This is a genomic window from Actinoplanes sp. NPDC051861 (assembly GCF_040681145.1).
In the GTDB taxonomy this organism is placed as follows: Bacteria; Actinomycetota; Actinomycetes; order Mycobacteriales; family Micromonosporaceae; genus Actinoplanes.
Genome location: NZ_JBFAYE010000002.1, coordinates 451,885 through 508,014, shown reverse-complemented (window position 1 = coordinate 508,014; position 56,130 = coordinate 451,885). Strand labels below are relative to the sequence as shown.

Sequence of the window (56,130 nt, the reverse complement as noted above, 5' to 3'; positions counted from 1 at the left end):
CGTTCTGCTGCATCTCGTACAGCCGGTGCACGCCGGTGGTGGTCTCCTCGGTGACGCCCTTGATGCCGGCCGAGGTCCGGCTCCAGCGGCGGTCGTCCTCGGTCAGGCTGCGGGCGAGCAGCTTCAGGATGACCGCGTACTCCTCGGAGTCGGCGGTCTCCGGCGACGGCACCGCACCGGCCCGCTCGAACTCGGCACCCTTGTGCACGAGCAGCGTGGCGTCACCACCGTCGTCGAGGATCATGTTGGGCGCCTCGCCGTCCGGCCAGAGCAGCACCTTCTCGGTGCACCACCAGTACTCGTCGAGCGTCTCGCCCTTCCACGCGTAGACCGGCACACCCCTCGGCTCGTCCGGCGTGCCGTCCCGGCCGACCACGATCGCGGCGGCCGCGTGGTCCTGCGTCGAGAAGATGTTGCAGGAGGCCCACCGGACCTGCGCACCCAGCGCGGTCAGCGTCTCGATCAGCACCGCGGTCTGAATCGTCATGTGCAGCGACCCGGTGATCCGCGCCCCACGCAACGGCCGGCTGGCTCCGAACTCCTTCCGGAGCGCCATCAGGCCGGGCATCTCGTGCTCGGCCAGTTCGATCTCCTTGCGGCCGAAGGCGGCGAGCGACAGGTCGGCGACCTTGAAATCACCCTCGGAGAGCGTCGCGCTGGTCATCCAAAGCTCCTCGTCGACGGGACTTTTCACAATCAAAGCCCATTTACCGTACGAGAAACGCGCTCGCCGGGCATAGCGAACGGGGCGACAGGCCTGAGCCCGCCGCCCCGTTCATCCCCCCGGTTTGGTACCGCGCGCGTCCGTGGGACCCCCCGATCACCAATGACGCTGCGTGCTTCTAGATTCACACTCCGCAACCACCATGTCAAGGAATTTCCAGAAATTTCGGACTTGCGCCGCGCCGCGAAACCTTCCGTGTGGAGTTGAGGTGCGGAGCGGGGCCGAAATCCACACGCGGGTTCTGGCCTGCTCGTGGCATGAGCAGACTGAGCAACGGCCGGGCCGTCGGGCACGGCAGTTGCGTCGGCGGTCGCGCTATGGCATGGACCGGCACTCCGGTCGCGTGGGACGGACGGGACGGCCCTGAAAATGAGGGGGCGCGGTTGTCGCGTACCTCTAAGAAAGCGGGACCGAAGCCACGAAGATCTCCCCGACGCCCGCTGCCGTGAGGTCGCCCGCCGACGCCGGCGCGTAAGCAGCCGTCCCCGGCAGGAGCGTGACCGGGACGCCGTGGCCCTCACCCACCTGGACCTCCCCCGCCACCCCCAGAATGACCCGCGCCCCGCCACCCGGAAGCCGCACCGGCGGGCGCGACGGCGACAGGGCAACCCGGGACATCTCGAAGTCCGGCACCGGTACCCGCCAGGACGTCACCACGCCGTCGGACGACGCCGGGTGGAGCAGCGGGTCCTCAAGGACCTCGAAGCGCAGCACGCGGAGCAGCTCGTCCACGTCGACGCGTTTCGGGGTCAGGCCGCCTCGGAGGACGTTGTCGCTGGCGGCCATGAGTTCGACGCCCAGCCCGTTCAGGTAGGCGTGCAGGTTGCCCGCCGGCATCCAGATCGCCTCGCCCGGCGCCAGGCGGACCAGGTTGAGCAGGAGCGCGACAAGCACGCCCGGGTCACCGGGATAGTGGCCGGCCAGGCGGACCGCCAGCTCGGACGTGCCCGCGGCGACCACCTCGTCGACGAGCGCGGCGCGGTCGTCGGCGGGCCAGGTGAGCAGGAGACGGACCGCGGCGGACAGGTCGCCGGCGCGGAGGGCGTCGATCACCGGCTGCAGGCGGGTGATCCGCAGAGCGAGGAGGTCGTCGGCTGCCGCCGAGGGGTGGCGGAAGCCGCAGAGTGCCTCGAAATCGGTGAGCGCGACCAGCATCTCGGGCTTGTGGTGCGCGTCGGTGTAGTTCTTCGGCAGCGCCGGGTCGGCCTGCTGGCGGGCGAAGGCCTCGCGTGCGTAGTCGGCGTCCGGGTGGGCCTGCAGCGACAGCGGGGCGCCGGCCGCGAGGACCTTCATGAGGTACGGCAAGCGCGCCCCGAACGCCTCGGTGACGGCGTCGCCCAGCTGACCGCGAGGGTCGTCCGCGATCAGCTTGGTCAGCTCGATCTGACCGTCGGGCGTGGGGACCGTCGACGGGTCGTCCGGGTGCGCGCCCAGCCACAGCTCCGCCTCCGGCCCCTCGGCCGGAGGACGGCCCTGCAGCGTGGCGATCGCGGTCCGGGAGCCCCAGGCGTACGGCCGGATCACGCCGGTCAGCGGGTAGACGGTCATACCCGGCAAACTAGCAGTCTCATGCGCTGACCGGAGCGCGATAGATGTCGGGCTCGATGTAGATCACCCGGGCGATCGGGACCGCCTCGCGGATGCGCACCTCGGTCTCGTCGATGTGCCGGGCGACCTCCGCGGCGCTCTCCGTCCGCGGCACCGCGATCTTCACGGCGACCAGCAGCTCGTCCGGGCCGAGGTGCAGCGTCTTCATGTGGATGATCCGCTCGATGCCCTCGCCGGCCAGCACGGCCTGCTCGATCTGCTGCACCGCCTCCGGGTTGGCGCCCTCGCCGATCAGCAGGCTCTTGGTCTCCACGGCCAGGATGACCGCGATGGTGACCAGCAGGATGCCGATGCCGGCGGTACCGATCGCGTCCCAGATCCCGTCGCCGGTGATGATCGTCAGCGAGACGCCGAAGAGTGCCAGAACCAGGCCGATCAGCGCGCCGAAGTCCTCCAGGAGCACGACCGGCAGCTCGGGCGCCTTGGCACGGCGCACGAAGGTGACCCAGCCGGTCTTGCCGCGGACCTGGTTCGACTCCTTGATCGCGGTACGGAACGAGTAGCTCTCCAGCCCGATGGCGATCACCAGGACCACGATCGGAACCCAGGCGTGGTCCTCGATGCCGCCGCCCTCGTGCCACTTGTGGTACGCCTCGTAGAGCGCGAACAGCCCACCGACGCTGAACAGCACGATGGACACGATGAACGCGTAGATGTAGCGCTCCCGGCCGAACCCGAACGGGTGCTCCGGGGTCGCCTCCCGCTTGGCCCGCTTGCCGCCGATCAGCAGCAGCAGCTGGTTGCCCGAGTCGGCCACCGAGTGGATCGACTCGGCCAACATCGACGAGGAGCTGGTGAGCAGGTACGCCACGAACTTGGTCGCCGCGATACCCAGGTTGGCGCTGAGAGCGGCGACGATCGCTCGGGTGCCGCCCTCGGCACTCACTGCAAGCCGTCCGGCAGGGGGTTCGACAGCTCCTTCATCTCGCTGATCGCCGGCACCGCCATCGGGTCGAGGCCGTGTGCCAGTGCCAGGTAGAGCGAGGCGAAGTCGGGGACCGCGACCAGCGACGCGAGCCGCTCCAGCGACGAGCCGCCCTCGGCGGTGAGCACGTCGCAGCGTACGCCCCGGCGGTCGGCGAGCGTCTGGACCGCGTCGGCCCGCCGCTCCTCGACCGCGACCGGCTCGTCGGCGTCGTCCTCCGGGTTGAGCCCGCCGTCGCGCAGCACCACGAGCCGCAGCCGGGTCACGTTCTCGTCGGCGTCCTCCGGGTCGGCGAAGATGTCCCGCGACGACTCGGCGAGCCCGCCGAACACGCCGTCGAGCAGGCCCACCCGGCCCCGGCCGGCCTCGCCGAGCGCACCGGCCATCACCGGGTAGCGCGCGTTGGCGGCCAGCGTGTCGGCAAACCGCCGGGCCGCGACCGTGGCCAGCGGCGACGAGCCCCAGACGATCGGGACCGAACCGGCCAGGTTGACGGCGAGCTCCTTGGCCGGGTTGACGAAGGAGTCGGCGCCGGGACGGCACCGCTCGGCGTCGTTGTCCAGCCGGGTGGCGGTCTCGGCGATGTCCGCCTCGGTCACCTTGACCAGGCCGAGGGCCCGGCCGGCGAGCAGCACCGGGATGGTCAGGCCCCACAGGGTGGCCCGGGCCGGTGCGCGCCGCGGCACGCCGATGAACGGCGCGCGGGCCCGCTCGGCCATCGCCTCGAGCTCGGAGCCGGGGTTGCCGATGGCGACCAGCCGGGCGCCGCGGCGTGCGGCGGCCTCGGCGGCGGCGAGCGCCTCGGGGCTGCGGCCGGACGCGGAAACCGCGATCACCACGTCCGCCGCGCCGACCCAGCCGGGCACGCCCGCGCTGCGGTGGCCGATGATCGGCACCGGGCAGCGGGGGCCGGCGACGGTGGACAGGATGTTGCCGGTGAGACCGGCGGTGCCGATGCCCGCGACGACGACGGCCCGTGGTCGGCCCTCGTCGGCCAGCATGGACAGGTCGACCTCAGCGGCCAGCGCGGCGGTCTCCCGGACCTGCGCGCCGGCCGAAGCCGTGGCCCGCAGCATGCCGCCCGGGTCGTTGGCCAGCATCGACTTCTCGTCGTTGAGCAGCGACTCGTCGGCGACGCGGTGACCGTGAACGCCAGCGGTCACTTGCCGTCCTCCTCCGCTTTGTCTGGAATTGTCGCCTCATCCAGCAGAAGAATCGGGATGTCATCCCGAATCGGGAAGATCCGGCCGCACTCCGTGCACGTCAGCGTCTCCGCCTCCGCGTCATGGTCGAGCGGCGCGTGATGGGTGTCCGGGCAGGCCAGAATCTCCAGCAACTGCTGATCGAGCGCCACCGACGTACTCCTTCGTCCTGCGTGGAAAGGGTCGAGGGCGATCCTATCCACGAACGATGGCCAGCACCTCGTCTCGCAACGCCTCCATACGTGCGGCGTCCGGTGCCTCGACGTTCAGGCGCAGCAGCGGCTCGGTGTTGGAGGCGCGCAGGTTGAACCACGCACCGTCGCCGACCTGCACGGTCATGCCGTCCAGCTCGTCCACGGCGGCGCCCGGGAAGGCGGCGCGGACCTCGGCGATCTTGGCCCCGGAGTCGGCGACCGTGGAGTTGATCTCACCGGACGCGGAGTACCGCTCGTACTCCGCGGCGAACCGGGAGAGCGGCTCGTTCTGGCCGCCGAGCGCGGCGAGCACGTGCATCGCGGCGAGCATGCCGGTGTCGGCGAACCAGAAGTCCCGGAAGTAGTAGTGCGCCGAGTGCTCGCCGCCGAAGACCGCGTTGCTGTGCGCCATCTCCGCCTTGATGAAGGAGTGGCCGACCCGGCTGCGCACCGGCTTGCCACCGTTCTCGGCGATGATCTCCGGCACCGCGGCCGAGGTGATCAGGTTGTGGATGATCGTGCTGCCCGGGAACTTGGCCAGCTCGCGGGCAGCGACCAGCGCGGTGATGGCGGACGGGGAGACCGCGTCGCCGTTCTCGTCGACCACGAAGCAGCGGTCGGCGTCGCCGTCGAAGGCGAGACCGATGTCGGCGCCCTGCTCGCGGACCGCGTTCTGCAGGTCGACCAGGTTCTTCGGGTCCAGCGGGTTCGCCTCGTGGTTCGGGAACGAGCCGTCCAGCTCGAAGAAGAGCGGCACGATGCTCAGCGGCAGGGCGGGCAGCACCTGGTCGCCGAGCACGGCCGGCACGGTGTAGCCGCCCATCCCGTTGCCGGCGTCCACGATCACCTTGAGCGGGCGGATGCCGGAGAGGTCGACGAGCGAGCGCAGGTGCGCGGCGTAATCGGTGAGCAGATCCCGCTGCTCCACCTGGTCCGGGCCGTCGGCCTCGGCGTTCAGGTCGCTCAGCAGCTGCTGTGCCCGCTGGCGTACGACGACGAGCCCGCTGTCCTGCCCGACCGGGCGCGCGCCGGAGCGGCACAGCTTGATGCCGTTGTACTGGGCCGGGTTGTGGCTCGCGGTGAACATCGCGCCGGGCAGCCCGAGCGCGCCCGAGGCGTAGTAGAGCTGGTCGGTCGAGGCGAGGCCGATGTTGATCACGGCGGCGCCGGCCGCGTTGGCGCCCCGGGCGAACGCGGCGGCCAGGCTGGGCCCGGACTCGCGCATGTCGTGCCCGATCACGATCTGATCCGGCTCGTCACCCGACTCGCGCAGCATCTCCACGAACGCCGTGCCGATCGCGCGGGCCACCGCCTCGTTGAACTGGTCCGGCACGATCCCGCGGACGTCGTACGCCTTGATGATCTGCGACAGATCAGACACTTACCTACTCCTCAGCCGATTCCCCTATTGGCCAGAGGGTATCGGAGCGATCACGTCGGAAAGGTTTCAACCGCGAGACGAGACGCGTGGTCCGCTGCGCGGGTGGTCTCCGGCAGCCGGAATCGGGGCGTCAGCCGCAGCGTGATGTAGGGGAACTCGGGACGGCCGTGGATGATCGCGGTGTCGCGTACCGAGAGGTCCGCCGCGTCCAGCACCACGATCGCGGCGCCGAGCCGGTCACCGTCGTAGGCGACATCCAGCCCGGCCACGGTGGCGAAAGACGCCGGTCCGGGGGCCAGGATCACGCGGGAGCGCAAGATCTCCTGTGCGGCGAGAGCTTCTTCTTCGGTACGGGGCGACAGCACCGCGAAAACATTAGTTGTCTCCTGCCGTGACGCGGGTCACGATGGGCTGGTGGGGAACCCGTGGCTGGCCCTGACTCCCGGAGACGACCCGGCGGAGCGCATTCGTCAGGTCGGCCACGCCCATGAGCAGTTCCTCGCCGGTAAACAGCGGCCCGACCGGATGCGCGCGATCGTCGCCGACTCGTGGGCCCGCTCGGCCGCGTGGATCGGCGCCGACACCACCGCACCGATCGAGCTCGCCGACGCCGACCTGGAGGCCTACCGGTCGGCGCACCCGCTCGCCCGCGTCATGCCGATCTTCCGGGATCTGCTGGGCGGCCTGGCCGAGGACGGCGACCACATCCTGGCGGTCTGCGACGCGCACGGCCGCCTGCTCTGGGTCGAGGGCCACCCGTCCACGCTGCGCGGCGCCGCCTCGATGAACTTCGTGCCCGGCGCGCGCTGGGACGAGGCGCACGCCGGCACCAACGCGCCGGGCACCGCCCTCGCCGTCGACCACGCGCTGCAGATCTTCGCGACCGAGCACTTCACCCACCCGGTGCAGCAGTGGACGTGCGCGGCGGCACCGGTACACGACCCGGCCACCGGCCGGCTGCTCGGCGCGATCGACGTGACCGGCGGCGACCATCTGGCCAACCCGCACAGTCTGGCGCTGGTCCGGGCGACCGCGCTGGCCGCCGAGGCGTTCCTGCGGGGCTCCGAGCCGCCGCGGGAGCAGCCCGTGGTCACCGCTCTCGGCCGCGACGAGGCCATGCTCACCATCGGCGGCAAGCGGATCCGTCTCGGCCGGCGTCACTCCGAACTGCTGGTCCTGCTGACCGTGCACCCGGAGGGCCGGACCGGCGACCAGCTCGGCTTCGACCTCTACGGCGACGACGTGAACCCGGTGACGGTCCGCGCCGAGCTGTCCCGCCTGCGCCGCATCCTCGGCCCGGAGCTGCTCGACTCCCGGCCCTATCGCCTGCGCGCGCCGGTGGAGGTCGACTTCGGGACGGTGACCCGGCTCCTGGAGCACGGCCGGGTGGCCGAGGCGCTCTCCGCGTACCCTGGTGCGCTTCTCCCCACCTCCGACGCTCCCGGCGTCGTGCGGCTGCGCCGCCGCATCGACGACCGGCTCCGCGGCGCCGTGCTCCTGGCGCGCGACCGGCGCCTGCTCCAGACCTGGCTGAGCAGCCCGTGGGGCGCCGACGACCTGCAGATGTGGGAGGCGTACGCCGCCCTGGCCCCCACCGACCCGATCGCCGCCCGCCGCGTGGCCGAGCTTCACCGTGAGTACGCGTTCTGCAACGTCCGTGCAACGTCGACGTAACTACGGTCCCTGCCAGACCCCCAAGGAGGCAGGACCGTGACCATCTACACCCCGCCCGGTTCCGACGGCGCCATCGTCAGCTACCAGTCCCGTTACGACCACTACATCGGCGGCGAGTACGTCCCGCCCGCCAAGGGCCAGTATTTCGAGAACCCCAGCCCGGTCACCGGCCGGGCGTTCACCGAGATCGCCCGCGGCACGGCTGAGGACGTCGAGCGGGCCCTGGACGCCGCGCACGGCGCCGCACCCGCCTGGGGCCGTACGTCGCCCACCGAACGGTCGATCATCCTCAACAAGATCGCCGACCGGATGGAGCAGAACCTCGAGAAGCTCGCCGTCGCCGAGGCCTGGGAGAACGGCAAGGCGGTACGCGAGACCCTGGCCGCCGACATCCCGCTCGCGATCGACCACTTCCGCTACTTCGCCGGCGTGATCCGCGCGCAGGAGGGCACCGCGGGCGAGCTGGACGAGGACACCGTGGCGTACCACTTCCACGAGCCGCTCGGCGTGGTCGCCCAGATCATCCCGTGGAACTTCCCGATCCTGATGGCCGTCTGGAAGCTGGCGCCCGCCCTGGCCGCCGGCAACGCGGTCGTGCTCAAGCCGGCCGAGCAGACCCCGGCCTCGATCCACTACCTGTTCTCGCTGATCGGCGACCTGATCCCGCCGGGCGTCGTGAACATCGTCAACGGCTTCGGCGTGGAGGCCGGCAAGCCCCTGGCGAGCTCGAACCGGGTCGCGAAGGTCGCGTTCACCGGCGAGACCACGACCGGCCGCCTGATCATGCAGTACGCCTCCGAGAACCTGATCCCGGTGACCCTGGAGCTCGGCGGCAAGAGCCCGAACATCTTCTTCGACGACGTGAGCCGCGCCGACGACGACTTCTACGACAAGGCCCTCGAGGGCTTCACGATGTTCGCGCTGAACCAGGGCGAGGTCTGCACCTGCCCGTCGCGCGCCCTGATCCAGCAGAGCCACTACTCCGACTTCCTGGCCGCCGCCGTGAAGCGGACCGAGAACCTCAAGCAGGGCAACCCGCTGGACACCGACACCCAGGTCGGCGCGCAGGCCTCCAACGACCAGCTGGAGAAGATCCTGTCGTACCTGGACATCGGCCGTCAGGAGGGCGCCCGCGCGCTGACCGGTGGCGCCCGCGCCGAGCTGCCCGGTGACCTCTCCGGCGGCTACTACGTCCAGCCGACGATCTTCGAGGGCCGCAACGCGATGCGGATCTTCCAGGAGGAGATCTTCGGCCCGGTCGTCTCGGTGACGCCGTTCGCCGACTTCGACGACGCGATCAAGGTCGCCAACGACACCCTGTACGGCCTCGGCGCCGGTGTCTGGACGCGGGACATCAACCAGGCGTACCGGGCCGGCCGCGCGATCAAGGCGGGCCGGGTGTGGACGAACTGCTACCACCTCTACCCGGCACACGCCGCGTTCGGTGGCTACAAGCAGTCCGGCATCGGCCGGGAGAACCACCGGATGATGCTCGACCACTATCAGCAGACCAAGAACCTGCTGGTCAGTTACTCGCCCAAGGCTCTCGGCTTCTTCTAGGCCGATGGCGACGAGAGTAGACGTGACTCCCGCGGCCGCCGGCATGATGCGGCAGCTGCGGGAGCAACACGGCCCACTGATGTTCCACCAGTCCGGCGGGTGCTGCGACGGCAGCTCGCCGATGTGCTACCTGGAGGGCGAGTTCCGCACCGGCAGCTCGGACGTCCTGCTGCAGTCTCTGGCGATCGAGGGGGTGCCGGAGCCGATCACGTTCTGGATGTCGGCGAGTCAGTTCGAACTCTGGAAGCACACGCACCTGACCGTCGACGTCGTTCCCGGGCGCGGCGCCGGTTTCTCCCTGGAGGCGCCGGAGGGGGTGCGCTTCCTGATCCGTTCCCGCCTGCTCACCGAGGAGGAGCTGGCGGAACTCGCCTAAAGTTCGGGGGCCGGGTCGTCGCGCAGGCGGCTGTAAAGCATGCCGTCACGCCACTGCCCGGCCCTGAACTCGCACGCCCGGATCACGCCCTCCAGCTGGAATCCCGCCTTCACCAGGGACTTCTGCTCGGCGATGTTCTCCACATGCGTGGCTGCCTGCAGCCGTTGCACCGGCCAGTGCTCGAACAGGTATTCGGCGAGCATCGCCTGCGCGCGCCAGCCGATCCCGCGGCCACGGAAGTCCGGCAGCAGCAGGGCGCCGATCTCGATGTAGGTCCCGACCTCCGCGTAGCGTCCCTCGACGTAGGAGAGCAGCCCGGCCGCGGCACCGTCCACGTCGACGATCAGCCGGCCGTCGCCGGGCGCCAGGTAGCCGTCGGTGTCGAAGCGGCGCTGGATCTCGCCGGGGTCCCGGAAGCCGTGCCAGTCGAGGCCGACCAGAAACGGCTCGACCCGGAAGCGCTGAAGCATGGCCACGTCGTCGGCACCGACCGGCCGCAGATTGATATTGATTGCGGACACGGCGCGTGATTGTACGCTCACCAGGCTGAATACCTACGCGGTTTGTGCCAAAAAGTCGGCCCAGGACTGGCACATCGGGAGATTCCGAGGCATCGTCGGCAGTCGCCGACAAACCTGGGGAGGAACATCGATGCGGCTCTCCCGCACCCGAAAGGCGTTCGCGATCAGTGCGATTCTGATCATGACGGGCCTTCTCGGCCAGGCGGCTGCGGCCCAGACCACCTCATCGGCCGCCGAGACGCCACCGGTCGCTCTCGCCGCACCGTCGCCGTCACCGTCGCGAGCGCCTTCGCGGGTGCCCTCGCCGAAACCCACCGAGAAGGCGGCCGTCGTTCAGAAACGCGCCGCCAAGGCACGCACCGGCCCGGCCGGCAGCCGCCTGACCACCGGCAGCAGGAGTGTGGCGCTGACCTTCGACGACGGCCCCGACCCGCAGTACACACCGCAGCTCCTGCGCCTGCTCGCCAAGTACAGGGTCAAGGCCACCTTCTGCGTGGTCGGCCAGCAGGCGAAACGGCATCCGAACCTGATCCGCGACATCGTCAAGGCCGGGCACACGCTGTGCAACCACACGTGGAACCACGATCTCAAGCTCGGCAAGAAGCCAGTCGCCAAGATCAAGACCGACCTGGGCCGCACCAACGCCGCGATCCTGGCCGCCGCGCCCAAAGCGAAGATCCGCTACATGCGCGCTCCGGGCGGCAACTTCACGCCCGCGTTCGTCGCGACCGCACGCGGGATGGGCATGGCCTCCATCTACTGGAAGGTCGACCCACGCGACTGGGACCACGACAAGGGCGAGACGCACAAGGCGCACTGCAACAAGGTCATCCGGCTGGTGAAGAAGCACACGCGGCCGGGGGCGATCGTGCTTTCCCACGACTACGCACAGCCGGACACGATCAAGGCATACCGGACCTTGCTGCCGTGGCTCAAGCACAGATATCGGCTGGTCGCCCTTTAGGGGTACGCGTCAACGACAGCTCCCGTCCCTCACCACGCGACCGACCCGCCGGTCCAGACCGTGCCGCGCCCGCCGGGCGTGAGCGGTGGGTCACCCTCCCCGTGTGGAGTTCGGCCCCACTCCACACCCCAACTCCACACACCAGGCCGTCACCCCCGACGCGTGTGAAGTTCGGCCCCACTCCGCACCCCAACTCCACACACCACGCCGTCGCCCGCGACGTGTGTGGAGTTCGGCCCCACTCCACACCCAACTCCACACACCAGGCCGTCGCCCGCGACGTGTGTGGAGTTCGGCCCCGCTCCGCACCGCTAATCCACACACCGGGTCGTCGACGGTGGTGGGGGTGGTCAGTGGGAGGGTGGGATCACTCGGAGGTGGCCGCGACGGCCCGTCTGGTGGCCCGGAGCGTGCTCGGCCTCGTCCGGGCGGGGCGGCACCGGGCGAGCGGCCTCACGGACAGCCTCAGCGAGCGCAACGAGGTCGTCCGTGGTGGGTGGGGGCGGCGCGAAGTCGCCGTCGTGACGAACCAGTTCCCAGCCTCGGGGGGCGGTGAGGCTGCGGGCGTGCGGTTCGCACAGGTCATAGGTGTGCGGCTCGGCGAACGCGGCGAGGGGTCCGACCACGGCCGTGGAGTCGCTGTAGACGTAGGTCAGCGTGGCGACCGCCTGTCGGGGACAGCCGTTCCGGGAGCAGCGCCGTGGTGACCTCACGGCGGCACGTTATCTCCCCGCCCGCGATTCTGGGGAGTGTTGCCCCGCGACACGCCGACCGAGGGCGTATCACGATTCGGCCATGGTCGTTAGACACGCCGTCTCGTTGGGGCGAATCAAACGGTGAATTAACGCGCGGGACACACGACGCGACCCGCCTGAGCACGCTTGTCGCGCTGGTGGGGATACGCTGAACCGCGTGACCACCAGCCCCGAACGCCGCCGGACGGATCCGAAGGCGACCCGCGCCACCGGCCCGGGACATCCGGCCCGGCGCGACCGGCACGGGCGCGGCCTGCGCGGCCGCCTGGTGCCGGCGACCGTGCCGCTGGCGCGCACCAAGGCGGAGATCTTCGACGACCTGGTGCTGGACACCGTCGAGGGCCTCGAGCGGCGCTATGCGAAAGAGCTGGCCGGCGTCGAGTTCGCGGTCGAGGACGTGCCACCGGAGCTGAACGTCTACGACTCGGACGTGCTCGAGGACGGCGAGGTGCCCCTGGCCCGGCTGCTGCCCGGCCGCCCGGGGCGGCACGAGCTGCCGCCACGGATCGTGCTCTACCGTCGCCCGCTGGAGTTCCGGGCGATGGATCGCGAGGACCTCGCCGACCTCGTCCACGACGTGATCATCGAACAGGTGGCCAACCTGCTCGGCGTCGACCCTGACGAACTCGCATGAGCACCCCCCGATGCCCCGGCCGAGTCGCCAGGCGAAGCCTCTAGGCCACCCTGCGCTTCAGCTTGCGGCGCTCGCGTTCGGACAGTCCACCCCAGATCCCGAAGCGCTCGTCATGACCGAGTGCGTACTCCAGACATTCGGCCTTGACGTCGCAGCGGCCGCAGATGCGCTTCGCCTCACGCGTCGAGCCGCCCTTCTCCGGGAAGAACGCTTCCGGGTCGGTCTGTGAACACAGCGCCCGCTCCTGCCACTCGGGCGCGTCCCCGAGCAGGTCTACCCCTTCAACCTGCGCTTCCATCGGCGTGCCTCCATTTTCCCGCGCCGGCACAAGCCGACACTGACCCCCCACGCACGCGGCGTGTTTCTGTGGGTTCGACGCGAAAGTCCCACATCGTCCCCACAACCCCACCAAAATTACACGCGTGTAAGACGTGCGTCGTCAAGCCGAACCTGCTAAATAGGCCCGTTTCCCCGAAGCGCTGAGCGCACTCCACGGTCCCGTTCCTGCCCTATCTCCCGGAGCCACCGGAAGGTAACGCCAGCCCGGCCCCTCGCGTCCAATTTAACCCGTTTTGTGACTTAGGGGCAGGGGGTCCCCCGGTCCGGGTCCGCCGAATGGATCACGCCGGTTCACCGCCGGCCGTACACCGTGGTCCGCTCCACAGCGGGACGACCTGCGGCTGCGGCCAGTTCCTTGAGCTCCGCGACCGTCCTCGCGGAACCGTGCTCCGACCCGGCCATCCGCGAGATGGTCTCCTCCATCAGGGTGCCTCCCAGGTCGTTGCATCCACTGTTGAGCATCACGCGGGTACCCTCGTCGCCGAGTTTCACCCATGAGCACTGGATGTTGTCGATCCGGCCGTGCAGCAGGACCCGGGCCATCGCGTGCACCACCCGGTTCTCCCGCCAGGTCGGGCCCGGGCGGGCGATGCCGGCGAGGTAGATCGGGGCGTTGGTGTGCACGAACGGCAGCGCCACGAACTCGGTGAGGCCGCCGGTGACGTCCTGGATGCCGGCGAGCACCCGGAAGTGACCGAGCCACTGTCGAGGGTGGTCGACGTGGCCGTACATCATGGTCGAGCTGGACCGGACGCCGACCTGGTGCGCTGTGGTCACCACCTCGACCCAGGTGGCGGTCGGCAGCTTGCCCTTGGTCAGCACCCAGCGCACGTCGTCGTCGAGGATCTCGGCCGCGGTGCCGGGGATGGTGCCGAGACCGGCCTCTTTCAGCTCGGTGAGCCACTCGCGGATCGGCACACCCGCCTTCGCCGAGGCGGTGACGATCTCCATCGGCGAATAAGCGTGGACGTGCATCCCGGGCACCCGCTGCTTGACCGCGCGAACCAGATCGGCGTACGCGGTGACCGGCATCTTCGGATCGATACCGCCCTGCATGCACACCTCGGACGCGCCGTCGCGCCACGCCTCCTCGGCCCGGTCCGCCACCTGCTCCACCGACAGCCGATACGCGTCGGCGTCCTTCTCGCGCTGGGCGAACGCGCAGAAGCGGCAGCCCACGTAACAGACGTTCGAGAAGTTGATGTTGCGGTTCACCACGTACGTTATGTCGTCGCCGTTGACCTGCCGGCGGAGGTCGTCAGCGATCCGGGCCAACTCGTCCAGCGCCGGCCCGTCCGCCTCGAACAGGGCCATGGCCTTGTCCTCGTGCTGCGGCAGCAGGAGCGCGGCCGGGTCCTCGGAGGCCAGCATCAGGGCCGCCACGACGTCCGTGGGCATCGAGGCGGGCGCGCTCTTCACGTGCGCCGCCACCTCGTCCCAGTCGCCGTAGACGTCATCGAAGTCGGAGCGCCGGTCCCCCGTGCGGCCCTCGGTGTCGATGCTGGCGAAGAGGTCGACGCGGCCGCCACCGAACGCGTCGTCCGGCTCCTGCCACGGAAGCCCGGCCGGCAGCACGTCGGCGCCCAGCCCTTCGGGAGTCGCCAGGGCCGCAACGTGGGCCTTCAGCCGCGGGTCCAGCCACCCCTCGTCACCCCTGCGGACGTACTCCGGGTAGATCGTGAGGCGTTCTTTGAGGACAAATCCGGATTTAGCGGATTTCTCCGCAAGTAGATCGATCTGCGGCCACGGGCGCTCGGGGTTCACGTGGTCGGGCGTCACCGGGGAGACACCACCCCAGTCGTCGATCCCGGCACGCAGCAGCAGCGCGAACTCGTCGTCGATCAGGTTCGGCGGGGCCTGAATCCGCGCCCGCGGGCCCATGATGATCCGGCCGACGGCCACCGTGGCGGCCAGCTCCCGCAGCTCGGCGTCGGGCATGCCGCGCATCGCGGTGTCCGGCTTGGCGCGGAAGTTCTGAATGATCACTTCCTGGATGTGCCCGAACTCCCGGGCGGCACGGCGGATCGCAAACAGCGACTCGGCCCGCTCGGTGGCGTTCTCCCCGATCCCGATCAGGATGCCGGTGGTGAACGGGACACCGACCCGGCCGGCGTCGTCGAGGACCCGCAGGCGCACCGCCGGGTCCTTGTCCGGCGAGCCGTAGTGCGGGCCGCCCGGCTCGGACCACAGCCGCGTGGCGGTGGTCTCCAGCATCATCCCCATGCTCGGCGCGACCGGCTTGAGTCGCTGCAGCTCGGCCCAGCTCATCACACCGGGGTTGAGGTGCGGCAGCAGGCCGGTCTCCTCCAGCACCGCGATCGCGCACGCCCGCACGTAGTCGAGCGTCGAGTCGTAGCCACGCTCGTCCAGCCACTGCCGCGCGGCCGGCCAGCGCTCCTCCGGCCGGTCGCCGAGCGTGAACAGCGCCTCCTTGCAGCCCTGCGCGGCGCCCTGCCGGGCGATCTCCAGGACCTCCTCGCGCTCCAGGAACGCGGCCGGCAGGCGGTGCGGCACGGTGGCGAAGGTGCAGTAGTGACACCGGTCCCGGCAGAGCCGGGTCAAAGGGATGAAAACCTTGCGAGAGTACGTGACGACGCCGGGCCGGCCGGCCTCACGCAGACCGGCGTCGCGGATGCCGCCGGCGATGGACAGGAGTTCGTCGAACTGGTCCCCGGCGGCCGCGAGCAACGCGGTGGCCTCTTCGACGTCGATCGCTTTGCCGTCGGCGGCGCGGCGCAGAGCGCGGCGGATGCTCGCCTGGGTCGGTACCGGTTCCACGTTGACCTCTACCACGCAAAGCAGCCTAGGCCGGAATCGGCTCCGTTGCCCCCGTGGTCGCCGGGCACAGGAAGTGTCGTGAGACACGCTCCCGCACCCGGCGTGTCCGTCACCGGCGCGGCGGGTCCTGGTCGGCCGGGCCGAAGCCGGGCCGGTCGTCGGGGAGCTTCGTGGTGCGGTCCTCGGGCTGCGGGACCACCTGGGTGGGGTCCGAGAAGGGCGCGCCGGAGACCTGGGCGCCCGGCGCCGGAGCCCCGGAGGTGGGCGGGGCGGCGACCGGCGGTGTCGGCACCGGCGGCTGGTTCCAGCCGGGCTGACCAGCGGGCTGACCGTAGACGGGCGCGGCCGGAGCGCCCGGCTGCTGTCCGTAACCCGGCTGGGGCGGCGCGCCGAACGGCGGCGGCTGCGGCGCGAACGGCGGCTGGCCGGGAGGCGGGGTCTGCCCGTACGGCGGCTGGCCGTAGGGCTGGCCGTACTGGGGCTGCCCGTACGGCGGCTGCGGGTACTGGGGCTGGCCGTAGACACCGGGCTGCTTCGGCGGCTTGGGCACCGAGTAGAGCCCGCGCCAGATGTTCAGGACGGCCCACGCGGCCAGGGCCAGCACCGCGAGCCAGGCCACCCGGCTCAGCAACTCGGTGAAGGCGGCGCCGGGATCGTCGGAGGCGATGCTGCTGACACCGAAGAGCACGCCGAAGATGAGGCCGAAGAACGCGACGACCCCGTACTCCACCACGGCGGTCAGCACGATGATCCGCGCCTTCGGGTGGATCGGCTTCACGCCCAGCGCCAGGAGCACGGCCGCGAGTGGGAAGAAGATCGTCACCAGGTTCACGAAACTGCCGAAGCTGTATCGAGTACCGCCGACGAAGTCGGCACCGAACAGATCGATGACGGCGACGAAGAGCAGCACGGCCGGCAGACCGGCCAGCGCGTAGACGGCGAGGTCGCGCAGCGGCCGAAGGTACGGCTCTATCGGTTTGTCGCCCGCCGGCGTGGGCTGCGATCCAGTGGTCACGGTTACTCCCGGTGCGGTGATCGTGTTGGGCCCGTCGAGGTGGGCACAGCGTAAACCGATACCCGCAACCCGTCGGCACGACGCGGGTGCGCGAGGATGAGGTAATGCGGATCGTGGTCCTTACCGGGGGCATCGGCGGTGCCCGGTTCCTCCTCGGCGTGCGCGCGCACGCGCGTGCCATCGGCGCCGAAGTCACGGCGGTCGTCAACGTCGGCGACGACGTGCGCATGCACGGCCTGCAGATCTGTCCCGACCTGGACAGCGTGATGTACACGCTGGGCGGCGCCGCCGACCCGGAGCGTGGCTGGGGCCGCGTCGGCGAGACCTGGGTGGTCAAGGAGGAGCTGGCGAAGTACGGCGTCGAGCCGTCCTGGTTCGGTTTGGGCGACAAGGACACGGCGACCCACCTGGTCCGCACCACGATGCTGAACGCGGGATACCCGCTCTCCGCGGTCACCGCCGCCCTCTGCGAGCGCTGGCAGCCCGGCATCACGATGCTGCCCGCCACCGACGACCGGCTGGAGACCCATGTGGTCGCCGACGTCGAGGGCGAGCGCAAGGCGATCCACTTCCAGGAGTGGTGGGTGCGCTACCGCGGCGAAGTGCCGACACACCGCTTCGTCTTCGTCGGCGCGGAGTCGGCGAAACCAGCGGCGGGAGTCCTGGACGCCGTGGCGGGCGCCGACATCGTCCTGGTGGCGCCGAGCAACCCCGTCGTGAGCATCGCGCCGATTCTCGCCGTACCCCAGCTCAAGGAGGCCGTGGCGGACGGCCCGGCGCCGGTCGTCGGAGTTTCCCCGATCATCGGTGGCGCGCCCGTGCGCGGCATGGCCGACAGATGCCTCGCCACGCTCGAGGTCGAGGTGAGCGCGGCCGGCGTCGGCCGGATGTACGGCCCGCGCGCCGAGGGTGGCCTGCTGGACGGCTGGCTGGTCGACGAGTCCGACGCGGGCGCCGAGGTGCCCGGCGTGACCACCCGGGCGGTGCCGCTCTGGATGCGCGACGAGCAGGCGACCGCGCGGATGGTCGCGGCGGCCCTGGAACTCGGGGGTGTGCGGTGAGCGACGGTCTGGAGATCCGCCCGGTCCGCGGCATCGGCGACGTGACCGCCGGTGACGACCTGGCGGAAATGATCATGAAGGCCGCGCCGTGGCTGACCGACGGCGACGTGCTCGTGGTGACCAGCAAGATCGTCTCGAAGGCGGAGGGACGTCTCGTCGAGGTGCCCGCGGACGGCGAGGCGCGGGAGGCGCAGCGGCAGCGGGTGCTCGCCGGCGAGACCGCCCGAGTGGTGGCCCGCCGCGGTCCGACCACGATCGTGCAGACCCACCACGGCTTCGTGATGGCCGCCGCCGGCATCGACGCCTCGAACGTCGACAAGACCCACCTCGTGCTGCTCCCGGCCGACCCGGACGGCTCGGCCCGCGCCCTGCGCGACGAGTTCCTGCGCCGTGGCCTCGACGTGGCGGTCATCATCTCGGACACGATGGGCCGCGCCTGGCGCAACGGGCTGACCGATGTGGCACTCGGCGCGGCCGGGATCGAGGCGCTGCGGGACCATCGGGGTGAGATCGATCCGTATGGCAACGAACTCAGCCTCACCCAGATGGCCGTGGTCGACGAGCTGTCCGCCGCCGCCGAACTGGTCAAGGGCAAGCGCGACCAGGTGCCGGTGGCGGTCGTGCGCGGCTACCCGCGTACCGGCCCCGGCGAGGGTGCCCGCGTGCTCATCCGCGACGCCGAGAGCGACATGTTCAGCCTGGGCACCGCCGAGGCCCGCGCTCTCGGCCTCCGCGACGCCGCCGCCCTACCCCTCAACCAACCCCCGCGTGTGGATTTCGGCCCCGCTCCGCACCCCAACTCCACACGGAAGGTTCTTGAGGCGCTTGGCGGTACGGTGCCGCGGCACACTCTGCTGGCGGACGGCCGGTTGCGGCTCCACCCGGCGAGCGACTCGCCCGCCGATCTGATCCGCCTCGGCGCCGACGCTCAGCGGGTGCTCGCCGCCCTCACCGCCGAGGGCATGACCGGAACCGCCGAGGTCGACGACGAGGGCGTCACCCTGAGGATCGAGGCATGACCGATCTTTATCAGGACGCCGTCCAGGTGCTCGCCGCGTGGACGGCCACCTCCGACGAGGCGAACCTGGCGCGCAAGCGCACCCTGGACCTGCTCGCCGACGGCCCGGCCGCGATGACCCGCGCACACCGCGCGGGTCACGTCACCGCCAGCGCCCTGGTCGTCGACGGCACCGGCCGGGTCCTGCTCTGCCTGCACGGCCGGCTCGGCATGTGGATGCAGCTCGGCGGGCACTGCGAGGCCGGCGACACCACGCTCGCCGCCGCGGCGCTGCGCGAGGCCACCGAGGAATCCGGCATCCCCGGACTGACCGTCGACCCGGACCCGATCGACGTGGACGTCCACGAGGTCCGATGCGGCGCGGCCGACGGCGTACCGGCTTCACCGTCCGTGCACTTCGACGTCCGGTTCCTGGTACGCAGCCCGGCCGGCGCCACCGAACAGATCAGCGAGGAATCCACCGACCTGGGCTGGTTCACCGCGGACAACCTGCCGACCCCACTGGCCTCCGGCACCGACCGCCAGATCGCGCCCGCCCTCGCCCGCCTCTAGCCAGGCTTCGCAAAACGGAAATGCCGCCCCTTTCCGAAAGAGGCGGCATTTACAGCAGGGTTAGATGTAGCCGTGGTGGCCGAGCTCCTTCAGCTCGTCGACCAGGTGCTTGACCTCCTGCGCGCGCTCACGCGGGCACACCAGAACCGCGTCCGGCGTGTCCACGATGATCAGATCACGGACGCCGAGGGCCGCCACGAGACGACCCGAGTTGGGAAGCACGACCAGGCTCTCCGAGTCGCGCAGCAGCACGGTCGGCCGCTGCTCGAGGTCGGCGCCCGAGCCGACCACCACGTTGCCGGCCGGATCCGCGGTGAGCACCTCGCCGAGCGTGTGGAAGTCGCCGACGTCGTTCCAGCCGAAGTCACCGGGGATGGTGCCGACCCGGCCCGCCGAGGCCGCGCCCTCCATCACCGCGTAGTCCACCGAGATCCGCGGCAGGGTCGGCCAGACCTCGCCGAGCACCTCCTCGCGGGCAGCGGTGTCCCACGCCTGCGCGATCCGGCTGACACCGGCCGCGAGCTGCGGCTGTTGCCGGGACAGCTCGGAGAGGAACGTGTCGACCCGCCAGACGAACATCCCGGCGTTCCACAGGTAGTTGCCGGACTTCACGTAGCTCTCGGCCACGTCGTACGACGGCTTCTCCTTGAACTCCTCGACCTTCAGCGCACCCTCGCCACCGGCGGGACCGCCGCACTGCAGGTAGCCGTACCCGGTCTCGGGACGGGTCGGGGTGATGCCGAGCGTCATCAGCAGACCCTGCTGCGCGCCGGCGATCGCCTTGCGGATCACCGCGGCGAACTCGGCCGTGTCGGCGATCAGGTGGTCGGACGCGAACGAGCCCATGACCGCGTCCGGGTCGCGCCGGGCGATGACCGCGGCGGCCAGGGCGATCGCAGCGCACGAATCGCGCGGTGACGGCTCGACCAGGACGTTCTCGTCGGGGACCGCGGTGAGTTGCCGGGACACGGCGGCGGCATGTGCCACGCCGGTCACCACAAAGGTCCGTTCGGGGGAGGTCAGCGTGTCCAGCCGGTCCACCGTGGCCTGCAACAGGGAGGCCTCGGTGCCGGTCAGGGGGTGAAGAAACTTGGGATGACCGGCGCGGGACAGTGGCCAGAGTCGGGTTCCGGTGCCCCCGGCCAGAACCACTCCGTACAGCACGGCCTGTTCGTCGCTCATGTGCGGAAAGTTTAGTTGATGATCAAGCAACGACCCGATTCCAAGTCGTTACGTGTACCTCCGCGCTGGAGGCCCATGTGAACTCCTTAGCCCGGTCGAAACCTGCCTTCGCGAGGGTCTCCCGGCGGCGCTCGTCGTGCAGCAGGTCGGCGAGGTCCTCGGCGATCCGCTCGGGGGTCTCGGTCGTGTACGCCACCGCGTCACCACCCACCTCGGGCAGCGACAGACGCGGCGTGGTGAGGACCGGCGTGCCGCACGCCATGGCTTCCAGGATCGGCAGCCCGAAGCCCTCCCCGAACGACGGGTAGCAGGCGACCAGGGCGCCGCCGAGGAAGCCGGGCAGATCCGCGTACCGCAGATAGCCGGGGCGGAGCAGGCGCAGGTGCGACGGCACCTCGGCGACCGCCCGGTCGATGTCGTCGTCGTGGCCCTGACCACCGGCCAGGACCAGCGCGGGCGGGTGCGGCCAGTCGGCGACCGCGCGCGCCCAGCCCCGGATCAGGTTGGGCACGTTCTTGCGTGGCTCCTTGGCGCCGAGGAACGCGACGTACCCCGAGTCGCCGAGGCCGAGCCGGGCACGCACCCGGGCCTTCTCCTCGTCGCTGGGCATGTGGAAGGCGGACTGGTCCACCCCGTGATAGGCCACGTCGATCCGGGTCGGGTCGGCGTCGAGCAGGCGGATCAGCTCGTCCCGCGTCGCCTTGCTCGGCACGATCACCCGGGCGGCCCGGCGCAGCGACGTCTTGATCGCGCTGCGGAAGAACGTGCGCTTGGTGTTGTCGTAATGCTCCGGCTCGGTGAAGAAGGTCGCGTCGTGCACCGTGACCGTAACCGGGCATCCGGCTCGCAGCGGGCATGTGTAGAACGGCGAGTGCAGCACCTGGGCGCCCATCTGCTGCGCCAGCAACGGCAGTCCGGTCTGCTCCCAGGCGAGCCGGGCCGGGCGATGCGCGATCGCGGCCGGGCCGGGGATCACCTCGGCTTCGGGGAGCATGCGACGGTAACGCTCCGCATCCGAACGCTGGGCCACGACGGCCAGGTCGACACGTTCGGGACTCTGTTGTCCGAGGGCTCCGAGCAGGCCGTCGACATATCTGCCGACTCCGCCTCTGTCGGCGGGGACACTAGTGGCGTCGACCAGCACTCGCGGGGGGCGACCGGGGGTCACGAGGCATCTCCTTGGCGTCTCTGACGTACCGATGCTGCGGTGGGACTCACCACTGAGAGTACGCCGAGAAGGCTTCGGGAGAGGGTCCGCGACACCGCCCCATCGCGATCGCGCCACGCCGATCCGTGGGCCCGTTCCAGCGTCGTCACGCACAGTGATCCATCTATCGTGAGGGCGGTGACGAACACGATCCCGCAGGCGTTCGCGGAGGCGGTCCGCCGTGACCCGGCCGCGCCGCTGCTCACCTGGTACGACGACGCCACCGGCGACCGCACCGAACTGTCCGGGCTGACGCTGGAGAACTGGGTCTCCAAGACGGCCAACCTGCTGGTCGACGGCGCCGGCCTCGGGCACGGCGACACCATCGCGCTGCTGCTGCCGCCGCACTGGCAGACCGCGGCCCTGCTGCTCGGCGCGGCGGCCGCCGGGGTCGCCGCGGACCTGGGCGGCGACGGCGCCCAGCCGGTCGAGGCGCTGTTCACCACGCCGGACCGGGTCGAGGCTGCGGCCGCCTGGGGCACCACCGACCGGTACGCCACCGGCCTGCTGCCGCTGGCCATGCCGCTGCGCACGCTCCCGGACGGGTACACCGACTACGTCACCGAGGTCCGCAACCACGGCGACCACTTCCGGGGCGCGCCGGTCTCCCCCGCCGACCTGGCCATCGGCGGGCCGTACGAGCTGAGTCACGCGGACGCGATCGAGGCCGCCCAGGAGCGCGCCACCGGCCTCGGCATCGGCGCCGGCGACCGGGTCCTGATCGACGTCGCGGCGTATCCGGACCCGGCCGACTGGCTGCTCGCACCACTGGTGGCGGGCGCGTCGGTGGTGCTCTGCGCGAACCTCGACCGGACGAAGCTGGACGGTCGCGCCGGCACCGAGAAGGTGTCGGTCACGCTGGTCTGACTTCGCAAACCGGACGCCGCGCCGCGCAAAACGGCACTAATCAGCTGTTTCCGACACGCCGGTCGTGGGCCAGGTCGGCGAAGGCGGTCAGGGACTCCGGGTTGGCCAGTGCACCCTTGGCCGCCGCCGACTCCACCGGCGTCCCGGTGAGGATCCTCTTGACCGGCACCTCCAGCTTCTTGCCGGACAGCGTGCGCGGCACCGCGCGTACGCTGTAGGCCGCATCGGGGACATGCCGCGGCGAAAGCGCCGCACGCAGCTCTCGCGCGATTCGGCCGCGCAACGCGTCGTCCAGCGCGATCCCCTCGGTGAGCACCACGAACAGCAACAGCTCACCGTTGGGATCGCCGGGCTTGTCGAGGTGCACGACGAGCGAGTCGGCGATCTCCGGCAGGCTCTCCACCACGGAGTAGAACTCCGCCGTCCCGAGACGCACCCCGCCCCGGTTGAGGGTGGCGTCCGACCGGCCGGTGATGACGCAGGTGCCGTCCTCGCCGATGGTGATCCAGTCGCCGTGCCGCCAGACGCCGGGGAAGACGTCGAAGTACGCCTCCCGGTAGCGACTGCCGTCCGCGTCGTTCCAGAAACCGACCGGCATGCTCGGCATCGGCGCGGTGATCACCAGCTCGCCCAGCTCGCCGATGACCGGCTTGCCCTCACCGTCGAACGCCTCCACCCGGGCGCCGAGGGCCCGGCAGGCGATCACCCCGGCCCGCACCGGCTGCAGCGGCGAGCCGCCCACGAAACCGGTGCAGACGTCGGTGCCGCCGGAGAGCGAGAGCAGCTGAAGCTCGGAGCCGACCGCCTCGTAGACCCAGCCGTAACCCTCCGGCGGCAGCGGCGCACCGGTCGAGCCGACGCCCTTGAGCCGCTTGCCCGGGGTCAGCCCGGCCTTGCGGCAGGCCATCAGGAACGGTGCCGATGTACCGAAATAGGTGATCCCGGCGGTGTCGACCAGGTCCCAGAGCGCGGAGAGGTCCGGCCAGCCCGGATTGCCGTCGAACAGCACGATCGACGCGCCGACCGCCGGACCGCTGGCCAGGTAGTTCCACATCATCCAGCCGGTGGTGGTGAACCAGAAGAAGCGGTCCGCCGGGCCCAGGTCGTGATGCAGCGCCAGGATCTTGAGGTGCTCCAGCAGGATGCCGCCGTGTCCGTGAACGATCGGCTTGGGCAGACCGGTCGTCCCGGAGCTGTAGAGCACGTAGAGCGGATGGTCGAACGGCACCGGCTCGAACGTGAGCGGGTCGTCGCCGCCGAGCTCGTGCCAGTCGCCGCCACCGTGCAGGTAGCCGATGGTGATGACGTGCTCGATCGACGGGATCGCCGCCCGGATCGCACCGATCTCCTCGCGGCGGTCGATCGGCTTGTCGCCGTACCGGTAACCGTCCGTCGCGACGAGCACCTTCGGCTCGATCTGGCTCCAGCGGTCGATCACGCTGCGGGCACCGAACTCCGGCGCGCACGACGAGAAGATCGCGCCCAGGCTCGCCGTCGCCAGCATCAGGACGTAGGTCTCCGGGATGTTCGGGGCATAGGCCGCTACCCGGTCACCCTTGGCGACACCGCGGGCCTTCAGCCCGGCACGGACGCGGCGGACCTCTTCGCGCAGCTGCCGGGCGGTCAGTTGGACCGGCTCACGGCTTTGGGAGTACGCGAGGACGACAGTGTCGCCGTCCTCCCGCCCCGGCATCCGCAGCACGTTCTCCGCGTAGTTCAGCGTGGCACCGGGAAACCAAGTCGCGCCCGGCATCGTCGCGTCGCCGAGCACCGCCGTCGGCTGCTCGTGGGCCACCACCGCGAAGTAGTCCCAGATCGACTGCCAGAACCCGGTCAGGTCGGTGACCGACCACTCCCACAGCGCCGCGTAATCCGGGAAGGAGTGCCCGCGCTCGCGCTCCAGCCACGCCAGGTAGTGGCCGATCCGAGTCGTCTCCCGCGCGTCCGCCGCCGGCTCCCACAGCAGTGTGCCGGCCGTCACCTCGCCTGTCGTCATGCCCACACCTTAGGGGCTGTTCAATCGATCGCCGGGTGATGTTCCGCACGAGCCCGCTGGATCGCGCGACGGCGCGCCAGACGGTGGTCCCGCCTGATCAGAGCCTCTTTGAAGCGCCGCTGATCGGCGGCGTCCTCGGGCAGGACCGGCGGCACCCGGCGCGGGTTGCCGGCCACGTCCACCGCCACGAACACCAGGTAGGCGGTCGCCACCGGGATCGGTGTAGCGCCGACCGCGTCCCAGCGTTCCGCGGCCAGCTTCACGCCGACCTCCATGCTGCTGTTGCCGGTCCAGTTGACCTGCGCGTACGCGTGCACGAGATCACCGACCCGCACCGGCTCCAGGAACACAATCTCGTCGATCGCCGCGGTCACCGCGGTGCCGCCGCTGTGCCGGGCCGCCGCCGCACCGGCCACGTCGTCGACGAACTTCATCAGGACGCCGCCGTGCACGGTGCCGTAGAGGTTCACGTCCACCGCGGTCATGATCCGGCTGAGGGTGACCCGCGAGTGCGAGATCGGGCGCCCGCCCTGCTGTTCTTCCATGGCCGGTACGTTACGACGTCGTTCGACCGCCGTTGCCGCCGCGAGGTAGCGTGCCGGATCATGCGTCACCTCAGGTCGATCCTCTATGCGCTCGTGCTGGCCCCGGCAATCTGGGTCCTGGCCGGAGTGGGCTTCACCCACGATCTGTCCAGCCGCGGCCGGGAACTCTTCGCCGCCGAGTCGATCTCCGGCCTGCTGCTGCTGATCTTCTCCGGCATCCTCTTCGCGATCCTGGCGTTCGCACCGGTCTCCCCGGCCGGTCCGGTCCTCGCCGGCGCCGCCTACCTGGGCGTCACCGTCTGGGCGTGGACCTCACCGTCGGCGTACGCGTCGCTGTGGGCCCCGGAGGTGTCGAAGGAGGGCTTCGACCTGAGCCGTCCCGGCTACGGCCTGGCCGCCCTGCTCGCGATCCCGCTGCTGGCCACCGCGCTGAGCGCCCGCCGCTGGGCACGCTACGAGCCGCCGGTGCTGCCGATCATCGGCGAGATCGGCCGCTTCCGAGGCGCGGCCCGGGTCACCGGCATCCCGGTCTCGGTGGCCGAAACCACGGTCCTGCGCACCGGCGCCAGCCGCGCCGCCGACCTGACCATGCCGATGCCCCCAGCCGTCCCGGCCTCCGCCGCCGACCGCACGGTTGCCATGCCGCCAGCCGTCCCGGCCTCCGCGGACCGCACGATCGCCATGCCGCCAGCCGTCCCGGCCTCCGCGGACCGCACGATCGCCATGCCGCCAGCCGTCCCCGCCTCCGCGGACCGCACGATCGCCATGCCGCCGGTCCCTGTCGCCGTCCCGGCCGCAGACCCGACGGTCGCGCTCCAAATTCCCACCGCGAAGCCGGCCGCACCCACGCCGGCCGCACCCTCCGCGCCGCCGGCGAAGTCCGAGGCCGAGCCGACGACGGTGCTGGCCGCGCAGCCTGCCGCGCCCAGCAAGGCGGAACCGACGACCGTGCCGGCCGATGCGGACCCGACCACCGCCCTGGTACTCCCCACCCAGCCCGAGCCGGAACCGACCACCGTGCTTGCGATCCCCGCGCAGCGCGAGGCCGAGCCAACAACCGTCTTGGCCGTCCCAGCGACCACCCTGACCGACAAATCCGATAAATCGGAAGGGTCGGTCGAGTCGACTGAGGACGACGACGAGACCCACGTCCTCGCGAAGCCGGCCGACGAGAAGACCGAGCCGCTGAAGAGCTCCTGAACGCCCGAACTGCCGGAGGCGCGCTTGTGGCCCACCTCCGGCAGCCGGACGACTGATCAGCCCCTACCTCGTCAGCCGTAGGTAGTCCAGATTGAACCCACCTGCCTCACAGTAAACCGTGAGTAGTTGATCTCCGGAGACAAGATCCACCGGCACCCGGACCGCTTGATAACTGCCCCAGCCCCCGGTGTTCGGCACCGTGACCGTCGTGAGCACCTGCCCGGCCGCGTCCCGGATCGAGATCGCATTCGGCACCTCGGCGCCCGTTCCCGTCGCGACGCCCAGTTCAAGCTGGTAGGCACCGCCCTCGACGAGATCGAACCGGTACTTGAGCCAGTTCCCCGCCGCCGTCCAGCCGACGTTGCGCCCACCACTGGCCGCGGCGTTGCTCTCGATGAAGTTCGCACCGCCCTCGGTCCAGCCGTGCTGCTCGGCATAACCCTCCGCCTCGACCGTCACGCCGGCCGGCGCGCCCTTCGGCCGGACCGTCAGGTGCACCGTCGTCTCGTCGTGCGAACGCCCATCGGTCACCGCGACCGTCAGGTCCGTCTCCCCCGCGACCGACGGCGTCAACGTGATCACACCGGTGGACGCGTCGAGCTCGACGCCCTCGGGCAGGTCGGTGGCGTAGTAGGAGAGCCGGTCACGATCCCGGTCGGTCGCCCGCAGCGGGATGGTCACGGTGGCGTACTGGTCGGCCACGACGCCGGGCACGCCGGCCAGGACCGGCGCACGGTTGTGCCGCGAGGGATGCGTGCGGTCGGTCCAGCGATATGTCGCGTACGCGGAAGCCGGCACCGTCGTCACGAAGGACTTCCCACCGGACACCACCTCGACGGACGTGTCCACCGCGTTGGCGTTGCGCAGCACAGCCACGTACTCGTCCCCGTCCCGGAACACGACGTTGCTGACCCCGTCACCCGTACCGCTCGACTGCACCCGCACGTGACCGGGCCGCAGGTACCGCGAGAACTGTCCCAGCTGGTACAGCTCGTCCCGCACCGTGAACGTCCGCGTCGTGGTGTCCACTTTGACCAGTCGGTTCGGCCACTTGGTGGTACGCCCGATCTCCTCCCAGTCGACGTTGTTGTCCCGCTTGTCGGTCCAGTGCAGCGTCCCGCCGTCCTGGTCGGTTGTCTGCGCCCACAGGATGTACGAGCTCGCGTCCAGCCGGAAGTCGTTCAACACGGTCGCCGCCGACAGGTCGCTCGTCTCGGTGAGGTGCACCGGCTTGCCGAACTCCTCGTACGCGGTCTGCATCACCTTCGGATCACCCCAGTACGGGTGGAACGCGATCCCGTCCGCGGCCTTACGTGTTGCCGCGTCCTCGAAGATGCGGTGGTAGTTCTTGGTCGCCGTGCTGTTCGGGTCGCGCCAGTCCCAGAAGTTGAAGTCGTGCACGTAGAGCTCTGTACGCAACCCCGCCTTGCGCAGCTCTCGCTTGACAGCGACGGACAACTTCTTCTGTTGATCAATATTGATGTCCATCGCCGGATAGACGACATCCATGCCCGGTTCGTTCAGTAACGTCAACGCGTCCACATTGATGTGTTGACGTCTGTACGCCTCGATGTACTTGACGTAGTAGCGTGCAAACACGTCAATACAATCGTCCCGCAGCTTGCCGACCTGGTAATACTCGGTCGTGCTCCCCGGCTTGAGAGCCACCTCGCCGATGAACTTGTTGTTCGTCTTCATCCAGGCCGGCGCGCTCCATGCCGACGCGAGAAACGTGGCCCTCGGGTTGTACTTCTGAATCAACTTGATCGTGTCGACGATGTGCGTGTCGATGTCGCGCTGGATCGAGAAGTACTTGAGACCGAAGTCGTCGGTGACACCCGCCGGCAGCTCGTCGTACGACCAGAACGGCAGATGCTCGATGAGGTCCGGGCTGCCGATGGTGAGCCGGAACCTGTCCATACCCGCCCCCGTGCGCGGGTCGACCAGCAGCCGGATCGCCCTGTCGCGCTCGGCGGGTGTCAGCTTCCACAGGTTGGAGACGCTGGTCTCGTCGATCGAGAAGCCGATCCCGCTGTACTCCTGCCGGGTCCGGCTCGGGTCGACGACGACGGTCGCGTCCGACGTCTTGTCCGAGCCGGTGAAGCGGGCGTCGGGCAACCCGCCCCAGCGCACCGCACCCGCCGAGTAGGTACCGGTCACCACGTCGCCGGAGTGCGGAACCCCGGTCAGGGTGGTGGCAGCCACGGCCGCCACCACCACAGACTTCAACAGCATCAGTTCAGCACCCACTTCTGGTTGGCGCCGGTCGTACAGGTCCAGATCTGCAGCCGCGTCGCGTCGGCCGAGTTGTTGCCGGTCACGTCGAGGCACTTGTTCGCGTACTGGTTGACCAGCCGCTGGGTGGCGCTGTCGTACGTCCACTTCTGCGACGTGCCGGTGTGGCAGTCCCAGAGGTGGGTGACCGTGCCGTCGGCGTTGCTCGGCCCGCTGATGTCGAGGCACTTGCCGAGCGAGCGCAGCGTGCCGTCCGAGTTGCGGCTCCACTGCTGCGCGGCCGAGCCGTTGCAGGTGTAGAGCTGGATCGCGGTGCCGTTGGCGGTCGCCGCGTTCGCCACGTCCACGCACTTGCCGGCGAGGCCGGTGATCGTTCCGCCCGTCTGCGGCGGGGTGGTCGTCGTGCCGGACCAGGTGAACGTGGCCGTGGTGCGGGCCGGGAGGGTGTACACGAACGACTGGCCGGACCAGTTGACGCGCACCGACTGGGCCGACGTGCCGCCGTTGTGGGCGATCAGCGCCTTGGAGCCGTCCGGATTACGCCAGGCGACGTTCTGCACCGATGTGTTGTTCGAGTCGATCCGGACCGCGCCCGGCTTGACGAACTTGGTGAGGTGGCCGGTCGTGTAGTACTCGATGGTGTAGTCGACCTGTCCGGCCCGGCTGCCACCCTCCTGCACGGTGATCAGGCCGGTGCAGGTGCCACAGCCGCCGTTGTGCGGGCCCATGTTCTGGTTCAGCGCGAGGCTCCACTTCACCACGCTGCTGCTCCAGTTGCGGGTGTAGTTGACGATGTCGCTCATGTCCTCGTTGTGCTGGTTGCCGATCCAGGTGCCACCCGAGTGCTCGGTGCTGAACTGCCGCACCGACGGGTAAGCGGCCTTCACCTGGCTGCCGACCGCCGGGTCACCGGCGTACCCGTGCCAGGCGATGCCACCGAACAGCGGGTCGTTGCGCACACCCGCGTCGGCCAGGATGGCCGCGCCGAAGTTCGCGTAGTCGCCGTAGTTCCAGTCGTGGATCAGCACCTTCGTGGTGATCCCGGCCGCCCGGAACGCGGGGTAGACGAAGTTCTTCGTGAACTCGACGAGCCCGGACGGGTTCCAGCTCATGCCCGGGTAGTTCATCGCCGTCGGGTTCCCGGCCTGGCAGCAGTTCGGCTCGTTCTGCACCGAGATGTAGTTCACCGGAACACCGGCGTTCTGGTAGCTCTGGATGTACTTGACCAGGTACTGGGCGTACGTGGGGTAGTGCTCCCACTTGAGCCAGCCCATCTGGTCCATCCGTCCGTTGTCCTTCATCCAGCCGGGCGCGCTCCACGGCACGCCCTTCACCCGCAGCGCCGGGTTCAGCTGCCGGGCCTGCTGGGTGAGCAGACGGACGTTGGTGTCGTACCCGTTGGCGCCGAAGTCGTTGAGGTCGCAGCAGGTGTCGTCGAGCGACACGTTGCCGGGCCGGGAGAGGTCGGACGCGCCGATCGGGTTGCGGACGAACGACAGGCCGATGCCCTGGGTCGGGCTGAACAGCTTCTGCATCACGCTGTCCCGGGTGGCCGCGCTGACCGGCCCGCCCCGCAGCAGGTACGCGGTGGTGTCGGTGATCGACGCGCCGGCACCCTCGAAGGTCTGGTAGGTGACGCCCTCGTTGACGTTGATGGTCTGGTTGGCGGAGCCGCCGGCCGGGCCGAACGCGATGTTCGCCTGCTGCTGCAGGCCTCGGGTGACGGTACGGCCGCCGCCGTCCGAAGTGGTGGTGAGGTAAACGCTGACGGTCTCACCCGCGGCGACTGCCGGCGGTGCGGTCGCGACCACACCGGCTGACACTCCTACGGCTGCGGCCAGCAGCACTCTGCGGAGGGACATGGGACCTCCTGTCAAGGCGACGACGAAAGGGGACGCCGAAGGGGACGACTTAACAGGAAGGAAACCTTTGTCAATTAAGGCGAGTCAATGAATTGCGGTTCCGGATTGCCGTGTTCCGGTTCCGGAACCGTGAAACACGTCAAGAACCCACCGGCCCGGTCGAGTCCCGCACGACCAACTCGGTGGCGAGCTCGACGTGCAACGCGTCCAGCCGGTGCGCGCCGAGCATCCGCAACAGCAGGTTGACCGCCATCCGGCCCATCTCGCCGAGCGGCTGGCGGACCGTGGTCAGCTGCGGATGGCACGCCTCGGCCAGCTCGCTGTCGTCGAACCCGGCCACCGACAGATCCTCCGGCACCCGCAGTCCGCGCTCGGCCGCCGCCCGCAGCGCGCCGACCGCCATCTTGTCGTTGAAGGCGACCAGCGCGGTCGGCCGCTCCGGCAGGTCGAGCAGCTCGGCCGCGGCCCGGTGGCCCAGCTCGGTGGTCGGCTCGGCCACGAACCGGGTCAGCTCCGGCGCCTGCAGCACACCGGCGTCGGCGAGCGGCGAGAGGTAGCCGGCGAAGCGGTTCTCGCTGGCCAGCCAGTCGCGCGGCCCGCCGATGATGCCGATGCGGCGGTGACCGAGTTCGACCAGGTGCGCGGTGAGCAACCGGGCGCCGGCGAAGTGCGCGGCGGAGACTGCGGCGATGTTGCGCGGTGGCGGGGTGCGGGGGTCGACGACCACGAAGGGGAAGCCACGATCGCGTAGGCGTACCAAATCCGCTCCTGGCTCGGGAGGCAGAATGAGCACCGCCCCGGCAATGCCTCGCCGCCCGGTCAGGCCGGGCAGCACCCGGTCACGCTGCGCCGAGACGCCCGCGTTGAGCACCACCTCAAGACCGTGCGGCTCGAGCGCCTCCGCCACCGCCGAGACGATCAGTCCGAAGTAGTCGGTCAGTACATATGGGCAGCGCACGTAGACGCCGGTCGCCCGCTCGGCCCGGCCGCCGCGCCGCTGCGGCGCCTGCCGTCCCAGGCTGCCCATCGCGCTGAGCACCCGGTCCCGGGTGTGCGGCGCGACGTTGGACCGGCCGTTCAGCACCCGGGAGACCGTGGCGATCGACAGCCCGGTTTGCGCGGCCACGTCACGAACGGTGGCGCGCCGCGCTGTTGTTTCATCGCCCTGTTTCATCGCCGCGAGCATAGACGCTGATACCTCGGTACTAGGGCCCATCTGGCTCCGCGGGGTGACGATCCGACCCCGTCCCCGGACCTACCTTGCCGTCGCAACGCACCGATCGACGGGGAGGACCGGTTATGAACCGCATGTGGATCGTCTCGGCTCTGCTGCTGGCCGCGCCCGCTATGTGGCTTTTTGGCCCCGCCCAGGTGGAAGCCGCACCGCTGCCCCGCCAGGCCGAGTGGATGTCCGATCCGCGCGATCTGCCCGATCCGTCGACCGCCACAGCCGCACAGGTGGCGGGCTGGTTCGCCGGCATACCCTCGACCGAGGCGGGTGACCTGGTCCGCCGCTACCCCGAGGTGGTCGGCAACCTCGACGGCGTGCCGGTGCACCTGCGCTACGCGGCGAACCATGACCCGAATCGGCCAGGGCGGCAGATCCTCGCGCTGGACCGGCGCGGTGACGGCCGGGTCGCCGAGGTGCTGGGCGATCTGGACACCGCGACCCACTTGGTCATTCTGATCCCCGGTGTGGAGACCGAGCTCGCCAACTTCGACACCGGTCTCGGCGGCGTCGAGCGCCGCGCGCCCGCCTGGCAGGCGCGGCAACTGCACGATCAGATCCGGTCGGTCGCGCCGGGTGCGCCGGTCGCGGTGATCGCCTGGCTGGGCTATGACACCCCCGATGGCGTACGCCGTGACGCGCTCCGCGAAGACCTGGCCGCCTCCGGAGCGCTCGCCCTGACGCGGTTCGTCGCCGGTCTGACCGCGGACCACCCCGATCGCCGGATCACTCTGATCGGCCACAGCTACGGCTCGATCGTGGCCGGTCGCGCCGCCGCCGATCTCGGGCCGCAGGTGACCGACATCGTCGCGATCGGCAGTCCCGGCATGGGTGTGCCGGACCGCGCCGCACTGCGCACCGGCGCCCGGGTCTGGGCCGGCAGCGCGCCGGACGACTGGACCCGGCGCCTGCCCGGCGTGCGCCTGTTCGGCCTCGGGCACGGCCGCCTCCCGATCGACGCGCGGTTCGGCGCCCTTTCGCTGCCGTGCGCCGACACCGGCGGCCACGACGGCTACTTCCTGCCCGGCACGTCCTCGCTGCGCGCGATGGCCGAGATCACTCTCGGCCACGACCCGGCATGACCAGGCCGTACGCGGGAATATCAGGGTCGGGGGAACCGCATGAGCATCGACATGGACACCGTCGTCGGCCTCTACTTCAAGCACGCCGACGCCCTTCGCAACGCTCGCCTGGCGCAGGCCGCGCTGCTCACCGCAGACCGGCGGATGCGGCCGCGCCTGGACGACGCGGAGACCGAGATCAGCTACCTGCTGGTCCGGGAGTTCCGGCCACGGCGCGTCGTCGAGATCGGCGCCGAGCACGGCTGGTCCACGACCTGGCTGCTGCGCGCGCTGGCCGACAACGGGCACGGCAGGCTGGACACGTACGACATGACCGGCCACGCCCGCGACCGGATCCCGCCGTCGCTGGCCGGCGGGCGCTGGCAGTTCCACCACTGCGACGTCCGCACCACCGGCGACCTGACTCCGGAGAGCATCGACCTGCTCTTCATCGACGCGGTCCACACGGCCTCGTTCGCGCACTGGTACCGCCACCACCTGCTGGACCGGCTCCGCCCCGGCACCCCGGTGGCCGTGCACGACGTCTTCCACCGCCCGGCGTCACCCTCCCGCGAGGGCCGCGTGGTCCTCGACTGGCTGGCCGCGCACAACGCACCGCACTTCACCGTTTCGGCCGCCGCCGCCCCGCAGGAGTACGCCGAGCTCACGGTGGCGAAGCGTCTCCTCTCGCTCGACGACGTCGTCCACCGGCCCGCACCCAACCCCATGCTCTTCTGCACCACCCCTTAGCGGGTCCCATCAGGTAGGCGGTCTGCCCCACACTCATCGCCAGATGCCTCATGGCAATCAATCTAGGAATCCTCTGGCCCACATCTATAGTCCAGTTCCATGTCGGAACAGTGGGCCAGTTTCAGCCTGGACCTCCACCTGGCCATCGACCGGCGACAGGGCCTGCGCGGCGGCCTGGAACGGGCGCTGCGCGAGGCGGTCCAACGCGGGCAGCTGTCGCCCGGAACACGGATGCCCTCGTCCCGGGCCCTCGCGCAGGAGCTCGGCATCGCCCGGGGCACGGTCAGCCAGGTCTACGAACAGCTCGCTGCCGAGGGCTATCTGCTGGCCCGGCCGCGCTCCGGAGTCCGGGTGGCACCGCAACCCGGTCCCGCGTCCGGCCCGGTGCTGCCGCCGGCACCCTCGTTCCGCGCGCCGTTCGACGGTCACGACCTGCGGCCCGGCCTGCCCGACCTGTCGCTGTTCCCGCGCGGGCCGTGGCTCGCCGCCACCCGGCAGGTCCTGCAGTCGACCCCGCACGCCGCGTTCGGTTACGGCGACCCGACAGGACACGCCGACCTCCGCACGGCCCTGGCCGACTACCTCGGTCGTGCCCGGGGCGTGCTCACCACCCCGGAGCACATCATCGTCTGCGCGGGATACAACCACGCCCTGCAGATCCTCTGCCAGGCGCTGAGCCGGGTCGGCTCGACGATCGCCTTCGAGGATCCGGCGCTTCCCGACTACCCCGCGCTCGCCGCGAACGCGGGCCTGCGGGTGACCCGAATCCCGGTGGACCGGGACGGCCTGGTCGTCGGCGAGCTCGGCGACGAGGTGGCGGCCGTGACCACCCCGTCACACCAGTTCCCCCTCGGCGTCACGCTCAGCCCGCGGCGGCGCATCGAGCTGCTGGACTGGGCGCGGCGCACCGGCTCGGTCGTTCTGGAGGACGACTACGACGGTGAGTTCCGTTACGACCGCCAGCCGGTCGGCGCGCTGCAGGCGCTCGCCCCCGACCTCGTCGTATACACCGGCACCGTCAGCAAGACCATCGCGCCGGCCCTGCGCATCGGCTGGATCGTCGCGCCAACACATCTGGTCCCGGCGCTGCGCGACGTGCTGCGCTTCGACGAGACGCACCTCAACGTCATCGAGCAGCTGGTCCTCGCGTCCCTGATCCGCGGCGGCGAACTCGACCGCCACCTGCGACGCTGCCGGAGCCGCTACCGCCACCGCCGCGACCACCTGGGCCGGGCCGTCGCCACCCACCTCCCCGGCGCACGCCTCTCCGGCATCGCCGCCGGCCTCCACGCCGTACTGACCCTGCCCGGCCCGGCCGGCGCCGAGCCGGACCTGCTCGCTCACCTGACCGCGCACGGTGTCGCCGTGGACGGCCTCAGCACGTTCCACCACGACCCGCGAGCCTCGCCGCTCGGCCTGGTCGTCGGTTACGCCACCCCGCCGCAGCACTCCTACGACAGCGCGGTGACCGCTCTCACCGAAGCCATCCGCACCGCCCCCCACCAGCCCTGACACCCAGGCGCGTGATGATCTTGGTCCCAAACGGTGAAGAGCAGAACAGGAACCCGGCCCCAACGGCGCGGCGCTGGTGTTCAGCGGTTTCGGCGAGCCGGTCACGGGCCTCGCGAAGCCGCCGGCGGACCAGGTGGTCGACCTGGGCACGATCACCGGCAAGTAACGGCCGGCGGGCCGGGTCAGGCGCCTGACCCGGCCCGACCTGACCCCTGCTGGGTGCGTATCCGGGATCATCCCGATGCAGCCTGGCCTGCGGTGTTCCTACGTTCGATACATGAAGCGATTCGCCATCGGCACACTCAAGGCCCTCGGTGTCGTGTTCGGGCTGTTCCTCGTCGCCCGCGCGATCGCCGAGCCGTTCGTCATCGACCTCACCGACCCGGCCAGCTATCAGAACGACTGGGGCGGGCCGGCACTGGCCGGGGTCCTCGCGGTGCACATGGGTCCCGGCATCCTCGCCGGCCTCGCCCTGTTCGGCGCGGCCCGGCGAAGGATCGCCGCCCGTCAGGAACGGATCGCCGCGCCCAGCATCTCGAGGTAGTGCTCCAGATAGAACGTGCTCTTGAACTGGGCGGTCATCTCGGCGCCGACCACGCCGAGGTCCGGGCTGTAACTCATCCCACCGGCCGGTCCGAGCGGCAGCACGATCCCGTCCGGCGCGGCGGCGTACTCGGCACGCGCCGGCTCCCCGGCGATCAGGGAGCGGATGTTCGCGGCCACCACCTCGGCGTGCTGCCCGGCGGCACGCGCCATCTTCAACTCGGGCACCGCGGTCACGTCACCGACAGCGAACACGGTCTCGTGCCCGGTCACGGTCAGCCGCGGCGCCACGGCCAGCCGACCGTCCGGCTGCCGGGCCGTCACCAGGCCGGGGTCAAGGTAATCGGTGCGGACCTCGGTGCCGAAGCACGGATACCAGAGATCCGCGGCGATCACGTTCCCGTCACCGGTGGTCACGGTGAAGGGGCGCAGGCTTCCGGGCGCCGGTTCCGGCAGGGTGCGCAGAGACGTTCCGAGATGCAGACGTACGTTCAAAGCGCTCAGTTGTTCCCGAAGACCGGCCCGGAACTCCTCCGGGAACCGTCCCCCGACCACCTCGGGGCCGCGGTCGATGACCGTGACCGCCTTGTCCGGCCAGGCGGCCTTGATCTCCCCGGCGAACTCGAGCCCGATCGCACCCGCTCCCAGCAGCAGCACGTGACTCGCGCGCATCAGGGTGTCGCGTGTCCCGGCGAACCGGTCCCGCTCGCCCGGCTCGATCTTCGCCGGGAACGGCGCCGTGGATCCGGTCGCCAGCACCACGAAGTCGGCGGCCAGTCGTGCACCGCCGGCCAGCTCGACCTCGGTCGCCGACACGCGGGCGGCCCGGTCCCGCACGACCCGTCCACGGGACAGCAGTCCGTCGTACCGAATGAAGATCTTCTCGGTCCACTCCGGATCGACCGCCGCGCGTAACGCTGCGACGTTGTGCACGAACGTCTCCCGGGGTTCCACCAGGGTGACGTCCGCGACGTCGTCGAGCGCCCGGGCCACCGCGATGCCGCCGTAACCGCCGCCCACCACAACCACGTTCATCTGTTCCACCCTCTCGATGTGTCGTCGCCATCGACTCTCATCGGGAGCGGGGACATCGGGGAGGCCGTGATCAGGGTGGTAGTGCCGGGGACACCCGCACGGCTCGCGACGTTGCTACGGTCGGGCGGTGAGCGACAACGAGCTCGGCCTGTTCCTGCGGACGCGCCGCGAGGCGATCACGCCGGGCGAGGCCGGGCTTCCCGCCGGTGACCGGAGGCGCACCCCGGGACTGCGCCGCGCCGAGGTGGCGATGCTGGCCGGCGTCAGCATCGAGTACGTGATCCGGCTCGAACAGGGCCGCGACCGCCACCCGTCGGCCCAGGTGCTCGCCGCGCTCGCCGGTGTGCTGCACCTCACCCCCGCCGAGCGCGTCCACCTGCACCGGCTTGCCAAGTCCGCCGACCCCGGCTTCAGCTGCCGCGGCGGCGCCGGTCCCGCCCGCACCGTGCGGCCCACCGTCCGGGCCGTCCTCGACCAGCTGGAACCCGCCGCGGCAGTGCTGTTGAACCAGCTCAGCGACCTGCTCGCCTGGACGGGCGGCTTCGCCCGCCTCACCGCGCCGATGGGCCTGCTGGACGGCGACCCGCCCAACCTGGCCCGCTACATCCTCAGCGATCCCCGTGCCCGGGACTTCTACCCGGACTGGCCGCACGCCGCCGACGAGCAGGTCGCCGCCCTCAAGCAGGGCCCCTTCCGCGCCGACCCGCACGTGGCCGCCCTCGCCGACGACCTGACCGTCCTGGCCGGCGACGAGTTCACCGACCGGGTCGCCAACGTGCCCGGCCTGCCGCGTGCCAGCGGCACCATGCGCCTGGCGCACCCGGACGCCGGACCGCTGCGCCTCGCCTACGAAACCCTCGAACTCTCCGCCGACGACGACCAGCGCCTACTCGTCTACCTCCCGGCCGACCAGGCGACCGCTACCGCCCTGCGCAACCTGGCCGAGCCCCTGCGCCTGGTCGCCGGCTGACCGGACGCACAACTCACAGCTCGAAACGGCTGCCGCCAGGTCGCCGGCTGACGGCTCACAGCTCGAAGCGGCTGCCGACAGGTCGCCGGCCGACCGCTCACAGCTCGAAGCGGCTGCCGACTCCGTTGGGCCGGAACGCGTCCGGCAGCCCGGCGGCGAGGGCCTGCTGCGCCTTCCACGACGTGCAGTGCGCCGGCACGATCACCGCGGGCGCCTCGGCGGCCAGGGCGGTCACGGTCTCCGCGACGATCGGGCCGTCGCGCAGGTGGAAGCCGCCGAGCACGGCGTGGATGCGGTCGACGCCGGTGAGCCGGCGGGCGTACCGGACGATGTTCACGATTCCGGCGTGACCACAACCGGTCAGCACGACGAGGCCCCGGTCCCGGACGTGCAGGACGACCGCCTGGTCGTCGTGCACGGCCTGGTCGGGCTGCCAGGAGCCGTCCCGGAAGGCCTGGTGCGCGGGCGGCATCCCGGTCTCGAACGGCGTGGTCCGGTCCACCTCGCCGGTGACCAGCAGCATCCCGTCCAGCAGGAACGACGGCTGCTGCTCCTCGACCACCGCGAAGCCCGCGCCCTCGATCGCCGACCGGCTGGGTGAGGGCAGCTCCAGGGTCCGGTCGGGTGCGACGATCCGGCGCTGCAGCCAGAAGTCGGGGTGCAGAAGCACGGGCAGGCCGGTCCGGCCGAGGCGGCGGGCCAGCCCGTGCAGACCCATCACGTGATCGAAATGCCCGTGGCTGAAGACGATCGCCTCGAACGTGTCCGGCGCGATCCCGAGCCGGTCCAGGTTGCCGATCAGGCCGTCGGTGGTGACGCCGGTGTCGAACAGGACCCGGCGGGTGCGGCCGTCCACCCGCACCTCGATCAGCGCCGAGAAGCCGTGCTCGGCGCGGAGGAAGTCGTAGCTGGTGCCGCCGGCCGCGAACTCGGCCGGCACCACCGGTAGCGGCCCGGACGTGCCGTTCAGTCCCCAGCGCCGCACCAGTCCCTCGTCGGGGAGCAGCGCGTCCGACGAGTTGTCCATCAGGGTGGTGACGTGCACGCCATCGACGGGCGTCAGGTTGACCCGCATTCTTCGCAGCGTACGCTCGCCGCGTGGAAGCGTTCCGTCGCTTCGAACAGGCCGGCTGGGAGGAACGAGCCGCCGGCTACGACAGGCTGCTCGGCCGGATCACCGCCCGGGTGGTGGATCCGCTGCTCGACGCGGCCGGTGTGCCCGCCGGATCCCACGTCGTCGACGCGGCCGATCTGCGCGCCGGGAACCGCTTCCTCGACGTGGCCTGCGGGTCGGGCGAGGCGTCCGCCCGGGCTGCCGAACGCGGCGCGCGGCCCGTCGGGGTGGACCTCTCCGCGGCGATGGTCGGGCTCGCGCGCAGCCGCTTTCCCGCGATCGATTTCCGACAGGCGTCGGCCGAGGCGCTCCCGTTCGCGGCGGCCTCCTTCGACGCCGTGGCCGGTAACTTCCTGCTGCATCACCTGGCCGAACCGCAGGTCGCGGTCGCCGAGTGCGCGCGGGTGCTCGCGCCCGGCGGCCGCCTCGCCCTGAGCGTCTGGGACCTGCCGGAACGGGCACGGTTCGTCGGGGTCCTGGTGGACGCGGTGGCCGAGGTGGGCGCGGCGCCGCCGGCTGATCTTCCCCCCGGGCCGTCGTTCTTCCGGTACGCCGAAAGCGGTGCCCTGATCGACCTGCTGCACGCCGCGGGCCTCACCGGCGCGCGCTCGACAACCGTGGCGTTCACCCAGCGTCTCGCGTCCGCCGACGAGCTGTGGGACGGCCTGATCGACGGCACGGTCCGCACGTCCGCCACAGTCCTCGCCCAGCCCGCCGACGTGCGCGCCGCGATCCGTGCCGCCTTCAATCGGCTGACCACCCCGTACACCGACGCCGACGGCCTCGCGATCGCGGTGTCCGCGGTCATCGCCTCGGGCGCCGCCCCACCCGCTTGAGCCTTTCCCGCTGGGTCACCAGGAGGCTTTGCGCACTCCCGGCAGTTCGCCTCTGAGCGCCATCTCCCGGAAGCGGACCCGGGACAGCCCGAACCTGGTCAGCACGCCTCTCGGCCGGCCGTCGACCACGTCGCGGTTGCGGCGCCGCACCGGGCTGGAGTCGCGGGGCAGCCTGGCGAGTGCTCGCAGGGCCTCGGCACGCATCGACGGGTCCAGCACCTGTTTCTTGAGCTCGGCGCGCCGGTCGTAGTGGCGCGCGACCAGCTCGGCACGCCGCAGCTCGCGCTCGCGAAGACCACGCCGGGCCATCAGGTCCGCACCCCGCGGCGGCGCATGCGGGTGACGACGGCGTCGATCCCGTCGCGGTCGATGATCTTCAGCCCGGTGGTGCTGACGTTGAGCCGCACGGTCGTGCCGTCGGCGAGGCGGAAGCGGCGCCGCTGGACGTTGGGGTTCCAGCGGCGGCGCGTGCGGCGATGGGAGTGCGACACGGCGTTGCCGAAGCTCGGCCGGGCGCCGGTGACATCACAGATGTTCGACATGCCGCGACTTTACAATGAAAACCATTTCCAACAACATGGAGGGCGTGAGCGCTGATTCGACGACCTCCGCCCTGCCCGCCGCCGTGGACGCCCGGCCCGCCGTCACCGTGCTGTCCGGCTTCTCACCGGGTGCCGTGCAGGCCGCAGCCCGGGCCCTGCTGATCGCCGACGAGGAACTGCTGGCCGTCGGTCACGACCTCACCGGTATCCGCGACGGGGTGGTGCGGCGAACCGTCCGCTCGGCCGCCCAGCTGATCGAGCAGACCACCGTCGAGCTCGTGCACGGCTGCGTCTCCTGCACGCTGCGCGAGGACGTCCTGCCGACCCTGGTGCGCCTGGCGCGTACCCACCCCGGCCACGACCTGCTGCTGGTCCTGCCGCCGGCCGTCGAACCCGAGACGCTCGCCTCGGTCTGCGCGCCGGTCACCGACACGGTGCGGTTCGACTCGTACGTCACGGTCATCGACGCCGACCACTTCCTCGACGACCTGACCAGCACCGACGACCTGCGCCACCGTGACCTGCACGCCGCTGAGAACGATCACCGGGCGGTGGCCGAGGTGGTCGCGCACCAGGTCGAGTTCTGCGACACGGCGATCCTGTGGAGCCGCCCCGGCACCGATCCGGCGGAACTCGACCGGGTCGGGACACTCGTACACCGGCTCGCACCCTGGGCCGTCCAGGTGCCGGTCGGCACCACACACAGCCTCGACTGCACCGGGCTCGCGTCTCTCGTACGCAAAACCGCTCGTCACGACCCGGCGTGCCCCGGAATGCTCGGCCGCGCTCTCGAAGGGCGACCCATCGCCCTGCATGCGCCTGACTCCACCGGCGTTGCCTCGATCCTCTTCGAGAGCCGCCGCCCCTTCCATCCGCAGCGCCTGCACGACGCTCTGGAGGACCTGACCGGCGAGGCACTGCGCGGGCGCGGCCAGCTGTGGATCGCCAGTCAGCCGGACACCGTCATCGCCTTCGAGTCCGCCGGCGGCGGCATCAGCCTGGGCAGCCTCGGCTACTGGCTCGCCGCTCTCCCCGAGGAGCGCTGGACCGAGACCAGCACCGACCGCCGCATCGCCGCCGATCTCGCGTGGGACCCCTACTACGGCGACCGGCGCACCGTGCTGGCACTGATCGGCCTGCACCTGGACCACACCGCCATCACCGCACTCCTGCGGTCCTGCCTGCTCACCGACGCCGAACTCGCCGACGGCACCGAAGCGTGGCGTGAGCTGACCGACCCCTTCGCCGGCTGCTTCCCGCTGACCGGCACCACCACCGGTTCGGAGGAGAACACCCCGTGAAACGCATAGCGACGGCCGCGATCGTGGCCGCCACCGTCCTGATCGGACCCGCACCGGCGTCCGCCGCCGAGCAGGTCGTGCTCGCGAAGGGCCACACCGACGCGATCGACGTGCACTATGTGGACGGTGCGCTGCGGCTGAAGGTCCGCGACGACACCGTGAGCCCCGCCGTGGTCCGCGACCCGGCCGACGTCACCTTCCAGGTGCTGCCCGCCGCCGAGACCGCCGTCCCCGACCTGCCCACGTTCGCCCTCCTGGGCTCGCCCGGCGACCGGATCTGGATGCTGCCGCAGGTGCAGGACCCGGCACTGCTCTGGCCCGGCTGGAACACCGGCGCGCTGGACCGCGGCGTCCTGGTCGACGACAGGGTGACGATCAGCCTGGTCGGCGCCGAGGGCCCCGGCGACGTGACGCTCTTCGACACCAACTCGCTCGGCACACCGACCATCAAGTTCCGCAGCGCCGACGGCCTGCCGGACCGCCTCGACGTGCCGGTGCACACCCACGCGCACGCCGGCTGGGTGTTCTCGGCGCCCGGCGCGTACACCCTGAAGTTCCAGGCCGACGCGACCCTGACCGGCGGGACGCCCGTCTCGACCGGCCCGGTGGACTACCGCTTCGTGGTCGGCGGCGGCGAACTCGGCCTCACCGTCTCCGGCCTCGCCGACGGCGAGTACCAGCCGGGCGACACGGTGACACTGCAGGCCGTGCAGACGCCGCAGGGATCGCTGACCCGCTACCAGTGGTTCAGCAAGCGGCCGGACGACCCGGACTTCGCGCCGGTCGAGGGCGAGACGGGTGCGGCGTACAGCTTCACGGCCACCCGTGCGCTGAACGCCACGGAGTACCTGGTCAGGCTCTACGACGGCGAGAACGTGGCGGCCTCCAGCGACCCGGTCACGCTCTGGGTGGCGTTCCCGCAGGAGGGCAGCAGCGCGGCCAAGTCGGTGACCGCCACGATCGACGGCACCGAGGGCGCTCTCGTGCTCAGCGTCGACCCCGAACACCGCGTCGTGACACTGCCCGCCGCCTCGCTGTCCGCGACGGGCGACCGCTGGGAGAGCACCGGCGCGCTCCAGCCGGTCACGGTCACCGACACCCGTGCGGCCAAACCGGGCTGGACCGCGTCCGGCCAGGTCGCCGACGGGTTCCGCACCTCGGACGGCCGGGACTTCGCGGGCGGCTACCTGGGCTGGACGCCGGCTGTCGTCCAGCAGGGCGGCCGGCAGGGAGCGGTCGCCGGGCCGGTGGCGGTGCCGTACGTCTCCGGGCAGCCGGGCACCGGGCTGGGCGGCAGCGCCGTGCTGGCCACCGCGCCGGCGGGTGCGGGGCTGGGCACCGCACGCCTGGACGCCGCGCTGCGGCTCAGCGTGCCGACCGACACCGAGGCCGGAACCTATACCGGCACGCTCACCCTCACCGCGATCTGAATGCGTACGAGCAAAGCGGCGGCCACCCTGGCCGCCGCAACCCTCCTGGTTCCGTCCACCCCCGCCACCGCCGCACCGGCCGCCGGGCCGCTCACCTGGTCCGTCTCGCCGTCCGGGCCGAAGGGACCGAACGGGCGCCCGGCCCTCGACTACAAGCTCGACCCCGGCGCGACCGTCACCGACCACGTAGCCGTCACCAACCACTCCGGCCGCCCCCTGACCCTGCGCCTGTACGCCGGTGACGCCTTCACCACACCGACGGGCGGGTTCGACCTGCCGGGCGGGGAGACACGTCCGACCGGCGCCGGGTCCTGGATCAAACTCGGACGCGACGTCGTCACGCTGCCGTCGTCCTCGCGTGTCGTGGTGCCGATCACCGTGACCGTGCCGGAGAACGCGACACCCGGCGACCACGCCGCCGGTGTGGTGGCCACGCCGGCGGAGAGCACCCGGGGCGGGGTGACCGTCGAACACCGGGTCGGCACCCGCGTCCACCTGCGGGTGACCGGCCCACTCCGCCCCGAACTCACCCTCACCGACGTCCGAATGGACACGGCAGCGCCCTGGAATCCGTTCCGGCTGCCGTCGATCACCGCGGGGTTCACCGTCGCCAACACCGGCAACGTCCGGCTCTCCGGCGAGCCATCGGCACGGGCCGGCGGCCTGTTCGGCCTGGGCAGCGGCAACGGCGCCGCCCCGCCCCTGCCGGAGATCCTGCCCGGCGGATCCCTGCGCACCTCGGTAACGATCGCCGACGTGCCACCGCTGTTCCGGCAGCGGGTGACGCTCACCGTCACGGCCGGCTCGGTCCGTGCCGAGTCCCACCACACGCTGTGGCTGATCCCGTGGCCGCAGCTGGCGCTCCTGGCCCTCGTCGCCGCAGCCGTAGCCCTCCGGCGCCATCGCCGCCGCCGGCTCACCGCCGCCCTGGCCGCCGCCGAACGACGCGGCCACGACCTGGCCATGGTCCAGAAAGGACCGACATGATCCGCAGCACAGCCGCGGCCACGGCAGCAGCGCTGCTGGCGCTCCTCCCCGGAGCCGCCCCGTCGCACGCCGCACCCGGTGAGCCCGATGTGGATGGTGCCGACCTCGTGTCGGTGTCGACGGAGGGCGGGAAGGTGCGGCTGGCCTTCCGGGAACGCGGCGCGACCGGCGGCACGGACCCGGACCGGCTGCGTTTCACCGCCCGCGCGCAGCCGGTCGGCGCGGTGCCGGCGGACGCCGCGTTCGACTTCCTCGGCAGGCCGGGCCGGCCGGTGTGGGCGCTCTGGCAGGGCGGGCACGGCTTCCCCTCGATCGACACGACGAGGGTCCGGGACGCCGGGACGGTCTCGCTGGATCTGGTCGGCGTGGAGGGGCCGGGGTCGTTCGCCGCCTACACGGTGTCACCGTGGGGACGGCCGACCCTGCTCTTCGACAGCGACAGCGACAGCGCCAGCGCCAGCGACGGCGACGGCGGGGACCGGGCGGCGGGCGTGGAGGTCCGGGCCGGGCGGCGCACCGGAGGTCTGGTGTGGCTCTTCGACGCCGCGGGCGAATACCGCGTGAAACTGCGCGCGACCGCCGAGAACACCTCGGATGAAGCCACCTATGTGGTGAATGTCCCCAGCGCCACGCCGGCCCAGAAGACCGCCGCGACGGGCGCCGCGTCGGCCGCCGCGTCGGCCGCCGGGGTGCGGGTCATCGCTGACGGGCACGTCGACATGGGGCCCCAGCTGTCCGGCGGTGCGCTCACCATCCGGCTCAAGGATGACGCCACGAGCCCACCGACCTGGCGTGAGCCGGCCGACGTGATTCTCAAGGTCACCGACAAGGCGCGGATCGAGGTGCCCGCCGGCGAGGGCTACGCGTTTCTCGGCACCGCCGGTGACCCGATCCATCTGCTCCCCCAGGCGCAGCAGTCCGGGATCGTCTGGCCCGGCTGGAACACCCAGCACGACTCCGTCGTCAAGGGCACTCGGGGCAACGTCACCTGGCGCCTCAAATCCGTGGCCGGCCCCGGCGCCGTCAAGCTCTTCCTCACCGGCTCGTTCGGGGCTCCCGAGGTCATCTTCGACTCCGCCGAGAAGCTGCCGCAGCAGCTCGCGATCGCCCCGAACACCCACGCGCACGGCAACTGGGCCTTCACGAAACCCGGCCGCTACCGGCTCTCCGTCGAGATGACCGCCACCACCACGGCCGGCGAGACCGTCTCCGACACGAAAACGCTGACGTTCGCCGTCGGCGACTCCACAAGCACCGGTGAAACCGGTGGCGGGAGCGAGACCCAGTCCGGCGGCCTCGCCAGTACCGGCACGAACATCGCGTTCCTCGCCGCCGCCGGCGTCGTCCTCCTCGCCACCGGCACCGCCGCCGTTCTGATCACAAGGCGGCGCCGCCCTTCCTAATGAAAATGAAAACCAATAGCATCTGGGAAGGCGCCGGGCACACCGGCGATCCATCGAAGGAGAACCCCTTGCGCAGACTTCTGCTCTGCGGCGGCGTACTGGCCGCCACGCTCCTCACGACCGCACTACCGGCGCAGGCCGCCGCCCCGGTGGTCCTCGGTGCCGGACACGTGGACGTCGTCGACGTGTCCTACGAGGACGGCGCCCTGGAGATCGGCGTACACGACGAGACTGTCGAGCCCGATGTCGAACGCGACCCCGACGACGTGGTCCTCCTGGTCAAGAAGGCCGCCCGGACCACCGTCCCGTCCGGTTCGGGCTGGTCGTTCCTCGGCACCACCGGCGCGCCGGTGTGGATCCTGCCCGAGATCCAGAACGAGGAACTGCTCTGGCCAGGCCTCTCCGCCGAGGAGATGGAGCCCGGCGACGCCGTCACCCTCAAGGTCGAGAAGGTGATCGGTCCCGGTCGCCTGGCGCTGTTCACCGAGGACGCCACCGGCACCCCGCAGGTCCTGGTGAACAGCGGCGACGGCCTGCCCGACGCACTCGCCCTCACCGGCGGTGAGCACCGGCACGCCAGCTGGGCGTTCCAGAAGGCCGGCGTCTACCTGATCAAGGTGCGTGCCGCCGCCACGCTGGCCGCGAGCGGGGACACCGTGGTCTCCGAGCCGGCCGTCTACAAGGTCGTGGTGCAGCCGTGAACGCCGTCGTCGCGTTGACTCTGGCCGCCGTCGTCGCCGCCGCACCCGTCACCCTGACCAGCGGGCACGTCGACGTCCTGGACGTCGACTACAACGCCGGGACGCTCGTCCTGACCGTCAACGACGACACCGCCGAACGGGACCCCGCCGACGTGGTCCTGCAGGTCCCGGCCACCGCGAAGATCACCGTCCCGTCCGGTTCGGGCTGGTCGTTCCTCGGCAGTCCCGGCGCCACCGCTTGGGTGCTGCCCCAGGCGAGCACGGCCGGCCTGCTCTGGGCCGGCTGGAACACCACCGAGATTCCGAACAACGTGCTGCAGGGCAACTCGGTGACGTTCCGCCTGACCGGGGTCAGCGGGCCCGGCCAGGTCAGCGTCTACACCGTGTCCGCGGGCACGCCGACCAGGGTGTTCGACTCGAGCGACGGGCTGCCCGACACCCGAACCGTGGCGCGCAACGTGCACGCCCACGCCAACTGGGGCTTCACCAGCGCCGGAACCTACACCGTGTCCTTCGAGGTGACCGGCAAGCTCGCCAGCACCGGGGCGACCGTCACCACCGGCACGAAGGCGTTCACCTTCACCGTCCTGCCGTGAGCAGCGTGGGCCCGCTCCACCGGAATTGGAGCGGGCCCACGTGGGAGACCTTAATGAACCGAACCCCGGTCGCGCTGCTGGCCTGCCTCACGCTGGCCGGCTGCACCGCGCCGCCCGCCCTCTCCGCCACCGACGACCGGGTCCAGGTCGTCACCACCACCGGGATCCTCGCCGACCTGGTCCGCAACGTCGGCGGCGACCGGGTGCTGGTCGACTCGATCGTCCCGGACAAGGCCGACGCGCACGCGTACGAGCCGACCCTGCGCGACGTGCGCAACATCGTGTACGCCGACGTGGCCTTCAGCAACTACCTGCTGCTGGAGGCGCAGAGCGTGATCAAGACACTGGACGCCAACCTGCCCCGCGGGGTGCGGCAGATCTCCCTCGCCGAGGGCGCCACCAGGTACGCGGCCGAGATCATCCCGCTGGTCGAGGACGTCTCGCTGGACACCATCTGGCTGGGCCTGCGCGCGGAGGGCGACGGCACCCGGTACGGCGTGACCCGCTCCTCCGACATCCGGCTCACCGCCACGAACGTCACCGGGCCGGGCCGGATGGTCGCCTACCTCACCGAGTCGTTCGGCGAGCCGGCCGTGTTCTTCGACTCGGGACAGACCGGCAACGGCACGATGGTCCTGCCCCCGGACGCGCACACCCACATGAGCTGGGCGTTCACCGACCCCGGCATCTACCGCCTGAGGCTGCGCGCCGAACTCGCCGTCGACACCACGAGCGACCCGGTGCCGATGGGCGAGGACGTGATCACGTTCGCCGTCGGCGTCGACCCACATCTGCCCGGCACGACCACGGTGCTGCGGGACGGGCACACCGACATCGCTGTCGACATCGACGCCGGGGAGATGCACCTGCACACCGACGAGGAACAGCGCGCTTTTGCCCGTACGGTAATCGAAGTTCCCTCCAAAGCATTGCGTGAGGTGCCCGCCGGCCCGGCCCACCGCTTCCTGGCCCGTCCCGGCACCCGGATCTATCAGCTTCCGCAGGCCGTGCTCGGCAGGCATGTGCACGGCGAGATCGATCCGCACCTGTGGCAGAACGTGCGCAACGCGCAGGCCTACGCCGAACTGATCCGCGACAGCCTGACCGCGGCTGACCCGGACGGCGCCGCCGCCTACCGCGCGAACACCGACCGCTACCTGCGCGAGCTGACCGAAGTGGACGACTACGTCCGGTCCCGGATCGCCGCGATACCGCGGGAGCGGCGGCATCTGGTCACCACGCACGACGCGTTCGGCTATCTGGCGAAGGCCTACGACATCCCGGTCGCCGGTTTCGTCACCCCGAACCCGGCGGTCGAACCCAGCCTGGCCGACCGCCGCCGCCTCGCCCAGACGCTGCGCACCCTGCACGTCGGCGCGGTGTTCCTGGAACCGAACCTGCGCGCCCGCTCCACCACGCTCGTCGAGGTGGCCCGCGAGCAGGGCGTACGGATCTGCGACATCTACGGCGACGCCTTCGACGACCGCGTGACCAGCTACGTGGCGATGATGCGCTTCAACGCCGACTCCCTCCGCTCCTGCCTGACCTGAGGACGTCCCTTGATCAATTTCATGCTCGCCCTGGCCCTGGTGGCGACGCCGGCGCCGGCTGTCCTGGAGGCCGGTCATGTCGACATCGGACCCCGGTACCGCGACGGGAAATGGACCGTGCAGGTGCACGACGACACCGCGGTCCCGGCCGTCTGGCGCGATCCGGCCGCGACGGTGCTGCGGGTCCGCGACACCGCTCTCCGGCCGGTGCCGGACGACGAGGCCTACGCGTTCCTCGGCGCGCGACCCGGCACCGAGGTGCACGTCGTCCCGCAGACCGAGCGTCAGGGCGTCGTGTGGATCGGCTGGAACACCCAGGACCCCGGCGTCCGTAGTGCGGTCAGCCGCGGGGTCACGATGACCCTGCGCGGCGTGCAGGGACCGGGCGACGTCAGCGTCTTTCTCCAGTCCGGCAATCTCGGCGCGCCGCAGGTTCTGTGGAGCAGCGCCAAGCCGTTCCCGCAGCCCGTCTGGGTGGAGAACAACACGCACACGCACGCCAACTGGGTCTTCAGCGAGCCCGGCGTCTATCTGCTCGCCGTCGGCTTCGCCGCCGATCTCGCCGATGGGTCCGGCGTCGACGCCGAGGCCGTCCTCCGCTTCGCGGTCGGCGACGCCACCGATCCGGCTTCCTCCAGCGCACCGCGGGCTCCCGTTTCCGACCTTTCCAACGGTACGGAGAAACCGCCGCTGCTGCCGGTGGGAGCGGGCCTGCTGGCCGCCCTGCTGATCGTGGCCCTCGCCGTCGTCCTCCGGCGGGCCGCCCGATGACCCTGGAGCTGGCCGGTGTCAGCGCCGATCTCGGTGGCCGGCCGGTGCTGCGGGACGTCAGCCTGCGAGTCGACGCCGGTGAGTTCGTCGCGCTGCTCGGCCCCAACGGTGCCGGCAAGACCACCCTGATCCGCGCCGCGCTCGGGCTCGTCCCGCTGCGCTCGGGCCGGGTGATCAGCGCCGGCGCCGGATACGTCCCGCAGCGCCACGAGTTCGCCTGGGACTTCCCGGCCTCGGTGGAGGACGCGGTGATCAGCGGCCTGGTCCGGCGGATCGGCCTGTTCCGCCGGCCGGGCGCCGCGCACCGGCGTGCCGCCCGGGACGCGCTCGACCAGGTACGCCTCGGCGACCTGCGAAAACGACCCGTCGGCGAGCTGTCCGGCGGTCAGCGGCAACGCGTGCTGCTGGCCCGGGCCCTGGTGCTCGCCCCGCCGGTGCTGCTGCTCGACGAACCGTTCACAGGGCTCGACATGCCGGCGCAGGAGAGCCTCACCGAGCTGTTCACGGCCATCGCACGGGAGCGGGCCGTGGTGATGGCTACACATGACCTGGCCGCTGCGGCGTACACCTGCGACCGGCTGATCCTGCTCAACCGCACCGTGATCGCGAGCGGGCCGGCCGCCGAACTGCGGGACCCGTCCGTGTGGATGGAGACGTTCGCCGTCGGCCCGGGAAGTCATCTGCTCAAGGCGCTCGCGCTGCCCGTACCCTCCGGAGCCTGAAATTGTCCCCGCTGCAGTTCCTGACCGACCTGCTCAACCCCGACCTCGCCTTCCTGCCCAAGGCCCTGACCGTCGCCACCCTCGCCGCGATCATGTGCGGGGTCGTCGGCTGCTACGTCGTCCTGCGCGGCATGGCGTTCATCGGCGACGCGGTCGCCCACGCCGTCTTCCCCGGCCTGGCTGTCGCGTTCCTCCTCTCCGGCAGCCTGGTCGCCGGCGGAACCGTGGCCGGCGTGGTGACCGCGCTGCTGGTCAGCGTCTTCGCGCAGGACCGGCGGCTGCGGGAGGACTCGGTCATCGGCATCTTCTTCGTGGCCGCGTTCGCGCTGGGCATCGTGATCATCTCCCGCGCACCCGGGTACGCCGGCTCGCTCCAGCAGTTCCTGTTCGGATCGATCACCGGAATCTCGGAGCGGGATCTGTACGTGGTGGGCGGCGCGACGATCGCCGTACTCCTGACCGTGCTGGTACTGCACAAGGAATTCGTGGCCGTGACCCTGGACCGGGAGATGGCCCGCGCCCTGCGCCTGCCGGTGTTCCGCCTCGACCTGGTCCTCTACGTGCTCGTGGCGGTGGCCGTCGTGATGGCCGTGCAGACCATCGGCAACATCCTGGTCCTCGCTCTTCTGGTCACGCCCGCCGCGACGGCCCGGCTCCTCACCGATCGGCTGCCGGTGATGATGGTCCTGGCTCCGGTCGTGGGTGCCGGGTGCTCGGTTGCCGGCCTCTATCTGTCGTGGTCGTGGGACCTGCCGGTGGGCGGCACGATCGTCCTCACGTTGACCGGCGCGTTCCTGGTGGCTCAGGTGCTGGCGCCGCGGCACGGCCTGGTGGCCCGGTTCGCGTCATGACTCGGCTGGGGCGGTGAGTTGGTCCGTGACGTCGCCGAAGGCGTCCCGGACCCAGCGCTTCCCGGCCGTCTTCAGGTGCAGCTCCCGCAGCTGAGCGGACCGCCGCTCGGGCGACACCGGCCGCACCCGCTCGGCGATCAGCCGCAGCGGCCCCACGTCGTCGAGATCCTCCGGCCGCGGGCAGGCACCCGCCTGCCGCGCCCGCCGCAGACCCGCCTGCACCGGCACCACCCCGAGCGGTTCCACACCCAGTTCCCGCCGCAGATAGTCGCGGTCGACCTCGTCCACCACCTTGTTCCCGACGAAGACCAGCAGGTCACCCACCCCCGCCGCCCCGGCCAGCTCCCGATACCGCCGTGCCACCGTCGTCGACTCCGGCGTCGGCTCCACCACCACCACGATCGCGTCGAACTGCGCGTGCAGCGAGTTGGCGAACGCGTCGGTGCCGGCCACCATGTCGCACACCACCCAGTCCTCGTCGCCGGTGCTCAGGTGCGACAGCAGGTTCTCCAGGATCGCCAGGTGCCCGTGATAGCAGCCGGCCCCGATGTTCTCCGGCTCATAGGTACCCACATGCATCACATGCGTCCGCTCGTCGAGCGCCACCGCGTGCCCCGCCAGCACCGGATCCCCCGCGTCCAGCGTCACCAGCCGCGACCCGGGCCCCGGCGGCGTCGTCGACACGAACCGCTCCACCCCACCCACGAGCACGTTCGTACCGAGCAGATGTCGCCGCACGGCAGCCACGTTGTCCGGATGGGAGAGCGCTCCTTCCGCACCGGTGGGCACTCCCAGGAGCGGCGCGAGATGCACATTGACGTCCGCGTCGACGGCCAGGACACGGCGCCCGTCCGCGCGCAGGTATCCGACGAAGAGCGCGGCCAGGGTGCTCTTCCCACTGCCGCCCTTGCCAGTGAAAGCGATTTTCATTTCCAGGAAGGTAGCCGCACGTCGCCCCACACGCAAACCGGACGCGCCGGAACAGCACAACGGCCGGGCGTTTTCGCCCGGCCGTTCAACTCAGCGTTGCCGCTTGGCCTTGCTCCTGCGGTCCAGCACCAGGGCAACCGTGGCCAGCACGGCGGCCAGCGCCCAGAGCAGGAGCGAGTCCCACACCCAGCCGCCGAGCATGCAGAGCCCGGCCGACAGGGAGATCGCCCGTGGCCAGGGGAAGGAAGCGGGCATTTTTCTACGACCCTTCACTCATGACTTGCTCCGCTTGTTGAGCTTGCCGGGCCGCCCCGGCCGATCCACCGCCGCCGGCACCGCGCGCCGCTGCCGCCGATCCACGACAAAACCGGTCACGCCGAGCGCGGTGAAGACGACACCCCACGGCATCCCGGCCCACGTGTTGAACGGATGGCGCGAGTCGTCGGTCCTCCCGTTTACGGCCATGAACGACGACGGATCTGCCGGGTCGACCAGCACGTTCGTCGCGGTCCCCGGCTCACCGAGATATCCGCGAATCGTGGCGGTGTAGGTCCGGCCCAGGAGGTCGTAGGTGAGCTTGGTCTTGTCGTAAGTGCTGCTCGAAGCCTGGTCACTCGTGACGACCACCGCGGGGAGCCAGAACCCGGCCGCCTCCAGCCGATCCTTCTTGGCCTCGTCGCCGAACTTGACCACAGCGGTGGTGATCGTCTGCACCGGCCCCGCAACGACCAGCACGGTGTAAAGCAGCAACCATCCGCGCCTCCGCCAGGAGGCGGTCTGGGCAGAATCGGTCATTCACGCTCCTTGATGAGCCCGGTGCTGCATCTTCACACAGCCCGAGCCCTCGTGGGGGGCGCCGTTTCAGCCCTGGTGAATCTGAGTGACGCCTGCGGGGTTACGGACGGCCGCCCCTGGTCAGCCTGGCAAAGATCGGATCTCGGCCTGCCAGGCTCGGAAGCGTTCACGCATCGACGCAACCTGGTCCCGTTCGAGTCCATAGTCGAAGAAGTCCTGATCGTCCAAGCGTTCGATCGTGCCCAGCATCTGAGCGAAGAACTGCCTGTCGAATCCGGCATCGGCCTCAGACGCCAGGACGCAGAGCTGCTCCTGCGTATATCGGCCACGAGTTATAGCGGCGTCGATGTCGATGAAGTCCCGCGCGGCAGCCCGGTTGTACAGGGCGTCCATCTTGCCCGCCATCACGTCATCGGCATGCAGCACCGGACCGATTTGCATCTCGACGGGTGGTTGAGTTCGCCAGTTGGCAACGAGTTCGACTCGATGTTGTCGATCCGGATCGGCGGCCTGACTGACGTGTAGCCGGGCGAATGTCTCCAAGCGGAGATCGACCGCGACGTCGAATCCCTCGCTTTCAAAGGCCATGTCTGCCGGCGAGGGCGAAACCGAACGGACCGCCAGCCCGAAGACCGATCTCAGCAAGCACGAGATGTAGCGGCTCCGCCTCGTGCGGCACTACGCGGCGGCCCTGCGCGCCTCAGCAAGCACCGCGTGCTTCGCCTCCCAGGCGAGTCGCACCGGCGGCGGGAGAACCAGGCTGCCCCAAAGACGTAGGAGTGTCGGCCCGTTCAACCATTGCTGAAGATCCTCGGTGGTGGTCGCCTCCCGCAGGACGGTCTCGTACATGCTGGCGAGCCGGCGCGGGTTGTCGAGGTCGTATCGCGCACGCCCGGACCAGTCGAGCCGTCGGCTGAGCACCACCTGCCCGGCGGTCGGCCCGTTCAACTCGTCAAGGCGCTCAACGACGGCATATGGCCGCTGATCTGCGTAGCGTGACCCGCGCGGCGCGCCTGGCCCAGGCTCGGTCAACTCAGCCACAGTCCAGTCCCCTATCGCGTATCCGGCAGACGGTCGGGTGCTGATTCGAATCCTATCGCCGGCTTGTCGGTGGGGATGCGATCAGCGCGGGGCGCCGACCGGACCGCGGGGTTGACTTCCGGAAGTCAACCCCGCTCTGACCTGACGAACGTTCCCTTTTCAGTCTTTCAGGAGCTGCCGTGCCATGACGATGCGCTGGACCTGGTTCGTGCCCTCGTAGATCTGGGTGATTTTCGCGTCGCGCATCATGCGTTCGACCGGGTAGTCGCGGGTGTAGCCGTAGCCGCCCAGCACCTGGACCGCGTCGGTGGTGATCTCCATGGCCACGTCTGAGGCGAAGCACTTGGCCGCCGCCCCGAAGTAGGTCAGGTCCGCGTCCCCGCGCTCGCTCTTGCCCGCCGCCGTGTAGGTCAGCTGCCGGGCCGCCTCCAGCTTCATGCCCATGTCCGCGAGCATGAACTGCAGGCCCTGGAAGTCCGCGATCGGCTTGCCGAACTGCTTGCGCTCCTTCGCATATCCCAGCGCGAAGTCCAGCGCCCCCTGCGCGATGCCGATGGCCTGTGCGGCGATGGTGACGCGGGTGTGGTCGAGGGTCTGCATCGCGGTGGCGAAGCCGGTGCCCTCGTCGCCGATCATGCGGTCGGCCGGGATGCGTACGTTGTCGAAGTAGACCTCGCGGGTCGGCGAGCCCTTGATGCCGAGCTTCTTCTCCGGTGCGCCGAAGCTGACGCCCTCGTCGGACTTCTCCACCACGAAGGCGGAGATGCCGCGGGAGCGGGCGGACGGGTCGGTGACCGCGAAGACCGTGTAGTACTCCGAGACGCCGGCGTTGGTGATCCAGCGCTTGACGCCGTTGAGCACCCAGTGGTCGCCGTCGCGGACCGCGCGGGTGGTCATCGAGGCGGCGTCGGAGCCGGCCTCGGGCTCGGACAGGCAGTACGAGAACATCGCCTCGCCGGAGGCCACCTTCGTCAGGTAGCGCTGCTTGAGGTCCTCGGACCCGGCGATCAGCAGCGGCATCGTGCCGAGCTTGTTGACCGCGGGGATCAGCGACGAGGAGGCGCAGGCGCGGGCCACCTCCTCGATCACGATCGCGGTGGCGAGGGCGTCCGCGCCGGCACCGCCGTACTCGACGGGGATGTGCGGGGCGTGGAAGTCGGACGAGCGGAGAGCGTCGTACGACGCCTTGGGGAATTCGCCGGTCTCGTCGGCCTCGGCCGCGTTCGGTGCGACCCGCGCGTCGCAGACCTCGCGCACGGCGGCGCGGATCGTCTCGTGGTCTTCCGGAAGCCGGTAGACGTCGAAATCAGCCATGCTCCTTAACCTTCCCTCAGGCGGTCCCGCCGCAATGTTACCGGCGCGTAGCGTGCCGCTGGCAACAGCCGGGGAGTGTGCGGAATATCCCGCCGGAACTGCCCATGCTGGAAAAGTGCCGGGTTCGGGGCCGTTTCCACAGATCTCCACCCGGTTGAGACTGTTCTAATGAGGTGTCGTACCGGCATGCTCTAAATAGTTGGCGCCGGCGGCTGGTCAAGGAGGTCTTGTGGCGAAGGCTGACGAGCCCGACTATGCGGACGAACTGGCTCGGATCGATGCCTCCATCGCGGATCTGAAGATACGTGACATGCAGGCCGCCAAGGAGCGGACCACGATCGCGAGCAAACTGCAGGCCGCCATGTTCCAGCGCGACATCCTGGCGCACGCGCAGAAGTCCAAGGGTTCGAAGAGCCGGCGCACCACCACCCGCCGCCCGCAGGCGGACGACGACTTCCCGCCACCACCGCCACCCTCGGCACGCCGCCCGGACATCGACGACGACGAGCCCCAGGACACCGAAACGCCGCCGCGGGCCGGGAGCGCCCGCCGCCGCCCCACCGACGGGCCGCCGGACTGGGCCGAGCCTGGTACCGCGTACACCGGCTCGCCCGGCGTCGCCTCGGACGGCGCGACCGTCCTGGTCGACGATCCGCCCCCGTCGGAGCGCGTCGGGCCCCGGCGCCCGCCACTGGCCACCATGGAGCATCCGCCGGAGGCCTCCACCCAGTCGGTGCAGAACATCCTGCTCGGCCTCGGCGCGCTGCTGCTCGGCGTGGCCGCCGTGGTCTTCGCCGGTGTCGCGGTCAGCAACCCGTTCGCCCGGACGCTGATCCTGGCCCTCGCCACCGGCATCGCCCTGACCGTCGCGCCCGGTGTGGCCCGGCGGGGCCTGACCTCGACCGGTGAGACGATCGCCGCGGTCGGCCTGATCCTGCTGCCGATGACGATGTACGCCCTGCACGGCAGCCCCCTCACCGGCGGCCCCCATGTGCCGGTCGCGCTCTACCTCGGCATCACGTTCGCGATCACCGCGGTGGCCGGGTTCGTCTACGCCGGTGCCACGCGACTCGCCGCTCCCCGGTACGCGACAGTCATCGCGACCCAGCCGGTCGCGCCGCTTCTCGCGTACCCATTCATTGAAAGCCCTGCCGGCTGGGGCCTGGCCCTGACCGCCGTGGCCGTGCTCGACCTGCTCCTTCTCACCACCGTGATCCGATCCGGCAGGCTCGTGCCGCGCTGGCCCCTGGGCCGGCCCGTGTCCGCCGACCGCGAGTCGCTCGCCGAGGCCGACGCCGACGGTGAGCGGTTCGCCCGCCGCGAGGGTGCCCCCGATCCGGCCGACCCGGCGGCCTACGCCCCGGACGCCCCGCCGCGCCCGGAGTCCCGCCCCGAGGAGCCCGACCTCATCATCCCGGGGCTGAACCGGCCGCGGCGGCGCTGGATACCCACCCGGATCTTCCCCGGTCCCCGGCCCGAGGGCGCGCCGGCCGCCGGTTCGATGCCGCTCGCGCCGCCCGCCAGCCCGCCCTCCGCCGACTGGCTGCGCGAGCTCACGTTCTTCCTGCTCTGCCTGGCGTGCGCGGGTGCCCTGATCTACTCGTCGGTGGCCCTGCTGCAGGCCCAGCTGCTGGGTGACGCGCTGCGCTCCGGCCTCATCCTGGTGGCCGCCGCCGCGACCGCCGTCGCCGCCGCCCGGCTGCTGAAGAACCCGCTCGCGCTCAACATCGCCGGCGGCGTGCTGACCCTCGCCGTGATCGGCGCCAGCGCCC

General features: G+C 70.8%; 56 protein-coding genes (2 of these 56 cut by a window edge). 27 read left to right on the top strand and 29 right to left on the bottom strand.

The genetic code is table 11. The annotated features are described in order from the left end of the window. The 7 genes from ahcY to AB0M02_RS09020 all read right to left on the bottom strand — a co-directional run. On the bottom strand, positions 1 to 664 hold the start of the coding sequence (ahcY, locus tag AB0M02_RS09050; protein ID WP_364223787.1) for an adenosylhomocysteinase. It extends 791 nt beyond the left edge of the window; 664 of the gene's 1,455 nt are visible here — the first part of the coding sequence; it begins with the start codon at positions 662 to 664; the stop codon falls past the left edge of the window. A 456-nt stretch (positions 665 to 1,120) separates the two neighbouring features. Continuing rightward, positions 1,121 to 2,272 (bottom strand): mannose-6-phosphate isomerase, class I, encoded by a 1,152-nt coding sequence (gene manA / locus AB0M02_RS09045; protein ID WP_364223785.1) that lies wholly within the window; start codon positions 2,270 to 2,272, stop codon positions 1,121 to 1,123. 19 nt (positions 2,273 to 2,291) lie between these two features. Continuing rightward, entirely contained in the window at positions 2,292 to 3,218 is a 927-nt protein-coding gene (locus tag AB0M02_RS09040; RefSeq protein WP_364223783.1) for a cation diffusion facilitator family transporter, read from the bottom strand. Beyond that, the gene (locus tag AB0M02_RS09035; RefSeq protein WP_364224509.1) at positions 3,215 to 4,357 is read right to left on the bottom strand and encodes an SIS domain-containing protein; all 1,143 of its coding nucleotides are present in this window, start codon (positions 4,355 to 4,357) and stop codon (positions 3,215 to 3,217) included. The genes AB0M02_RS09040 and AB0M02_RS09035 overlap by 4 nt, the downstream gene beginning before the upstream one ends. Positions 4,358 to 4,416: 59 nt before the next feature. Beyond that, on the bottom strand, positions 4,417 to 4,611 hold the full coding sequence (locus AB0M02_RS09030; RefSeq protein ID WP_364223781.1) for a Trm112 family protein: 195 nt from the start codon (positions 4,609 to 4,611) through the stop codon (positions 4,417 to 4,419). Between the two features lie 43 nt (positions 4,612 to 4,654). Then, positions 4,655 to 6,034, bottom strand: coding sequence for a phosphomannomutase/phosphoglucomutase (locus tag AB0M02_RS09025; RefSeq protein ID WP_364223779.1), 1,380 nt, complete (start codon positions 6,032 to 6,034; stop codon positions 4,655 to 4,657). A gap of 50 nt (positions 6,035 to 6,084) precedes the next feature. Then, positions 6,085 to 6,399: an endonuclease V gene (locus AB0M02_RS09020; RefSeq protein WP_364223777.1), complete on the bottom strand. Its 315-nt coding sequence runs from the start codon at positions 6,397 to 6,399 to the stop codon at positions 6,085 to 6,087. A 49-nt stretch (positions 6,400 to 6,448) separates the two neighbouring features. Here AB0M02_RS09020 and AB0M02_RS09015 point away from each other — a divergent pair, with 49 nt between their 5' ends. The 3 genes from AB0M02_RS09015 to AB0M02_RS09005 are packed head-to-tail and all read left to right on the top strand — an operon-like array spanning position 6,449 to position 9,644. Beyond that, positions 6,449 to 7,708: a GAF domain-containing protein gene (locus AB0M02_RS09015; protein ID WP_364223775.1), complete on the top strand. Its 1,260-nt coding sequence runs from the start codon at positions 6,449 to 6,451 to the stop codon at positions 7,706 to 7,708. Between the two features lie 36 nt (positions 7,709 to 7,744). Continuing rightward, on the top strand, positions 7,745 to 9,268 hold the full coding sequence (locus tag AB0M02_RS09010) for an aldehyde dehydrogenase family protein (RefSeq protein ID WP_364223773.1): 1,524 nt from the start codon (positions 7,745 to 7,747) through the stop codon (positions 9,266 to 9,268). A 4-nt stretch (positions 9,269 to 9,272) separates the two neighbouring features. After that, positions 9,273 to 9,644: a DUF779 domain-containing protein gene (locus AB0M02_RS09005; protein ID WP_364223771.1), complete on the top strand. Its 372-nt coding sequence runs from the start codon at positions 9,273 to 9,275 to the stop codon at positions 9,642 to 9,644. On the opposite strand, the gene AB0M02_RS09000 is transcribed toward AB0M02_RS09005, so the two are convergent. Further along, a complete protein-coding gene (locus tag AB0M02_RS09000; protein ID WP_364223769.1) occupies positions 9,641 to 10,165 on the bottom strand; it encodes a GNAT family protein in 525 nt (174 codons plus the stop codon). The two genes, AB0M02_RS09005 and AB0M02_RS09000, sit on opposite strands and share 4 nt — an antisense overlap. 130 nt (positions 10,166 to 10,295) lie before the next feature. Here AB0M02_RS09000 and AB0M02_RS08995 point away from each other — a divergent pair, with 130 nt between their 5' ends. Further along, entirely contained in the window at positions 10,296 to 11,129 is an 834-nt protein-coding gene (locus tag AB0M02_RS08995; RefSeq protein WP_364223767.1) for a polysaccharide deacetylase family protein, read from the top strand. 350 nt (positions 11,130 to 11,479) lie between these two features. Here the strand turns inward: AB0M02_RS08995 and AB0M02_RS08990 are convergent, their stop codons facing one another. Next, a complete protein-coding gene (locus AB0M02_RS08990) occupies positions 11,480 to 11,842 on the bottom strand; it encodes a DUF3499 domain-containing protein (RefSeq protein ID WP_364223765.1) in 363 nt (120 codons plus the stop codon). Positions 11,843 to 12,152: 310 nt separating this feature from the next. Here AB0M02_RS08990 and AB0M02_RS08985 point away from each other — a divergent pair, with 310 nt between their 5' ends. Next, positions 12,153 to 12,518, top strand: a complete 366-nt coding sequence (locus AB0M02_RS08985; protein ID WP_364224507.1) for a metallopeptidase family protein — start codon at positions 12,153 to 12,155, stop codon at positions 12,516 to 12,518. Between the two features lie 40 nt (positions 12,519 to 12,558). On the opposite strand, the gene AB0M02_RS08980 is transcribed toward AB0M02_RS08985, so the two are convergent. The 3 genes from AB0M02_RS08980 to AB0M02_RS08970 form a co-directional block, all read right to left on the bottom strand. Further along, on the bottom strand, positions 12,559 to 12,816 hold the full coding sequence (locus AB0M02_RS08980) for a WhiB family transcriptional regulator (protein WP_015619224.1): 258 nt from the start codon (positions 12,814 to 12,816) through the stop codon (positions 12,559 to 12,561). 332 nt (positions 12,817 to 13,148) lie between these two features. Beyond that, a complete protein-coding gene (locus AB0M02_RS08975; RefSeq protein WP_364223763.1) occupies positions 13,149 to 15,635 on the bottom strand; it encodes a bifunctional FO biosynthesis protein CofGH in 2,487 nt (828 codons plus the stop codon). Positions 15,636 to 15,744: 109 nt separating this feature from the next. Then, positions 15,745 to 16,650 (bottom strand): hypothetical protein, encoded by a 906-nt coding sequence (locus tag AB0M02_RS08970; RefSeq protein ID WP_364223761.1) that lies wholly within the window; start codon positions 16,648 to 16,650, stop codon positions 15,745 to 15,747. A 104-nt stretch (positions 16,651 to 16,754) separates the two neighbouring features. On the opposite strand from AB0M02_RS08970, the gene cofD reads away from it, so the two are divergent. The 3 genes from cofD to AB0M02_RS08955 are packed head-to-tail and all read left to right on the top strand — an operon-like array spanning position 16,755 to position 19,281. Then, entirely contained in the window at positions 16,755 to 17,711 is a 957-nt protein-coding gene (cofD, locus tag AB0M02_RS08965) for a 2-phospho-L-lactate transferase (RefSeq protein ID WP_364223759.1), read from the top strand. Continuing rightward, complete coding sequence (locus tag AB0M02_RS08960) at positions 17,708 to 18,730, top strand: coenzyme F420-0:L-glutamate ligase (protein WP_364223757.1); 1,023 nt, start codon at positions 17,708 to 17,710, stop codon at positions 18,728 to 18,730. The genes cofD and AB0M02_RS08960 overlap by 4 nt, the downstream gene beginning before the upstream one ends. After that, positions 18,727 to 19,281: an NUDIX hydrolase gene (locus tag AB0M02_RS08955; protein ID WP_364223755.1), complete on the top strand. Its 555-nt coding sequence runs from the start codon at positions 18,727 to 18,729 to the stop codon at positions 19,279 to 19,281. The genes AB0M02_RS08960 and AB0M02_RS08955 overlap by 4 nt, the downstream gene beginning before the upstream one ends. 60 nt (positions 19,282 to 19,341) lie before the next feature. Here the strand turns inward: AB0M02_RS08955 and AB0M02_RS08950 are convergent, their stop codons facing one another. Continuing rightward, positions 19,342 to 20,445 (bottom strand): sugar phosphate nucleotidyltransferase, encoded by a 1,104-nt coding sequence (locus AB0M02_RS08950; protein WP_364224505.1) that lies wholly within the window; start codon positions 20,443 to 20,445, stop codon positions 19,342 to 19,344. A 40-nt stretch (positions 20,446 to 20,485) separates the two neighbouring features. Continuing rightward, complete coding sequence (locus AB0M02_RS08945; protein WP_364223753.1) at positions 20,486 to 21,631, bottom strand: glycosyltransferase family 1 protein; 1,146 nt, start codon at positions 21,629 to 21,631, stop codon at positions 20,486 to 20,488. 177 nt (positions 21,632 to 21,808) lie between these two features. Between AB0M02_RS08945 and AB0M02_RS08940 the strand changes: the two genes are divergently transcribed. Continuing rightward, entirely contained in the window at positions 21,809 to 22,537 is a 729-nt protein-coding gene (locus AB0M02_RS08940; protein WP_364223751.1) for a TIGR03089 family protein, read from the top strand. 40 nt (positions 22,538 to 22,577) lie between these two features. Here the strand turns inward: AB0M02_RS08940 and AB0M02_RS08935 are convergent, their stop codons facing one another. Then, positions 22,578 to 24,533: an acetoacetate--CoA ligase gene (locus AB0M02_RS08935; protein WP_364223749.1), complete on the bottom strand. Its 1,956-nt coding sequence runs from the start codon at positions 24,531 to 24,533 to the stop codon at positions 22,578 to 22,580. A 20-nt stretch (positions 24,534 to 24,553) separates the two neighbouring features. Next, entirely contained in the window at positions 24,554 to 25,078 is a 525-nt protein-coding gene (locus tag AB0M02_RS08930; protein WP_364223747.1) for an acyl-CoA thioesterase, read from the bottom strand. Between the two features lie 60 nt (positions 25,079 to 25,138). Between AB0M02_RS08930 and AB0M02_RS08925 the strand changes: the two genes are divergently transcribed. After that, on the top strand, positions 25,139 to 26,278 hold the full coding sequence (locus AB0M02_RS08925) for a hypothetical protein (RefSeq protein ID WP_364223745.1): 1,140 nt from the start codon (positions 25,139 to 25,141) through the stop codon (positions 26,276 to 26,278). Between the two features lie 63 nt (positions 26,279 to 26,341). On the opposite strand, the gene AB0M02_RS08920 is transcribed toward AB0M02_RS08925, so the two are convergent. From AB0M02_RS08920 to AB0M02_RS08910, 3 genes are all read right to left on the bottom strand, one after another. Further along, positions 26,342 to 28,513, bottom strand: coding sequence for a carbohydrate-binding protein (locus tag AB0M02_RS08920; protein ID WP_364223743.1), 2,172 nt, complete (start codon positions 28,511 to 28,513; stop codon positions 26,342 to 26,344). Then, complete coding sequence (locus tag AB0M02_RS08915) at positions 28,513 to 30,375, bottom strand: ricin-type beta-trefoil lectin domain protein (protein ID WP_364223741.1); 1,863 nt, start codon at positions 30,373 to 30,375, stop codon at positions 28,513 to 28,515. Before AB0M02_RS08915 ends, AB0M02_RS08920 begins: the two co-directional genes overlap by 1 nt. 139 nt (positions 30,376 to 30,514) lie before the next feature. Then, entirely contained in the window at positions 30,515 to 31,549 is a 1,035-nt protein-coding gene (locus AB0M02_RS08910) for a LacI family DNA-binding transcriptional regulator (RefSeq protein WP_364223739.1), read from the bottom strand. Positions 31,550 to 31,674: 125 nt separating this feature from the next. Between AB0M02_RS08910 and AB0M02_RS08905 the strand changes: the two genes are divergently transcribed. The 4 genes from AB0M02_RS08905 to AB0M02_RS08890 all read left to right on the top strand — a co-directional run bounded on the left by AB0M02_RS08905 (position 31,675) and on the right by AB0M02_RS08890 (position 35,470). Next, complete coding sequence (locus AB0M02_RS08905; RefSeq protein WP_364223737.1) at positions 31,675 to 32,685, top strand: alpha/beta hydrolase; 1,011 nt, start codon at positions 31,675 to 31,677, stop codon at positions 32,683 to 32,685. Positions 32,686 to 32,724: 39 nt separating this feature from the next. Beyond that, positions 32,725 to 33,414, top strand: coding sequence for a class I SAM-dependent methyltransferase (locus AB0M02_RS08900; RefSeq protein WP_364223735.1), 690 nt, complete (start codon positions 32,725 to 32,727; stop codon positions 33,412 to 33,414). A gap of 99 nt (positions 33,415 to 33,513) precedes the next feature. Then, on the top strand, positions 33,514 to 34,926 hold the full coding sequence (locus tag AB0M02_RS08895; RefSeq protein ID WP_364223733.1) for a PLP-dependent aminotransferase family protein: 1,413 nt from the start codon (positions 33,514 to 33,516) through the stop codon (positions 34,924 to 34,926). Between the two features lie 277 nt (positions 34,927 to 35,203). Continuing rightward, positions 35,204 to 35,470 carry a hypothetical protein gene (locus AB0M02_RS08890; protein WP_364223731.1) on the top strand — a complete coding sequence of 89 codons (267 nt, stop codon included), beginning with the start codon at positions 35,204 to 35,206 and terminating at the stop codon, positions 35,468 to 35,470. Here AB0M02_RS08890 and AB0M02_RS08885 read toward each other — a convergent pair. Beyond that, a complete protein-coding gene (locus AB0M02_RS08885; RefSeq protein ID WP_364223729.1) occupies positions 35,434 to 36,504 on the bottom strand; it encodes an FAD-dependent oxidoreductase in 1,071 nt (356 codons plus the stop codon). The two genes, AB0M02_RS08890 and AB0M02_RS08885, sit on opposite strands and share 37 nt — an antisense overlap. Before the next feature lie 127 nt (positions 36,505 to 36,631). Here AB0M02_RS08885 and AB0M02_RS08880 point away from each other — a divergent pair, with 127 nt between their 5' ends. Continuing rightward, the gene (locus AB0M02_RS08880) at positions 36,632 to 37,474 is read left to right on the top strand and encodes a helix-turn-helix transcriptional regulator (protein WP_364223727.1); all 843 of its coding nucleotides are present in this window, start codon (positions 36,632 to 36,634) and stop codon (positions 37,472 to 37,474) included. 97 nt (positions 37,475 to 37,571) lie between these two features. Here AB0M02_RS08880 and AB0M02_RS08875 read toward each other — a convergent pair whose 3' ends face one another. After that, positions 37,572 to 38,549 (bottom strand): MBL fold metallo-hydrolase, encoded by a 978-nt coding sequence (locus AB0M02_RS08875; protein WP_364223725.1) that lies wholly within the window; start codon positions 38,547 to 38,549, stop codon positions 37,572 to 37,574. A 23-nt stretch (positions 38,550 to 38,572) separates the two neighbouring features. On the opposite strand from AB0M02_RS08875, the gene AB0M02_RS08870 reads away from it, so the two are divergent. Continuing rightward, positions 38,573 to 39,424 carry a class I SAM-dependent methyltransferase gene (locus AB0M02_RS08870; protein WP_364223723.1) on the top strand — a complete coding sequence of 284 codons (852 nt, stop codon included), beginning with the start codon at positions 38,573 to 38,575 and terminating at the stop codon, positions 39,422 to 39,424. Between the two features lie 15 nt (positions 39,425 to 39,439). On the opposite strand, the gene rpsN is transcribed toward AB0M02_RS08870, so the two are convergent. Both rpsN and rpmB read right to left on the bottom strand, forming a co-directional pair. Next, positions 39,440 to 39,733, bottom strand: a complete 294-nt coding sequence (gene rpsN, locus AB0M02_RS08865) for a 30S ribosomal protein S14 (protein WP_364223721.1) — start codon at positions 39,731 to 39,733, stop codon at positions 39,440 to 39,442. Continuing rightward, complete coding sequence (rpmB, locus tag AB0M02_RS08860; RefSeq protein WP_364223719.1) at positions 39,733 to 39,966, bottom strand: 50S ribosomal protein L28; 234 nt, start codon at positions 39,964 to 39,966, stop codon at positions 39,733 to 39,735. Before rpmB ends, rpsN begins: the two co-directional genes overlap by 1 nt. Before the next feature lie 35 nt (positions 39,967 to 40,001). On the opposite strand from rpmB, the gene AB0M02_RS08855 reads away from it, so the two are divergent. The 10 genes from AB0M02_RS08855 (at position 40,002) to AB0M02_RS08810 (ending at position 50,278) form a co-directional block, all read left to right on the top strand. Beyond that, the gene (locus AB0M02_RS08855; RefSeq protein ID WP_364224503.1) at positions 40,002 to 41,267 is read left to right on the top strand and encodes a GTP-binding protein; all 1,266 of its coding nucleotides are present in this window, start codon (positions 40,002 to 40,004) and stop codon (positions 41,265 to 41,267) included. After that, on the top strand, positions 41,264 to 42,697 hold the full coding sequence (locus tag AB0M02_RS08850; RefSeq protein ID WP_364223717.1) for a choice-of-anchor M domain-containing protein: 1,434 nt from the start codon (positions 41,264 to 41,266) through the stop codon (positions 42,695 to 42,697). Before AB0M02_RS08855 ends, AB0M02_RS08850 begins: the two co-directional genes overlap by 4 nt. Then, the gene (locus AB0M02_RS08845) at positions 42,698 to 43,684 is read left to right on the top strand and encodes a DUF916 domain-containing protein (protein ID WP_364223715.1); all 987 of its coding nucleotides are present in this window, start codon (positions 42,698 to 42,700) and stop codon (positions 43,682 to 43,684) included. Beyond that, positions 43,681 to 45,087, top strand: coding sequence for a TIGR03773 family transporter-associated surface protein (locus tag AB0M02_RS08840; RefSeq protein WP_364223713.1), 1,407 nt, complete (start codon positions 43,681 to 43,683; stop codon positions 45,085 to 45,087). Before AB0M02_RS08845 ends, AB0M02_RS08840 begins: the two co-directional genes overlap by 4 nt. Before the next feature lie 68 nt (positions 45,088 to 45,155). Then, positions 45,156 to 45,788, top strand: a complete 633-nt coding sequence (locus tag AB0M02_RS08835; RefSeq protein WP_364223711.1) for a choice-of-anchor M domain-containing protein — start codon at positions 45,156 to 45,158, stop codon at positions 45,786 to 45,788. After that, entirely contained in the window at positions 45,785 to 46,384 is a 600-nt protein-coding gene (locus tag AB0M02_RS08830) for a choice-of-anchor M domain-containing protein (RefSeq protein ID WP_364223709.1), read from the top strand. The genes AB0M02_RS08835 and AB0M02_RS08830 overlap by 4 nt, the downstream gene beginning before the upstream one ends. 53 nt (positions 46,385 to 46,437) lie before the next feature. Next, the gene (locus AB0M02_RS08825; protein ID WP_364223707.1) at positions 46,438 to 47,934 is read left to right on the top strand and encodes an anchored repeat ABC transporter, substrate-binding protein; all 1,497 of its coding nucleotides are present in this window, start codon (positions 46,438 to 46,440) and stop codon (positions 47,932 to 47,934) included. A gap of 9 nt (positions 47,935 to 47,943) precedes the next feature. Beyond that, positions 47,944 to 48,705, top strand: a complete 762-nt coding sequence (locus AB0M02_RS08820; RefSeq protein ID WP_364223705.1) for a choice-of-anchor M domain-containing protein — start codon at positions 47,944 to 47,946, stop codon at positions 48,703 to 48,705. Next, positions 48,702 to 49,427 (top strand): anchored repeat-type ABC transporter ATP-binding subunit, encoded by a 726-nt coding sequence (locus AB0M02_RS08815; RefSeq protein WP_364223703.1) that lies wholly within the window; start codon positions 48,702 to 48,704, stop codon positions 49,425 to 49,427. Before AB0M02_RS08820 ends, AB0M02_RS08815 begins: the two co-directional genes overlap by 4 nt. Before the next feature lie 2 nt (positions 49,428 to 49,429). Then, positions 49,430 to 50,278 (top strand): anchored repeat-type ABC transporter permease subunit, encoded by an 849-nt coding sequence (locus AB0M02_RS08810; RefSeq protein WP_364223701.1) that lies wholly within the window; start codon positions 49,430 to 49,432, stop codon positions 50,276 to 50,278. Here the strand turns inward: AB0M02_RS08810 and AB0M02_RS08805 are convergent. From AB0M02_RS08805 to AB0M02_RS08780, 6 genes are all read right to left on the bottom strand, one after another. Beyond that, positions 50,273 to 51,208, bottom strand: a complete 936-nt coding sequence (locus AB0M02_RS08805) for an ATP-binding protein (RefSeq protein ID WP_364223699.1) — start codon at positions 51,206 to 51,208, stop codon at positions 50,273 to 50,275. The genes AB0M02_RS08810 and AB0M02_RS08805 overlap by 6 nt on opposite strands. A 90-nt stretch (positions 51,209 to 51,298) precedes the next feature. After that, the gene (locus AB0M02_RS08800) at positions 51,299 to 51,463 is read right to left on the bottom strand and encodes a hypothetical protein (RefSeq protein ID WP_364223697.1); all 165 of its coding nucleotides are present in this window, start codon (positions 51,461 to 51,463) and stop codon (positions 51,299 to 51,301) included. Positions 51,464 to 51,481: 18 nt separating this feature from the next. Continuing rightward, positions 51,482 to 52,003, bottom strand: coding sequence for a hypothetical protein (locus AB0M02_RS08795; RefSeq protein ID WP_364223695.1), 522 nt, complete (start codon positions 52,001 to 52,003; stop codon positions 51,482 to 51,484). A 120-nt stretch (positions 52,004 to 52,123) separates the two neighbouring features. Continuing rightward, positions 52,124 to 52,648 (bottom strand): nucleotidyl transferase AbiEii/AbiGii toxin family protein, encoded by a 525-nt coding sequence (locus AB0M02_RS08790; RefSeq protein WP_364223693.1) that lies wholly within the window; start codon positions 52,646 to 52,648, stop codon positions 52,124 to 52,126. A gap of 33 nt (positions 52,649 to 52,681) precedes the next feature. Beyond that, positions 52,682 to 52,951 (bottom strand): hypothetical protein, encoded by a 270-nt coding sequence (locus AB0M02_RS08785; RefSeq protein ID WP_364223691.1) that lies wholly within the window; start codon positions 52,949 to 52,951, stop codon positions 52,682 to 52,684. Between the two features lie 252 nt (positions 52,952 to 53,203). Then, entirely contained in the window at positions 53,204 to 54,358 is a 1,155-nt protein-coding gene (locus tag AB0M02_RS08780) for an acyl-CoA dehydrogenase family protein (protein WP_364223689.1), read from the bottom strand. 229 nt (positions 54,359 to 54,587) lie between these two features. On the opposite strand from AB0M02_RS08780, the gene AB0M02_RS08775 reads away from it, so the two are divergent. Then, positions 54,588 to 56,130: the 5' portion of a hypothetical protein gene (locus AB0M02_RS08775; protein WP_364223687.1), read on the top strand. It continues 3,626 nt past the right edge of the window; only the first 1,543 of its 5,169 coding nucleotides appear in the window; it begins with the start codon at positions 54,588 to 54,590; its stop codon lies beyond the right edge, outside the window.

What these genes read in the sequence shown, in the direction of transcription:
- manA (WP_364223785.1), bottom strand. Translation starts at nt 2,272, where the DNA reads ATGACCGTCTACCCGCTGACCGGCGTGATCCGGCCGTACGCCTGGGGC.
- AB0M02_RS09035 (WP_364224509.1), bottom strand. Translation starts at nt 4,357, where the DNA reads ATGCTGGCCAACGACCCGGGCGGCATGCTGCGGGCCACGGCTTCGGCC.
- AB0M02_RS09005 (WP_364223771.1), top strand. Translation starts at nt 9,273, where the DNA reads ATGGCGACGAGAGTAGACGTGACTCCCGCGGCCGCCGGCATGATGCGG.
- AB0M02_RS08995 (WP_364223767.1), top strand. Translation starts at nt 10,296, where the DNA reads ATGCGGCTCTCCCGCACCCGAAAGGCGTTCGCGATCAGTGCGATTCTG.
- AB0M02_RS08980 (WP_015619224.1), bottom strand. Translation starts at nt 12,816, where the DNA reads ATGGAAGCGCAGGTTGAAGGGGTAGACCTGCTCGGGGACGCGCCCGAG.
- cofD (WP_364223759.1), top strand. Translation starts at nt 16,755, where the DNA reads ATGCGGATCGTGGTCCTTACCGGGGGCATCGGCGGTGCCCGGTTCCTC.
- AB0M02_RS08955 (WP_364223755.1), top strand. Translation starts at nt 18,727, where the DNA reads ATGACCGATCTTTATCAGGACGCCGTCCAGGTGCTCGCCGCGTGGACG.
- AB0M02_RS08935 (WP_364223749.1), bottom strand. Translation starts at nt 24,533, where the DNA reads ATGACGACAGGCGAGGTGACGGCCGGCACACTGCTGTGGGAGCCGGCG.
- AB0M02_RS08930 (WP_364223747.1), bottom strand. Translation starts at nt 25,078, where the DNA reads ATGGAAGAACAGCAGGGCGGGCGCCCGATCTCGCACTCGCGGGTCACC.
- AB0M02_RS08925 (WP_364223745.1), top strand. Translation starts at nt 25,139, where the DNA reads ATGCGTCACCTCAGGTCGATCCTCTATGCGCTCGTGCTGGCCCCGGCA.
- AB0M02_RS08920 (WP_364223743.1), bottom strand. Translation starts at nt 28,513, where the DNA reads ATGCTGTTGAAGTCTGTGGTGGTGGCGGCCGTGGCTGCCACCACCCTG.
- AB0M02_RS08915 (WP_364223741.1), bottom strand. Translation starts at nt 30,375, where the DNA reads ATGTCCCTCCGCAGAGTGCTGCTGGCCGCAGCCGTAGGAGTGTCAGCC.
- AB0M02_RS08910 (WP_364223739.1), bottom strand. Translation starts at nt 31,549, where the DNA reads ATGAAACAGGGCGATGAAACAACAGCGCGGCGCGCCACCGTTCGTGAC.
- AB0M02_RS08905 (WP_364223737.1), top strand. Translation starts at nt 31,675, where the DNA reads ATGAACCGCATGTGGATCGTCTCGGCTCTGCTGCTGGCCGCGCCCGCT.
- AB0M02_RS08900 (WP_364223735.1), top strand. Translation starts at nt 32,725, where the DNA reads ATGAGCATCGACATGGACACCGTCGTCGGCCTCTACTTCAAGCACGCC.
- AB0M02_RS08895 (WP_364223733.1), top strand. Translation starts at nt 33,514, where the DNA reads ATGTCGGAACAGTGGGCCAGTTTCAGCCTGGACCTCCACCTGGCCATC.
- AB0M02_RS08890 (WP_364223731.1), top strand. Translation starts at nt 35,204, where the DNA reads ATGAAGCGATTCGCCATCGGCACACTCAAGGCCCTCGGTGTCGTGTTC.
- AB0M02_RS08885 (WP_364223729.1), bottom strand. Translation starts at nt 36,504, where the DNA reads ATGAACGTGGTTGTGGTGGGCGGCGGTTACGGCGGCATCGCGGTGGCC.
- AB0M02_RS08875 (WP_364223725.1), bottom strand. Translation starts at nt 38,549, where the DNA reads ATGCGGGTCAACCTGACGCCCGTCGATGGCGTGCACGTCACCACCCTG.
- rpsN (WP_364223721.1), bottom strand. Translation starts at nt 39,733, where the DNA reads ATGGCCCGGCGTGGTCTTCGCGAGCGCGAGCTGCGGCGTGCCGAGCTG.
- rpmB (WP_364223719.1), bottom strand. Translation starts at nt 39,966, where the DNA reads ATGTCGAACATCTGTGATGTCACCGGCGCCCGGCCGAGCTTCGGCAAC.
- AB0M02_RS08855 (WP_364224503.1), top strand. Translation starts at nt 40,002, where the DNA reads ATGGAGGGCGTGAGCGCTGATTCGACGACCTCCGCCCTGCCCGCCGCC.
- AB0M02_RS08845 (WP_364223715.1), top strand. Translation starts at nt 42,698, where the DNA reads ATGCGTACGAGCAAAGCGGCGGCCACCCTGGCCGCCGCAACCCTCCTG.
- AB0M02_RS08840 (WP_364223713.1), top strand. Translation starts at nt 43,681, where the DNA reads ATGATCCGCAGCACAGCCGCGGCCACGGCAGCAGCGCTGCTGGCGCTC.
- AB0M02_RS08825 (WP_364223707.1), top strand. Translation starts at nt 46,438, where the DNA reads ATGAACCGAACCCCGGTCGCGCTGCTGGCCTGCCTCACGCTGGCCGGC.
- AB0M02_RS08815 (WP_364223703.1), top strand. Translation starts at nt 48,702, where the DNA reads ATGACCCTGGAGCTGGCCGGTGTCAGCGCCGATCTCGGTGGCCGGCCG.
- AB0M02_RS08805 (WP_364223699.1), bottom strand. Translation starts at nt 51,208, where the DNA reads ATGAAAATCGCTTTCACTGGCAAGGGCGGCAGTGGGAAGAGCACCCTG.
- AB0M02_RS08800 (WP_364223697.1), bottom strand. Translation starts at nt 51,463, where the DNA reads ATGCCCGCTTCCTTCCCCTGGCCACGGGCGATCTCCCTGTCGGCCGGG.
- AB0M02_RS08795 (WP_364223695.1), bottom strand. Translation starts at nt 52,003, where the DNA reads ATGACCGATTCTGCCCAGACCGCCTCCTGGCGGAGGCGCGGATGGTTG.
- AB0M02_RS08780 (WP_364223689.1), bottom strand. Translation starts at nt 54,358, where the DNA reads ATGGCTGATTTCGACGTCTACCGGCTTCCGGAAGACCACGAGACGATC.